Source organism: Coleofasciculus sp. D1-CHI-01, from assembly GCF_040218875.1.
In the GTDB taxonomy this organism is placed as follows: domain Bacteria; phylum Cyanobacteriota; class Cyanobacteriia; order Cyanobacteriales; family Coleofasciculaceae; genus Coleofasciculus.
In genome coordinates this window covers 1-41,514 of the sequence record NZ_JAVJQP010000117.1, presented here as the reverse complement: position 1 = coordinate 41,514, position 41,514 = coordinate 1, and the positions used below count along the sequence as shown (strand labels likewise).

General features: G+C 46.3%; 31 protein-coding genes and 2 pseudogenes. 19 read left to right on the top strand and 14 right to left on the bottom strand.

Features of this window, described 5'->3' with window-relative positions; genetic code table 11:
• Positions 1–685 precede the first annotated feature (685 nt).
• Positions 686–991 carry a hypothetical protein gene (locus tag RIB93_RS21345; protein WP_446375378.1) on the bottom strand — a complete coding sequence of 102 codons (306 nt, stop codon included), beginning with the start codon at positions 989–991 and terminating at the stop codon, positions 686–688.
• 262 nt (positions 992–1,253) lie between these two features.
• Between RIB93_RS21345 and RIB93_RS21340 the strand changes: the two genes are divergently transcribed.
• From RIB93_RS21340 to RIB93_RS21285, 12 genes are all read left to right on the top strand, one after another.
• Complete coding sequence (locus RIB93_RS21340) at positions 1,254–2,681, top strand: hypothetical protein (RefSeq protein WP_446375376.1); 1,428 nt, start codon at positions 1,254–1,256, stop codon at positions 2,679–2,681.
• 102 nt (positions 2,682–2,783) lie between these two features.
• Positions 2,784–3,470: a Uma2 family endonuclease gene (locus RIB93_RS21335; protein ID WP_446375374.1), complete on the top strand. Its 687-nt coding sequence runs from the start codon at positions 2,784–2,786 to the stop codon at positions 3,468–3,470.
• Between the two features lie 35 nt (positions 3,471–3,505).
• Entirely contained in the window at positions 3,506–4,183 is a 678-nt protein-coding gene (deoC, locus tag RIB93_RS21330; protein WP_446375384.1) for a deoxyribose-phosphate aldolase, read from the top strand.
• A 221-nt stretch (positions 4,184–4,404) separates the two neighbouring features.
• Positions 4,405–5,274, top strand: coding sequence for a DNA repair protein RecO (recO, locus tag RIB93_RS21325; protein ID WP_446375372.1), 870 nt, complete (start codon positions 4,405–4,407; stop codon positions 5,272–5,274).
• Positions 5,275–5,632: 358 nt separating this feature from the next.
• Entirely contained in the window at positions 5,633–7,096 is a 1,464-nt protein-coding gene (locus RIB93_RS21320) for an MFS transporter (protein ID WP_446375370.1), read from the top strand.
• A 20-nt stretch (positions 7,097–7,116) separates the two neighbouring features.
• Positions 7,117–8,280, top strand: coding sequence for a glycosyltransferase family 4 protein (locus tag RIB93_RS21315; protein WP_446375368.1), 1,164 nt, complete (start codon positions 7,117–7,119; stop codon positions 8,278–8,280).
• Positions 8,252–8,443, top strand: a complete 192-nt coding sequence (locus RIB93_RS21310; RefSeq protein ID WP_446375366.1) for a hypothetical protein — start codon at positions 8,252–8,254, stop codon at positions 8,441–8,443. The genes RIB93_RS21315 and RIB93_RS21310 overlap by 29 nt, the downstream gene beginning before the upstream one ends.
• A gap of 401 nt (positions 8,444–8,844) precedes the next feature.
• Positions 8,845–10,293 (top strand): efflux RND transporter periplasmic adaptor subunit, encoded by a 1,449-nt coding sequence (locus tag RIB93_RS21305; protein WP_446375382.1) that lies wholly within the window; start codon positions 8,845–8,847, stop codon positions 10,291–10,293.
• Between the two features lie 166 nt (positions 10,294–10,459).
• A complete protein-coding gene (locus RIB93_RS21300) occupies positions 10,460–11,338 on the top strand; it encodes an Rpn family recombination-promoting nuclease/putative transposase (RefSeq protein ID WP_446375364.1) in 879 nt (292 codons plus the stop codon).
• Positions 11,339–11,440: 102 nt separating this feature from the next.
• Positions 11,441–11,659, top strand: a complete 219-nt coding sequence (locus tag RIB93_RS21295) for a hypothetical protein (protein ID WP_446375362.1) — start codon at positions 11,441–11,443, stop codon at positions 11,657–11,659.
• Complete coding sequence (locus RIB93_RS21290; RefSeq protein ID WP_446375360.1) at positions 11,656–12,036, top strand: type II toxin-antitoxin system VapC family toxin; 381 nt, start codon at positions 11,656–11,658, stop codon at positions 12,034–12,036. The genes RIB93_RS21295 and RIB93_RS21290 overlap by 4 nt, the downstream gene beginning before the upstream one ends.
• 221 nt (positions 12,037–12,257) lie before the next feature.
• A complete protein-coding gene (locus tag RIB93_RS21285) occupies positions 12,258–15,335 on the top strand; it encodes an efflux RND transporter permease subunit (RefSeq protein WP_446375358.1) in 3,078 nt (1,025 codons plus the stop codon).
• Here RIB93_RS21285 and RIB93_RS21280 read toward each other — a convergent pair.
• The 11 genes and pseudogenes from RIB93_RS21280 to RIB93_RS21230 all read right to left on the bottom strand — a co-directional run.
• Positions 15,330–15,752 (bottom strand): annotated as a pseudogene (locus RIB93_RS21280) (Rpn family recombination-promoting nuclease/putative transposase); the annotation flags it as partial. The gene RIB93_RS21285 and the pseudogene RIB93_RS21280 overlap by 6 nt on opposite strands.
• Positions 15,753–16,078: 326 nt before the next feature.
• On the bottom strand, positions 16,079–17,266 hold the full coding sequence (locus tag RIB93_RS21275; RefSeq protein WP_446375356.1) for a glycoside hydrolase family 10 protein: 1,188 nt from the start codon (positions 17,264–17,266) through the stop codon (positions 16,079–16,081).
• 327 nt (positions 17,267–17,593) lie between these two features.
• A complete protein-coding gene (locus RIB93_RS21270; RefSeq protein ID WP_446375354.1) occupies positions 17,594–18,478 on the bottom strand; it encodes a pentapeptide repeat-containing protein in 885 nt (294 codons plus the stop codon).
• 628 nt (positions 18,479–19,106) lie between these two features.
• Positions 19,107–20,255 carry a DNA replication/repair protein RecF gene (gene recF / locus RIB93_RS21265; protein ID WP_446375353.1) on the bottom strand — a complete coding sequence of 383 codons (1,149 nt, stop codon included), beginning with the start codon at positions 20,253–20,255 and terminating at the stop codon, positions 19,107–19,109.
• A gap of 39 nt (positions 20,256–20,294) precedes the next feature.
• Positions 20,295–23,123 (bottom strand): cation-translocating P-type ATPase, encoded by a 2,829-nt coding sequence (locus tag RIB93_RS21260; protein WP_446375351.1) that lies wholly within the window; start codon positions 23,121–23,123, stop codon positions 20,295–20,297.
• Positions 23,124–23,225: 102 nt separating this feature from the next.
• The gene (locus RIB93_RS21255) at positions 23,226–25,106 is read right to left on the bottom strand and encodes a ShlB/FhaC/HecB family hemolysin secretion/activation protein (protein ID WP_446375349.1); all 1,881 of its coding nucleotides are present in this window, start codon (positions 25,104–25,106) and stop codon (positions 23,226–23,228) included.
• The gene (locus tag RIB93_RS21250; RefSeq protein WP_446375380.1) at positions 25,099–26,328 is read right to left on the bottom strand and encodes an RNA-guided endonuclease InsQ/TnpB family protein; all 1,230 of its coding nucleotides are present in this window, start codon (positions 26,326–26,328) and stop codon (positions 25,099–25,101) included. The genes RIB93_RS21255 and RIB93_RS21250 overlap by 8 nt, the downstream gene beginning before the upstream one ends.
• Positions 26,329–26,395: 67 nt before the next feature.
• Complete coding sequence (locus RIB93_RS21245) at positions 26,396–26,629, bottom strand: hypothetical protein (RefSeq protein ID WP_006100719.1); 234 nt, start codon at positions 26,627–26,629, stop codon at positions 26,396–26,398.
• 158 nt (positions 26,630–26,787) lie between these two features.
• Complete coding sequence (locus tag RIB93_RS21240) at positions 26,788–28,041, bottom strand: DUF4912 domain-containing protein (protein WP_446375347.1); 1,254 nt, start codon at positions 28,039–28,041, stop codon at positions 26,788–26,790.
• 615 nt (positions 28,042–28,656) lie between these two features.
• Positions 28,657–30,072 (bottom strand): LCP family protein, encoded by a 1,416-nt coding sequence (locus RIB93_RS21235; protein ID WP_446375345.1) that lies wholly within the window; start codon positions 30,070–30,072, stop codon positions 28,657–28,659.
• A gap of 242 nt (positions 30,073–30,314) precedes the next feature.
• The gene (locus RIB93_RS21230; RefSeq protein WP_446375343.1) at positions 30,315–30,692 is read right to left on the bottom strand and encodes a hypothetical protein; all 378 of its coding nucleotides are present in this window, start codon (positions 30,690–30,692) and stop codon (positions 30,315–30,317) included.
• A 112-nt stretch (positions 30,693–30,804) separates the two neighbouring features.
• Here RIB93_RS21230 and RIB93_RS21225 point away from each other — a divergent pair, with 112 nt between their 5' ends.
• Positions 30,805–31,005 carry a hypothetical protein gene (locus tag RIB93_RS21225; RefSeq protein WP_446375341.1) on the top strand — a complete coding sequence of 67 codons (201 nt, stop codon included), beginning with the start codon at positions 30,805–30,807 and terminating at the stop codon, positions 31,003–31,005.
• 110 nt (positions 31,006–31,115) lie between these two features.
• On the opposite strand, the gene RIB93_RS21220 is transcribed toward RIB93_RS21225, so the two are convergent.
• Positions 31,116–35,612 (bottom strand): CHAT domain-containing protein, encoded by a 4,497-nt coding sequence (locus tag RIB93_RS21220; RefSeq protein ID WP_446375339.1) that lies wholly within the window; start codon positions 35,610–35,612, stop codon positions 31,116–31,118.
• Positions 35,613–36,028: 416 nt separating this feature from the next.
• On the opposite strand from RIB93_RS21220, the gene RIB93_RS21215 reads away from it, so the two are divergent.
• From RIB93_RS21215 to RIB93_RS21190, 6 genes are all read left to right on the top strand, one after another.
• A complete protein-coding gene (locus tag RIB93_RS21215) occupies positions 36,029–36,238 on the top strand; it encodes a hypothetical protein (protein WP_006100380.1) in 210 nt (69 codons plus the stop codon).
• A 41-nt stretch (positions 36,239–36,279) separates the two neighbouring features.
• The gene (accD, locus tag RIB93_RS21210) at positions 36,280–37,218 is read left to right on the top strand and encodes an acetyl-CoA carboxylase, carboxyltransferase subunit beta (protein WP_446375337.1); all 939 of its coding nucleotides are present in this window, start codon (positions 36,280–36,282) and stop codon (positions 37,216–37,218) included.
• Positions 37,219–37,729: 511 nt separating this feature from the next.
• Positions 37,730–38,218: a photosystem II cytochrome c-550 gene (psbV, locus tag RIB93_RS21205; RefSeq protein WP_446375335.1), complete on the top strand. Its 489-nt coding sequence runs from the start codon at positions 37,730–37,732 to the stop codon at positions 38,216–38,218.
• A 225-nt stretch (positions 38,219–38,443) separates the two neighbouring features.
• Positions 38,444–38,893 (top strand): photosystem II cytochrome PsbV2, encoded by a 450-nt coding sequence (gene psbV2 / locus RIB93_RS21200; RefSeq protein WP_446375333.1) that lies wholly within the window; start codon positions 38,444–38,446, stop codon positions 38,891–38,893.
• Positions 38,874–39,086, top strand: coding sequence for a hypothetical protein (locus RIB93_RS21195; RefSeq protein WP_446375331.1), 213 nt, complete (start codon positions 38,874–38,876; stop codon positions 39,084–39,086). The genes psbV2 and RIB93_RS21195 overlap by 20 nt, the downstream gene beginning before the upstream one ends.
• A gap of 160 nt (positions 39,087–39,246) precedes the next feature.
• Positions 39,247–41,061, top strand: coding sequence for a hypothetical protein (locus RIB93_RS21190; protein ID WP_446375329.1), 1,815 nt, complete (start codon positions 39,247–39,249; stop codon positions 41,059–41,061).
• Positions 41,062–41,213: 152 nt separating this feature from the next.
• Here the strand turns inward: RIB93_RS21190 and RIB93_RS21185 are convergent.
• Positions 41,214–41,514: pseudogene (locus tag RIB93_RS21185) on the bottom strand (RNA-guided endonuclease TnpB family protein); the annotation flags it as partial.

Here is a 41,514-nt window from a genome sequence, read left to right as displayed (position 1 = left end):
AGAACTACAAGGTGAACTAGATACCTTACTGCAAGACGGAGCAGGGGCAAGTCATTGATAGGGGAGTTCTGGGAGCTGGGGAAGCTGGGGGAGCTGGGGGAGCAAGGGTACATATTACCTGAGCAAGGTGATGCCATACTTATGTAGGATGCTACCCCATTTCCTTGCACTTTATCCACTGTCAAGATGGCTCAAAGCATTGATGGGCTTTGCGGTTTCGGCTTTGTGCAGCAAGCCCGAAGTAGAGACGTGCCATGGCACGTCTGGAAGATGAGGGCGGGTTGAGTAACATTACGGGTGAAGAATAAACGATAATAGCCAAACCCGCCTCTACACATAGGTTAGGGCGGGTTTTGAATAAACGTTATTATCCACAGGTGACGTCCTCCTACACCGACCCTACGGGTACGGTTGTAGGCTTCCTTTGGGGTTCCGTTTCAGAACGACGCTTCCGGCGTTTTATAGTGGGGAATACGCCCAGCCCCACTTCTTGCTTATCGCAAGAGAATTAATATTAGCTTACAACAAGCAAGTTGTCAATAATAAACTGGCGATTCATCCCACGCTCAATCGAAGATTAGAGCGTGGGAAACCTATCGCCGGATAAGCTAAAAGAAAGTTCCTAAACCCGCCCCTACAAATCATTTGCCCTGAACACAGTTAAGGATGCCCTAATCTCCAATCACTATTTTTGGTCAAATTTGGCAACGGCATTTTGGAAGGATTGCTGCAAATCCAGCCAAGCGGTTTCTACTCCAGTTTTGATATCTTCCCAAGCATCTTGACTAGCCGCCTGGAGTTCTTCCAGTTGCTTTTGCACCGCAACCTGTTTAGTTTGCAATTCCTCAATCTGGCTAGTGTACTGAATCTTAGCATCAGCCTGGGCTTGGGCTGCCTTGGCTTTCATTTCGTCAACCTGAGCATTCATCTTGTTTAACTCAGCTTGCACTTTTTCTCGGTATACCTGTTGCTGTTCGGGTTGGGTAGCCATAAGAATACCTCATTAACGTCAAAAAGTTGCCTCAAAAAGGCTGGGTACGCCTCAAAAAGGCTGGATAAAACCATAAATGTTTAATTCCTCACTCATTATAGAGTGACTTGTCGGGTTCATGCATCTATCTCTTGAATGATATAATCCAATTCTGTCTTCTATCTAGCGAGATAACTAATTTGCTGTATCGTCTGATACGCTCAGTTGCAATAGGGGTAACCCACTTGCCCCTATTTGTTTGTAGTGATTATTCAACGGGGAAATGGCAGAACAAGCTCTAACGCAGGATACCTATGCCGATTCCTACAAACACCGGGGTCGGAACTGGTGGAATAAGCTCACCGCCTTAATTGCATGGGCGAATATCCTGCTGGCATTATTCAATCTCAGCTATATCCCATTGCGGGATGTTTATGTGCGAGAATTTCCTAAGATTGTGACAGTATATGACCCGGTTAAAAGTATTGAGCCTCATCCGGATACCCAACGTTATCTCCAAACCGTTGATGCTTTAACCGTACAAATCTCCCAACAGGGACTGCAAGCACCGCCAATTGAACCAGTCTTGCAAGAGTTACGCCAACAAAGTAATGACCTGATTGAAGAGAACCCATTTTTGGCAGCCAACAAGTTTGGTACATTCGCTAAACTGAAGCGGCGAATGCGGGATCATCTGAATACGGAATCAGCAAAGCAAGCCTTTGCAAGATTTTGGCGACAGGAGTATCTGGCGCAAGTGGGCTGGGAAAACGCCCTCTCATTCTTTAACAGCGAAGTTCGACCGCTACTAAACAGTAATTATTTTCGACCTACCGACGAAAATGGTCAACTTGTTGATAACTTCTGGCGCATCGACCTTTATTTTATTGCCTTTTTTGGGATTGAGCTTTTATTCCGTACCTTCTTCATGTCTCGACGCCAAGAGAAGTTGACGTGGGGAGATGCGCTCTGGCGGCGCTGGTACGACATGCTGCTGCTACTTCCCACCTGGCGCTGGTTACGGATTATTCCGGTATCCGTGCGATCGCATCAATCGGGATTGTTCAATATGGAGCGAATTTTAGCACAAGTCACCCATGAACCAGCGGCATATTTGGCAGATCGGGTATCCATGTTTTTAATGGTGCGACTGATTAATCAAACCAAAGATTCTGTTGATAAAGGAGATATGGCGCGTGCCATCTTGCAACCTGAGGCTTATGTTCAAGTTAGTGATATTAATAAAGTTGATGCGATTACAGACAGACTTTTAGAACTCTCGATTTATAAAGTCTTACCCCAAGTTCAACCCGATTTACAGGCATTGTTGCATCATAGTCTCAAAGGAGCGCTGCAACAATCAGATTTTTACACGGGATTGCGACAAGTACCGGGAATGAAAGCGTTGCCCAAAGAGGTTATGGAAAACCTTGCTAATTATTTAGCCCAAGCCACTTATGAAGTCATAGCCACCTCCTACTCTGATCTGCAAGGGCGACAACTATTTGACCAACTAAGTCATAATTTTAAGTACGCCCTGCGGGAAGAACTACAGGATGAGGCAACCCAGTTAGAACTTCAGTCGTTGCTGTCTGATTTGTTAGAAGAATTTAAGATTAATTATGTGCAACGTTCAACTGATGAAGATCCGGAAGCCACTTTAGAAGAAGCCGATCAACTGCGTCAAGAGATGGAAACTCCTTCAAATTAGCAGTTTTTTACATTCGGCAGGTTAAGTTCTTCCCTACGCCCAAATGTGCGTAGATGCTAGGATTTAAAAGGATAATAAAAGCAGCGATCGCGAGTGGTGACCATGACATCGACAAAACTCTCTCCTCGAATAACGATTCCCCGCTTAGAAAACGGTGATAAACTCAACCGTTTTGAATTTGAGCATCGCTATTCAGCTATGCCTGAGCTGAAAAAAGCGGAATTAATTGAAGGAATCGTTTATATGGCATCTCCCCTCAGGATTACACAACATGGCGAACCCCATGCTCATATTATGCTGTGGCTAGGCTTCTACAGAAGTTTCACTCCTAATCTGCAATTGGGCGACAATTGTACAGTTAGGCTGGATCTGGATAACGAACCTCAACCGGATGCTATTCTGAGAATTAAAGTCGGTGGACAATCAACAATTAGCGACGATGATTATATCGAAGGTGCGCCTGAATTAATCGTAGAAATTGCTGCCAGTAGTGTTTCCATTGATTTGCATCAAAAACTAAATGTATATCGCCGTAATGAAGTACAAGAGTATTTAGTGTGGCGAGTTGAAAACGGTGAATTGGATTGGTTTAGGTTAAATGCCGGGGAATATGTTAAAGTTGCACCCAATAGTGAAGGAATAATTTGTTCAGTTGTGTTTCCAGGATTGTGGCTAGATAGAACGGCGTTATTAGCTGGAAATTTAGCCAAGGTTTTAGACGTATTGCAGCAGGGATTAGCCAGTCAGGAGCATCAAGATTTTGTTTCAGACTTGGCATCACGTCAGTAGGTGTTAGGTGTTAGGTTATATAGAGTAGAAACGCGATCGCAATGGATTATCCCGATATTGATCTTGCCCCTCTCATTGATCATGCCCTCCTCTCGCCCACAGCGACACCCGAACAGGTAAAAAAATGGTGTCGTGAAGCTGATCGATTTCAGTTTGCCACAGTATGTGTCTATCCGGTGTACGTCAAACTCGCGGCTGAACTATTGCACAACAAAACGCCCAAGGTTTGTACCGTGATTGGCTTTCCCACAGGCGCTACCACAATTACTGCTAAACTCTACGAAGCCCAAGAAGCGGTAGAAAATGGCGCGACGGAATTGGATGTCGTGCTTCATTTAGGGGCATTAAAAACTGGAAACACCGACGCTATCTATCGAGAAATTGCCCAAATCTGCGAGGAAACTGGGCAAACCGTCAAGGTAATCTTGGAAACAACGCTTTTAACTGATACCGAAAAACAACTCGCCGCCAAAATTTGTATAGATGCTGGAGCGCAATTTCTCAAAACAAGTACAGGTTGGCATGGAGGCGCAACAGTTTCGGATGTCAAATTCTTGAAAGACTTGACAAAAGGGCAAATCGGGATTAAAGCGTCAGGAGGTATCCGCACAATTGAACAAGCGTTAGATTTAGTCATAGCCGGAGCAACCAGACTAGGAACCTCTCGTGGACCAGAGTTGTTGCAACAGCGTGAGGAAAAAGACGAAGAATGAAGTGTTTCAGACATGATGCCGGAAGCGTCTGTAGGGGCGGGTTTAGGGATTAATTTGATTGTTGTTACCAACGTTTATACAAAACCCGCCCTGACCGATGTGTAGGGATAGGCTTGACGACTAACATTTTTTGCCACCCCGATGTGACTAAACTCACCCTGACAAATGACGAATGACGAATGACATAAGACAAATGACGAATGACATAAGACATAAGACAAATGACAAAAACCTATAACGCCACTGGAATTAATCTAAAAAGTATGCCGCTAGGTGAAGCGGATCGCCTAGTCACGATTTTAACGCCAGAGTGGGGATTGATTCGGGTAGTGGCACCAGGTTCCCGTAAGCAAAACTCGAAATTGGCGGGTAGAATGGGTTTGTTTGTGGTGAATCAGTTACTGATTTACAAAGGGCGATCGCTTGATAAAATTACTCAAGCTGAAACCTTGGAATCCTATCCGGGATTAGCGAAAGATTTAGGCAAGCTGGCGGCAAGTCAGTACCTAGCGGAATTAGTCTTGTGTCATGCTCTAAGTGAGCAACCCCAAGCCGAATTGTACACTTTGTTTAATGAGCATCTGCGGCGATTGGAACAGTTACCCCCATTAAGCAGCAGTCCCTCGGGTACATCCCTCCTTTTGGCACACCTTTGCCAGGGGATTTTTCACCTATTGGCGTTAGCTGGGATTGCACCGCAAGTGCAACAGTGTTGTATTTCTCAGCACCCGATTCAGCCTGATTTTACGGATCAGAATTGGCAAGTCGGGTTTAGTGTGGAGGCGGGTGGAACCTATCGTTTAGCGGTAGAGGCGTCTCAACCTGAAAACCGATTCCATCCCGTTGCTAACCGCAGCCATGGTGTCACCCAATCCCCTCTGCCACGGTTGACCTGTAAACTGAATGCCGTTGAATTGACAATTGTACAACAACTCGCGGCGGCGGAGTTATCCCAGATGTCACGAGATGCGATCGCTCCCCTCTGGGTAAAAGTGGAGCGAATGTTACGGGATTATGCCCAGTATCACTTTGGTCGTTCCATTCGTTCAGCCGCGTTAGTAGACGCCTTAGCGATGTCTGCCGAATCATAGGTCATTATTTGAAGCCTAGCGGATAAACCCCGTAGGGGCGACCCGCCGCACACAATTCACACCACCAAACCATTAATTTGCTCGGGTCGCCCGCCCTCCACAACGTATAGGGAATTATCTGACCCGCGCATCTTGAGCCAAGGGCGAGTCGAGATCAGTTAATTCTCACACCGCCTACGATATGCAGCGACTCGCCCCTACAACCCCGCCAACTCTACCTGATTAGAGATTAGTGCTGGGTAGTTCACATGCGATGATAGAGAAAGTGTAGTTTCATACAAAACCGATCAAAATACCTGGAGTGGACGAGTCACCCATTGGGGTTGATCAGCCACAGCAGCCAACTGAAGAGTAAAGAATGCGATTATCTGAATCTGAATCCAAGCGAGTTAACCAACATCCTGCCCAAAAAAAGTCATCGTCTGGGACTAAGCCCAATCATCGAGAACCTCACCAGCCGCCGCGTCAAGGGGAGAAAGTCCCGGAAAAAACGGCTGAACCGACTGCTGAACCGGGCAAGCAGGGGTTTGTACCCGTTCTGAAAAATATTAACTTCTTAACCTTGTGGAGTGGTCAGGTTTTTTCTCAACTTGCCGATAAAATCTATCTGGTGTTGATGATTGCCTTGATTGCTAGCCACTTTCAGGCGGCGGGAACCAGTATCAGTGGTTGGGTTTCAGCCTTGATGATTGCTTTTACGATTCCGGCTGTCCTGTTTGGTTCCTTGGCGGGGGTATTCGTGGATCGCTGGTCAAAAAAGGCGGTACTCGTTTCCACAAATATGCTGCGAGGTGTCTTGGTTTGGTCAGTTCCGGCGGTGTTATGGCTGACTCAGGATTGGAATCCCATCTATAAGTTACCTGTTGGCTTCTACGGATTGTTGATTATCACATTCTTAGTGTCCACCTTAACCCAGTTTTTTGCCCCAGCCGAACAAGCGGTTATTCCGTTGATTGTCAAGCGTCGTCATTTGCTCTCGGCGAATTCCCTTTATACCACAACAATGATGGCATCCTTAATTATTGGATTTGCCGTGGGTGATCCGTTATTAGCCTTAACCGATAAATTAGTCGCCCAGTTGGGGATTGATTGGCAATTTGGCAAGGAATTCGTCGTTGGTGGGGGATATGCGATCGCGGGATTGGTGTTACTGGTACTGAAAACGGGTGAAAACACCGAACCTACCGAAGGTGAAACCCCTCACGTTTTTGCCGATATCTGGGATGGACTACTTTATCTCAAACGGCAACGGCGCGTCCGCAATGCCATGATTCAATTAGTAATTTTATTCTCCATTTTCGCCGCCTTAGCCGTGTTAGCGGTACGACTCGCCGAAACCCTTCCGGGGATGAAAGCCTCCCAATTTGGCTTCTTGTTGGCAATGGGCGGAATTGGAATGGCTGCTGGTGCGGCGATTCTGGGACATTGGGGTCAGCATTTTACCCACAATCGCTTGAGTCTCTATGGATCAATGGGGATGTCTGTGGCGCTAGTGGGGTTATCGGTGTTTACCCATAGTCTCTGGATGGCGTTAGGAATGACCGCCCTGTTGGGAATGTGTGGGGCGATGGTGGGGATTCCCATGCAAACCACGATTCAAGCTGAAACCCCAGAAGAGATGCGCGGGAAGGTCTTTGGACTGCAAAATAATGGTGTGAATATTGCCCTGAGTCTACCCTTAGCCTTAGCGGGTTTAGCCGAAACCTGGCTGGGTTTAGCTCCAGTCTTATTTAGTTTAGCCATAATTGCGATCGCGGGAGGGGGCTTAAACTGGTATATTTCCGGTACAGGATCAGCGAGGTTAACCCACGCTGACAAATAGAGACTCACGATTCAACTTGAATGCATATCGCCTGGATCGGAAAAAAATCACCCTTTTGTGGCAATGTCACTTACGGTCGAGAAGTTACTAATGCTTTACTCGACCGGGGATACCAAGTTAGTTTTCTCCATTTTACCCACGACGAAGCCGTCGCAGATCCTCTGTGTTCGGGTTGTCAGGAGGTATCCCTCCCTTGTTTGTATAAATCCCAAGTTTATACGATTCCCTCACCCAAAGCGAGTAAGGTGCTAAAACAGGCTTTACAGCAACTGCGCCCGGATTTAGTCCATGCGTCTCTCACTTTGTCTCCCTTAGATTTTCTGCTTCCAGAAATCTGTGAAGACCTGAATTTACCCCTGGTTGCCACATTTCATCCCCCTTTTGATGGCAAACGCCGCAATTTAAAATCGGGAACCCAACTGGTTGCTTATCAACTCTATGCCCCGTTTCTGGCACACTATGATCGGGTGATTATCTTTTCTCAACTGCAACGGGATTTGCTGGTGCGTTTGGGAGTTCCTCGTCATAAACTCGCCGTGATTCCCAATGGAGTTGATGTGCTCAAATATGCTCCTGGCACATCGAATTTGAAAGTCCGATTTGATGCCCAACGCCTATTTGTTTATCAAGGTCGCATTGCTACAGAAAAAAATGTAGAGGCTTTACTCAAGGCGTGGAAACAGTCGCAAATGGGTGATAGGTGCAAGCTTTTGATTGTCGGCAATGGATCGCTGGTTCCCACGTTAAGACCTTTTTATGATAGATCCGATGGGATTCTCTGGTTAGGATTTGTGGCAGATGAACAGCAGCGGATTGAGATTCTGCAAGCTGCCGATGTATTTATTTTGCCGTCGTTATTAGAAGGACTCTCCTTATCATTACTCGAAGCCATGGCTTGTGGTTTGGCTTGTGTCGCCACCGATGCGGGGGCGGATGGTGAAGTGTTAGAAGGGGGCGCGGGGATTATTCTCAATACCCATCGGGTCACGTCTCAATTGAATACGCTATTGCCCTTGTTACGAGATCATACGGAATGGACAACGCTTTTAGGACAAAAAGCCAGAGCGAGAGTTTTAGAACGCTATACCCTCAGTGGGAATATTAGTCAATTAGAAATTTTATATAAAGAGGTATGGAAAGGAACTCAGACTTACGTTGCTCATCCTAGTCCCTCTTCCTTATGAGCAATGCCAATTCGGGAGAGCAGGGGAAGCAGGGGAAGCAGGGGAAGCAGGGGAAGCAGGGGGAGCAGGGGAAGCAGGGGAAGCAGGGGAAGCAGGGGGAGCAGGGGGAGCAGGGGGAGCAGGGGAAGCAGTAGGGGTTTGGTCTCCAAACCCCATTTCATAGGTAGGGGGAGATGGGGGAGATGTTAGCTGTTCAGTTATTTCTGCCAGGATGCACTAGGGACAAATGACAAATGACAAATGACAAATGACCGAAATCACTCTGTTGGATGAGTCCAATGGGCGATGTTGAAGTCGTTACTCCTGCCATATCTTAAAGAAAGGTTACATCTCCCTTATCTTCCAGACGTGTCGTGGCATATCTCTTCTATATTCATTAATTCCCAGCTTTCTCCACCAACCGCCTAGTTAAAATTGCGCTACAATGTAAAGTAGTGTTAAGTAAAGTAACCAGATATTTATCAACTTATCGTTACAAACCTAGCAACCTCGATCCGTCAAAGAGGAATAACCGTGACTCAGACAGCACCCAATCCCAAGAAAAGCCAGTTGAATCATTCTTCTATCGCCAAGCCTGCCGAACTAAAACAGGATGTCGATGTTGTCTTCTATCTCCCTGACGCTGAACCCGACACTTATGCACAGGATGCAGGTTCCTCTTCCCTACCTGGAACCGAGAACGCCAAAAAAGGCTGGCTATCTGGAGGAAAAGGGCTGTTTTTAGGCATCGGCATTGGTGTCCTCTTGGCGTTAGGGGCGACGCGCTTAGTCTCGTCTCAGCAAGCAGACGCCCCAACGACAGAACCCCCTGTCGCCACATCATCAGCCCCGAGTCAAAGCGTCACCGTCGCCCCGGTGACATCTGAGAGTGTTAGCCGCCGCTTAGACGCCACTGGAAGTGTAGCGGCGTTTGAGATGAATCCAGTCATGTCTCAGGCGACAGGGTTGCAGATTCAACAGGTGTTGGTGGAAGAAGGGCAGGTTGTTAAAGCTGGACAATTATTAGCCCGTCTGGATGATTCAGTGCTTCAGGCACAATTAAGTCAAGCCCAAGCCTCCGTCGCCCAAGCAGAAGCCCGCCTTGCGGAACTTCGGGCGGGTTCCCGTAGCGAAGAAATTGCCCGGGCTAAAGAAGCAGTGAGAAGCGCTGAATCTGCTGTTGCAGCCGCCGAATCAGACTTAGAATTAGCTAGAACCCGGGTTGATCGCAATAAAATGCTCCAAGCTGAAGGTGCCATTGCCCGCGATCGCTTGGATGAAGTCTACAATCAAGAACGCAGTAGCCGTTCCCAACTCGAACAGGCACAAGCCCGGTTACGAGAGGCAAACCAGCAACTTGCCCAACTTCAGGCTGGACCCCGGCGGGAAGTGATTACTCAAGCCGAAGCCCAACTCGCCCAGGCACAGGCACAGGTGCAATCCACGATCGCACAACTCAACAACACCCGCATCCTGGCTCCGGTGAGTGGTAAAATAGCTGAACGCAATGCCCGTGTGGGAGATGTCACGTCTCCCTCCCAAACTCTCTTCAAAATTATCGAAAATGGACGTTTAGAACTGATTGTTAACGTCCCCGAAACCCAACTTCCCCAAATTAAACCGGGACAATCGGCAACGATTACCTCCGACGCAGATAGTAGTTTACAACTGTCGGGTAAAGTTCGGGAAATTGACCCGATGATTGATGAAGCCTCTCGTCAGGCGCAGGTGAAGATTGATTTACCTGCCTCAGCCGCGTTAAAACCGGGAATGTTTTTACGGGCGTCGATTACCACCTCAGCCGCCCAAGGGTTAACGTTACCCGCCAAAGCCATATTGCCCCAAAGTGATGGTAGTGCGATCGCCTATATCGTGCAACCCGATAATACAGTGAAAGCCCAGTCTGTTGAGGTGGGTGAACCTCTGAGTGATAATCGCGTTGAAATTAAAAGCGGGTTGTCTGTGGGCGATGGTGTTGTGGTTAAAGGTGCGGCGTATCTCAAGGATGGCGATAACGTGAATGTTGTCAACTGATTGGGTAAACAATCCCAAACAAGTACGGGAGAACATTCTCATCCCGTAACTATCCCGTTACTCTATTTTTATGCTCGTATCGTACTGAACTTTAGACTAAATCCAAAGCGGAGTTTGGGTTATACTCAACGTAGGAGGACTAAGCTGTTTTTCCTTAACACTGATCATGAGATTTATTAGTCCCAAAAGTGACTTTGCGTTTAAGAAAATCTTTGGCTCAAACCGCAGTAAAAAAATCCTCATCAGCTTTCTTAACGCTATTGTTTACGAAGGCAAAAATACCATAAAATCATTAGAAATAATCGATCCCTATAATCCGGGCAGTACCAGAACGCTTAAAGATACTTATCTCGATATTAGGGCAGTTTTAGATAATGGCTCGACAGTCATCATCGAAATGCAAGTCTTAAACGTTGAAGCATTCGAGAAACGAGTGATTTACAATATTGCCAAGGCTTATGCGAACCAATTAGATATGGGAGAACAGTATACAAGATTACGACCCTTTATTGCTTTGAGTATTGCTGATTTTTTGCTATTTAAAAATAGCTCACAAATGATTAATCGGTTTCGACTCAAGGAAGAAAAACAGCTATTTAACTATCGAGACGAGTTAACCCTGATTTTTCTAGAATTGCCCAAATTTAATAAAGGACTATCAGAATTAGAAACCCTGAGCGATAAATGGATTTATTTTCTCAAAGCTGCCCCCAGTTTAGATAGGATTCCCGAATCCCTAGGGGCAGTATCGGAAATCGAAGAAGCGCTAACTATTGCCAGTCGTGCCAATTTAAGCAATCAAGAATTAGAGGAATTGCACAAACAGGAAGTATTTATCGAAGATAGGAGGGGCGAGATTAATTTTGCCAAAATCGAGCAGAATTTGAAATTAATCTCACTTGTACTAGAACAGAAGTTTGGAACGATTAACCCAGTAATTATGAATAAATTGGAACAATTATCTTTGCCCAATTTAGACCGTTTAATCGAAGCCATTTTAACTTTTACAAGCTGGGAAGATGTGGAAGGGTGGTTAGATGATTAATATTGGTGTGTATAATTAGAGCTTGAAAAGTGTAGAGACGTTCCACCGCAAGGTCTGGAAATAGGGAAAGCTTCACAAGAGAAAACTGAGACTGTAAAAGCCATGAAGATAGAAGGGATAAAACTAGAACTGATTCAGTGGATTTTATTAGTGCAAGATATTAAACTTTTAAATGAAATCCAGACGATAAAAGAAAAATCAGTGGGACAGACAAGCCCTAATCAACCTCGTCAATTTGGTTGTGGAAAAGGTATTTTTAGTTATGTAGCCGATGATTTTGATGCAACACCTCCAGGTTTTGAAGACTATATGCTACCATGAACTATATAATTGATACTCATATACTGATTTGGTTTATCGAAGGCAATACTAACCTCTCTCAACAGGCACAAAAATTAATAGCTAATCCTGCCCATAACATTTATGTTAGTCAAGCTAGCTTATGGGAAATGACCATTAAAATTAGTATCAGAAAGTTATCTTTGTCAATTTCGTTATCTGAATTAGAATTATTTCTAATAAATAATCAGTTTAAAATTTTAGAGGCTAAGTTTAGTCATTATGAAGTCCTGCAGCATTTGCCCTTTCATCATCAAGATCCTTTTGATCGCCTAATTATCGCTCAGGCAAAAGCAGAAGATTACCTGATCGTTACCAACGATAATCGCTTCAAACTGTACAATGTTAAATTGGTATAAGGTTGAAAAGTTATTACACTAACTCTAAACTTGATGGCGCTCGCATCGCAACTAACTAGGTGGGTGGAAATAAGATTAACTCTATTAAGGTATGTCAACAAGCCTCAAACCCTTACATAAGACAAATGACAAATGACCCTTCGGCTTACGCTCAGGGCGGAAGCAAATGACGATCCTCACCGTTAACTTTAATTGTCCCCACCTACTTACGAACGAGTTTTATGTCTTTTAACCTCTCCGCTTGGTCAATTAAAAAACCTGTTCCGACTATTGTCTTATTCCTAATTTTGGGCATCTTTGGTTTGGTGTCCTTTTTTCGATTAGGAATTGACAGTAATCCGAATATCGATATTCCCGCCGTGATGGTAACAGTGACGCAACCCGGTGCGGGACCGACAGAATTAGAAACCCAAGTCACCAAGAAAATAGAAGATTCGGTGGCGGGGTTGGGTAATATTGATGAACTCACCTCCACGGTGACGGAAGGGAGTTCCACCACTACCGTTAGTTTTGTCCTGGGAACCGATAGCGATCGCGCCACGAATGATGTGCGGAATGCGGTTGCCCAAATTCGTCAGGATTTACCTCAGGATGTGAATGAACCGATTGTCAAGCGCTTGGAGTTTGCGGGCGGTTCGATTATGACGTATGCGGTGGCGTCTGAGACGCGATCGGTTGAACAATTAAGTGATTTGGTCGATCGCACGATTAGCCGCGCCCTGCTGAATGTGCCTGGTGTGGCGCAAATTGACCGTTTGGGGGGTGTGGATCGGGAAATTCGGGTTGATCTTGATCCAAGTCGTTTACAAGCTTATGGGATTACCGCCACCCAAGTGAATGATCAAATTCGGAATTTGAATATTGACTTACCTGGAGGGCGGGGAAATGTCGGCGGAAGTGAGCAAAATATTCGGACTCTGGGAAGTGCACAAACGGTTGCGGAATTACGAAGTTATCGGATTGTTCTCCCCAATGGCGCGACGGTTCCCTTATCAAGTTTAGGGGAGGTAGAGGATAGTTTTGCTGAACAGCGACAGGCGGCTTCTTTGAATGGGGAATCCGTGGTGGCGTTTTCGGTGCGGCGGAGTACAGGAAGTACGTTAGTCACGGTGGAAGAAGGGGTGCGTGAGGCGGTGGCTGAATTGGAGGGAACCCTACCCGATGATGTAAGTCTGGAACTGATTTTTACTCGTGCTGATGCGATTCGGGATTCCTATCAAGCCACAATTGATGCCTTAGTTTTAGCCTGTATTTTAACAGTGATTGCTGTGGGATTGTTTTTGCGGGATTGGCGAGTGACGCTGATTACAGCAACAGCGTTACCCCTATCAATTATTCCCACATTTGGAGTGATGAAACTGTTGGGGTATACCCTCAACGGGATGACGTTATTGGCGTTAGCCTTAGCCGTGGGTAACTTGGTTGATGATGCGATTTGTATGATTGAAAACATCGACCAACATTTAGATATGGGCAAAAAGCCGTTTAACGCCGCATTGGATGCTTCACGGGAAATTGGGTTAGCGGTGGTGGCGACAACGGCAACAATTGTGGCGGTGTTTATTCCGGTGGCATTTATGGGGGGGATACCAGGTCAATTTTTCCAACCCTTTGGCGTCACTGTTGCTGTTTCCACGATGTTTTCTACATTGGTGGCTTGTACGATGACACCGATGTTAAGTGCTTATTTGCTTAAATCGAAAGGGAACAGGGAACAGGGAACAGAGAACGGGCAACAGGGAACCAGAAAAAAACAAATTCACCCCTACCGCAATCTACTCACTTGGGCATTACGTCATCGGATTACCACCTTATTAATTGCGGTTGCTTTCTTTATCGGTAGTTTACAACTGGTGCCGTTAATTCCCAAGGGGTTATTTGATAGTGGGGATACGGGGTTGAGTACGGTGATGGTTGAACTACCACCTGGATCAACCTTGAGTGAAACTGAAGAAATTATGCAACAACTTAACCAGTCGTTGCAAGAAAATCCGGCAGTTGAGAAAGTTTTTACGACGGCGGATAATATCAATTCGGGTACAGTCTACGCCAACTTGTTACCTAAGGATGAACGGGAGGTTTCCCAGCAGGAATTTGAACAACAAATGCGCCAGGTGTTCGGGACAATTCCCGGCGCACGGATTAGTTTCCAAAGTCAAGGTGCAGGGGGAGGCGGTAAGGATTTATCGATTGTGCTGAAGAGTGAAAATGCCCCAGTGTTGACGCAAACAGCGGAAACGTTGGAGAAGCAGATGCGGGATATTCCGGGATTGGTGGAAGTAACGTCGAGTACCAGTTTAGTTAAGCCGGAAATTGTGATTCAGCCTGATCCCGAACGGGCGGCGGATTTGGGGGTTTCTGTGGGTGCGATCGCACGAACGGCATCGTTAGCGTTAATTGGCGATAATGAGTCGAATCTGGCAAAGTTTGATTTAGCGGATCGGCAAATTCCAATTCGGGTACAACTGAACCCAGATACTCGCGCCGATATGAGTACCCTGAAAAATTTACAGGTTCCCAGTCAAAGCGGGAATCTGGTTCCGATTAGTGCGGTGGCTGATATCCGTTTGGGAAGTGGTCCAGCGCAAATTGACCGTTTTGATCGCAATCGTCAGGTGTCGGTGGAGGCGAATTTAGAAGGAATTTCTCTGGGGGATGCGTTAGAAATGGTTAAAGCATTACCCGCGATGAATCCCCTCCCACCAGAAGTAGCTGAGGAACCGGCTGGGGATGCCAAGATTATGCAGGATATTTTTACCCGGTTTGCTACAGCATTAGGGGCGGCGATTCTCTCGATTTATGCGATTTTGGTGTTGCTATATAGCAATTTCTTGTATCCGTTTGGGATTTTAGTCGCCCTACCGTTATCGATTGGTGGGGCGTTACTGGGGTTGTTAGTCACGCAGAAAGAGTTGGGCTTGTTTGCCTTAATTGGGATTGTGTTGCTGATGGGATTGGTGACAAAAAATGCAATTTTATTAGTAGACTTTGCTTTGGCGGGGATAAAAGAAGGAAAACCCCAATTTAAGGCGGTAGTGGAGGCGGGGGTGTCTCGGTTACGCCCAATTTTGATGACGTCGGTGTCTACAATTGCCGGAATGATGCCTATTGCCTTAGAATTAGGGGCGGATGGTGAGGTACGAAGTCCGATGGCGATCGCGGTAATTGGTGGGTTTACGACTTCAACTTTGTTAACTTTGGTGGTGGTTCCTGTGTTATTTACTTATGTGGATAACTTATATCGCTGGATTCGCGGATTATTTGGGGGAAAGGGAAAGAAAAAGCAGGTTCAGTTATAGCGCTACGCACCAGGGAATAGGGAATACCAGGGATGCCAGATTTTGAGCCAACCATTCCTCCACCGTCGCCGCCAGCTTACCAGATAGACAATCACGCCAAGCCTGACGCTGTAGGGAATGGGCATCCTGTTTACACCACTGTGCGATCGCATCAGATAGCGTTTCTATTTTATCCGGTAAAGGTTTGATTAACTCCGCCAACTCCGCTAAGTCTTGGGTCGAAAAAAGCAAACGGCGATTATTTAAAAGTTCAATAAACGCCATAACATTCTGTTCAGCAAATGATGGCGCTACTTGTTGAACCACTTCTACCGACAAATCCAACCCCTCCGCAATCATCTCCACACTCAAACCCAACTGCATCATGCGTGGTATCGCTTCCAACTTGGCTTTGAGTTTGCCTTCCTGTCTGCCTTCTACTAAGTACAGTAGATCAAAGTCCCCCTTTTCGATCCCCCTCCCGTCCCCCTTCAAAAGGGGGAGACCAAAGGATGCTTCGCTTTTTATTCCATGGGGAAGCCAAAGGATGCTTCGCTTTTTGTTCCATGGGGAAGCCAAAGGATGCTTCGCTTTTTGTTCCATGGGGGATGCGAGGGGGATCGACAATGTACCGCATAGCAGAGCAAACTACTTATCAGGGCGGGTTTTGTTGAAAGGTTAGCGGTGGGTATCGCCATTAAATCCCTAAACCCGCCCCTACAATAATTGATTGGGTGAAATGGATCGCCGATCGATTAGTGGTGTCAATTAGGTATAATAGCCGGATAGGGAAATAATTCACGAAATCCCCGCCTTCGCTGTTGCGGAGACTCCGGAGTCAAATAACTCCACAGGGTTTCCCAGTAAAAAAAGGATACACCATCAAAGGCGCGATCGCGAACCGCTTCAACTTGGGCTTGAATTTGTTCAAAGGGAATCGGATCACCTAAGGTTCCCGTTAAAATGCCAATACTTACTGGAATTGTCCGCCGCGCCATGCGTACTGCGGGTTGATTAAGTTCCGCCGTAAAACTACTCAACTCATCCCGATAAACCTGTAACACGAGTTCATCAACCCAACCCCGTTGTACCCACGTTTGCCAGTCTTGTAGATAATGTTTATAAGCAAAGGCTTGGGGATTAGGTGAAAGCGAGATGATACAATCTGGTTTAATCGATTTAACCGTCTGGACAATCTCTCCCATAAACTCGCTAATCTTATTCGCCCGCCAGCGCATCCATTCACTATTTAATGGCGAATTTGGCGGAGGATTCCCATAATGTTCTTGCTGATAACGCTCAAGCGTATAAGGATCATAACCCAATTCCACAGGCATGCCAAAGTGATCATCTAACTGAATCCCATCCACATCATATTGGTTGACTACTTCCTTAATTAGATCCAGGATAAGCTTTTGTACCTCTGGATGTAACGGATTCAGCCATAAGAGTTGGGGATTCTCCGGATCAGATTTTTGAGTTAAACCCTGAGTTAGCCAGGTGGGATGACGCCGTGCTAATTCAGAATGAATCGTTGTCATAAATCCATACTCAAACCAAGGAATTACCCGTAACCCTTGGCGATGTCCCTGCTGTACAATTTCTTCTAAAACATCTCCATTGAGACGCATAATTGCCAGCAGGGGTTCTTGTGTCGCCACCGCACTCGGATAAAACGTATGTCCCCGATTCCAAACCACCGGATAAACCGTGTTAAAGTTCAGTTTAGACAATTGCGCGATCGCTCGGTTAATTCCCCATGGCGAAAACAATACACCACTGGCTACATTTGTCAACCAAACGCCTCTAATTTCTGTAATTTTTGTTGGCGTTTGGGAACGGGCCAAAGATGGGGAAAATACAATCGATTTAGCAACAAGTAGGAAAATACTGAATATCAGCCCTAATCCGAGAAAAACCCTGAATCTACGTTGACGTTTGTTATTCGTCATACTCGCTCCGCCAGAAGCTAGCTACGTTATTTGTTTATGTCTTAGGTCCATGGATTAACATTACATCCAGAAACTGTAGGGGCGCAAGACTTGCGCCCGATTTAACCATTAAATCTATGCCATAATTTTAGTTGTGTCACGTCAGTAGGTTGGATTAAGGAAAGGAAACTCACCGGAATCTAGGGCTAAAGCCCCTACTACGAACTCTGTCTATGCCATAATTTTAGTTGTGTTACGCCACTACATGGCTAATTTTATGGATTAACTTACGTCCGGAAACCGTATAGAACCCAACCTTTGCGCCCGATTCTATAGTATCAATTTTCGTCACACAGCCGTTGAATAAACAAATTGGTTGTTGGCTTGAAATCCAACTTCCTGATTATTGGCTTGAAATCCTACCCCATTACTAACTTGCATATCGTTAATATCTAAACCATAGAGTTTTGCACCTTTCAAATTGGCATCAAGCAAATCAGCTTTTCTGAGAACTGCCCAGGTTAGATTCGCATTCTCCAGATTAGCTTGAGTGAGATTAGCACCCGTCAAATCTGCGCCTTGGAGATTCGCCCAATCCAGTTTAGCGGATTCTAAATTCGCGGCAATCAAACTTGCCCCTTCTAAATTCGCCCGACTTAATCTCGCGCCACTGAAATTAACCCCTTCTAAATCAGCGCCCGCTAAATCTAAATCTTTTAACCAGGCGTAGCTGAGATTGACAAAACTCAGTGCTGACCCATAAACCCTAGCACCAATCAACCGTGCTTCCGATAAATTCGCCCATTTGAAATTCACGCCCGTTAAATTTGCATCCCGCAAATTCACCCGTTCTAACTGCGCTCCGCAAAGATTGGCCCCCCATAAGTTGGTACGTCTGAGGTTCGTACCATTCAATATTGCCCCACTGAGTTTAGCACCCGTGAGCTTTGATTTGACCATAAAAGCACCACTCATATTAGCTTTCGTCAAATCCGTTTCAATGAGTTTGGCATCACTCATTTTAACGTAATTAAGATTAGCCCAATTCATCTGAGCGCCACTAAAATCTGATTTGAGTAAAAATGCTCGGCTAAAATCAGCGCCTCTGAGATTCGCCCCGGTTAGGTTCACTCCGATTAACATGACTCCCCTGAGGTTAGCCCCACTGAGGTCAATCCCGGTGAATTCTCGATTTCCTTGTTCGTACAGTTTGAGAAGTTGTCTAACGTTCATAGCTACAATGTCCACTAAGTATTTCTGATTTGGGCAAAGTTGAATGGATTGATAACTTTAATAGGATTCTCTTCCTACTTTAATCCTGATAGTTAATGAATAAACCTTCTTTGAAAAAATTTACGTTCATACCCATTTTTTGCAAACTGTAGTATAATTTATCCCTTTCTGACAATCAGTCAAATTGAGCGGTAAATCTCTTAGTCAAAGAAGGCTCCAAGGCAAAGCGCAGACGGTTGAACTTGCTTATGATATCTGCTTTTGTCTCTTGGTAACGGCTGGCTTATGTTCTCGTCCACGGATCGAGGACATCACCCCAATTTAACATCATCAACGTTGTAAAAACGTTGTAAAATTTTTCCTACCTGACTTTCCTAATACAGATTATACTGCTATATGATTGCAATTTTGCTCAAATGGTTACCTTCTTTATCAAGCTTAAAGAAATCATTAAGTAATATCAAGGCTTAACACTGTACGCCTAATAATTCAGATCATAATGCAATACTTGTCATACAGCATAAGACGTTTAAATTGGTAATTAATGGGCTGATATAGAGATGATTATCAAAAACTATATAATTGTAGAATAAATGACGAAGGACAAATGACGCCTAACCCATCCTCGTTAAGCAAGTGGTAGAATTTGACCCGCTTGAACGGAAAGAATCTGCGAGGAGTTCAACCATTGGGAATCAAACGCGCCCAAGTGAGTGGTTGTAATCAGGGTTTGAAACCGATCTTGAATCGCATCCAAAAGCTGATTTTGGCGGTTAGGATCAAGTTCTGCTAAAACATCATCCAGTAATAACAGGGGCGGTTCACCCACAACCTCTTCTATTAGTTTTAATTCTGCCAATTTTAGTGCCAAAACCAACGTCCGTTGTTGTCCTTGAGAACCATAGGAACGGGCAGGGGTTTGGTTAATTGTAAATTCCACATCATCTCGGTGTGGACCAACCAGAGTTATCCCCTGACGCTGTTCAGGAAAACGACGATGGTGGAGTTTATCTAAAAATGCCTGTTGAACACCTTCTGGGTCATCCTTCTCTAGGTTGACATTTGGCGCGTAGGTCACTTCCAGTAACTCTGTTTTACCACTAATACTACTATGCCAAGATTGGGCAAGTGGTGCTAATCGTTGCAACACTCTAGCACGACGCCGAGTCACACGCGACCCCGCTGTTGCCAGTTGTGCATCCCAAAGCGCGAGTTCTGCCTGGGGCTGCTTTGATATTACCCCCTCTTGTGTCCCCTTTTCATCCTGCTTGCGAATGGTTTTGAGCAAGGCGTTGCGCTGGCGCAGGACTTGATTATATTGCTGCAAAATATAAGCATAAATCGGTTCAAGTTGGGTAAGAATAGAATCCAACCAATTCCGGCGTCGTTCCGGACTTCCACGAACTAAATCCAAATCCAGACTGGAAAACTGTACCGCATTCAAAATCCCCAAAAAATCTAGCTGGCGACGTAAGGATTCGCGATTTAGAGCAACAGTGCGGCGTCCCTGACTGCGAAGCGTTAAGCTCAGTTCAATAGAACCATACGCCCGTTCCAAGATAGCCTGGATCTGACCCATTGAGGCGTTTTCCAACACCATTTCGCGATCGCGTCCTGAACGATGACTTTTCAGCGTCGAGAGTAATTCTACCGCTTCTAGCAGATTAGACTTTCCCTGAGCATTATTTCCCACCAAAATCGTTTTCGGTGCCTCAAAATTAACCAAGCAATCCCGATAATTCCGAAACTGGCGCAATTTTAAGCATTTTAAGTACATTGGTCATTCGTCATTGGTCATTCGTCCTTTGTCAGAAAATCACCGATTCTTGTACCAACGAATAAACAGTTTCTCCAACTCAACCCAAATAAACAATGACGTACTAAACCCTAAACAAATCAACAATTCAGTCGGCGTGAGCGGTTCTGTACCAAAGAAATTTTGTAAAAATGGCACATAAACCAATGCCAATTGCAAAATCGTCGTCACTGTTACAGCCCAAATTAAATAGGGATTCGAGAACGGATTTATCTCAACAGTTAAACGAGTATTGGAACGAACCGCGATCGCGTGTCCCATCTGAGCCACACATAATGTAGTAAAGACCATCGTTTTCCAGTGGAGTGGAAAATAGTCAAACGCCAACGCCATTAACGTAATCGTGACAATGGCGAAAATAATCCCAATGCGAACCATATACAAACCTAGCCCCCGGGCAAAAATACTCTCACGGGGACTAAAGGGAGGACGCTTCATTACATCCGGTTCAGCCGGTTCTACTGCTAACGCTAAAGCAGGTAAACCATCAGTGACTAAGTTCATCCAGAGAATTTGTAACGGCGACAGGGGAACATCGGGGAGTCCCATAATCGGTGCAGCGGCAATGGTTAACACCTCACCAATATTACTGCCCAAGATATAGCGAATAAAGCGGCGGATATTATCATACACCGTGCGACCTTCTTCAGTCGCAGCAACAATCGTGGCAAAGTTATCATCCAGGAGTACCATATCACTGGCTTCCTTACTCACATCGGTTCCGGTAATCCCCATCGCTATCCCGATATCTGCTTGTTTCAAGGCGGGAGCATCATTCACCCCATCCCCCGTCATTGCCACGAATTCACCTTGACGCTGAAGCCCTTGTACAATCCGCAGCTTATGTTCAGGAGAAACACGAGCATAAACGCTCACCTCTTCCACCTGTTTATCCAGATCCGATTGTGCCAGCTTTTGTAACTCCTGACCCGTGAGAACCCGATCATGTTGATCCGCAATACCCAAAGCATGAGCGATCGCGCGAGCCGTAAGCTGATGATCGCCTGTAATCATCACCGCGCGGATACCCGCATTCCGACAGCGGCGCACGGCATCCAGAACTTCTGGACGAGGGGCATCTAACATCCCCACCAATCCTAACCACACTAATCCTTGCTCTGTCGCTTCATGCGCCTCTACCCCGTCATCAGGTGCAGCCTCCAGAGGCTTATAGGCAAACCCCAAAACTCGCAATCCCGCCCCAGCCATTTGATTATTGTGTCGCAAAATATCCGTTCGTTGCTCATCGGTCAACACCTCGGTGCGATCGCCCGCCTGCAAAGAATGGCAACGCTCCAAGACTAACTCAGGGGAACCCTTGGTAAACATGAGGTAGGTTCCTTGTCCATCATTGGTTACCGCTGAGCCATTAGATCCTTGACATATTACACTCATGCGCTTCCGCTCTGAGGAAAAGGGAATTTCACCCACCCTGGGAAACTGACGCCGCAACGGTTCTTTATCAACACCACCCTTCCCGGCTAGGGTAATTAATGCCCCTTCCGTGGGATCTCCTAAAATCAGCCAATCATCCTGTTCATATTGCAAGACGGCATCATTACAGAGGGCGCACCCTTGAAGTAAGACCTGTAATTCGGGATACTCTTGAGCAGAAACCCCTGCCTCGGCGATGAGAAACTCCCCGTTAGGCGCATAGCCTTCTCCCGTAACTTGGAACGTGTGGTGGGGCGTGATTACCCATTGCACGACCATCTTATTTTGAGTCAGAGTCCCAGTTTTATCTGAACAGATCGTCGTCACACTGCCTAAGGTTTCCACAGCCGGAAGTTTCCGGATCAGAGCATGGCGACGCACCATGCGTTGAGTTCCCAATGCCAAGGTAACGGTAATTACAGCAGGTAAGCCTTCTGGCACAACCGCTACCGCCATACTCAGGGACACTTCCACCAGTTGTTGGAAGACGCCTAAATCTCCGCCACTTTGAATTAAGCCGCCAACCACAACCAGCACGACCAAAATTAGGGAACCACTGACTAAGACATTCCCCAATTGGGTCATCCGCTGTTGCAAGGGTGTTGGTTCGCTTTCCACCCCTTGCAACATTTCGGCAATCCGTCCCAGTTCCGTCTTCATCCCTGTGGCTGCAACTAGGACGGTGCCTCGACCTTGAACAACTTCGGTACCTTGAAAGACTAAATTGATGCGATCGCCTAAGGGGGTATCTTCCGCTAAAGTAAGGGCAGCTTCCTTATTCACCGCGTTCGCTTCTCCAGTTAAAGCGGATTCCCGGATCTGGAGGTTTGATTCCTCAATTAACCGTCCATCAGCAGAAACTTGCACCCCCGCTTCCAGGAGCATAATGTCTCCAGGGACAAGCTGTTTGCTATCCACCTCCATCGGTCTACCCTCGCGGAGGACACGGACTTTAGGAGAGGCGAGATTTTTCAGGGCGGCGAGAGCTTTTTCTGCCCGACTTTCTTGGAGATAGCCTAAGACGCCATTAAGAATAACGATTAACAGAATCGCGATCGTATCCTTAAACGGAACTTGACCCGCCTCTAATCCTCCTTGTCGCCAATCGATCAGATCAATGACTCCGGAGATGATTGCCACCACAATCAGCATGATTAGCATGATGTTGGTGAACTGATCCAGAAGAATAGCCCAAGAACTGCGACCCGCAGTTTCTTCGAGTTCATTCAATCCGTAGTATTGCGATCGCTCTCTGACTTGTTCAGAGTTTAAACCCGTCTGCGGATTGCTCTCCAGTTGGGCAAGCGACTCGTCTATGGATTGGGTATGCCATGCATTTAACGGATCAGGCAGCGAATGGGAACGATGAGATGAAGTCACGGGGCAGGTTTGCATAAACACGATACCCAATCAATCATAGTCTTTTCAGACAACAACTGTAATTGGGGAAGTTGTAGAGACGTAGCATGCTACGTCTCTACACCCTCGCCCCCCCGCTTAAAACTGATAGCGAACTGAAAAGTGAAATCCCTCATCTTGAGCATTTTGACCTTGATCTTCGAGTTCGACTAAGGGTAAACCATAGTCAAGGCGCAAATTTAATCCAGGTAGGGGTTGCCAAAGTATTCCCATACCCAGACTGGCTAAAAACTGCTCTTGAGGCAGAATATTCTGATTATCAGGATTATTCCACACCCAACCCGCATTGAAAAATGGCGCAATTTGGAACGTTGACGCACCTGATGCATTTTCCTCTAAGGTGATCCGGTCTTCTAGGAACAATCGCACGCCATTATCGCCAATTCGAGCGTTCTGTCGATAGCCTTGCACAGATTGAGCGCCACCAATGACAAATTGCTGAGACGGTAAAAGAGTATTGGGAGTCAGTTGAATGTCAGCCCCCATAATTAAAAAATGACCATCACTGAAAATTTGAACTCGTTGGATCTGACCCAGCCAGCTCAAAAAACGTCCATCCGGATCAGGATCGGGATTAACAGTCGCATCCAACCACCCTGTACCCAGACTAAAGAGCGATCGCACTGACCAGACTCCTCTAGAATCACGACGTAGGTAGTCTTGTCCAAATTGAATCACACTAGTGCGCGTTATCCCGTCTGCATCAGCACCAGGACTTAAAGGGGCAGGCATATCTAACAAAAATGTCTGACTTTCCCTATAGCTAAAACTCAGGGATAGGGAGAATTCTTCACGGGAGGTGCGAATTAAGGGTTGACTAAAACTAATCTCATACTGTTCTGATTCCCCCTCAATATCGAATCGAGCAAAGGGTTCGGCTGTGATTTGATTGCGATCAAGGCTGGCTTGCACTTGCAGGGTGCCATTTTTAGGATTTAGGGGAAGGCGATAGCCCATGTTAATCACGTTTGAGCCGCCCGTGGTGGAATAGGAGGAACTAGCTGTCAGTGCATCCCCATACCCGGTCAGATTCCGATAGCGTCCATTTACGCCCAATCGTTCTGAACCCACACTTGGCGGTGAATAGTTATCGACGGTGAAGCTACCTTCAAAGGGATTGGCTTCAACAACACGAATAATTAAATTGCTTTTTCCCGGTTGACTACCCGCACGAAGACTGGCGTCTACGGATTCAAATAAGGGATTCGCCCGCAGTAGCCGCAATTTATCTTCCAAGCGAGCGGTATTTAAGGGGGTGCTGACACCAAGCTGAATCCGATTCTGGATATAACTGGGTTTAAGGCGACGAATTCCCTCAATTTTAATCTCCTCCAGACTCCCTTCCAGAACAAAAATCTCTACGACGCCATCCGTAATAACCTGGTCTACTAGAATGGCTCTTGAGGTGATGTAGCCACGATTTAAATAGAGTTGAGTGATGGCATCAGCAGCCTGTTGGAGTTGTTGCAGGGTAACGGCTTCTCCTTCCAAGGGTTGGACAATGGGATTGAAGTCCTCGGTTTCAAAGATGGTGCTACCTGTGACATTGATTTTCTCGATTTGAATCATCTCCACGTTAGAATTTGTGGGACGAGAGGGAGTGGGTTCGGGTTGGGTCAACGGTGGGGACTCATCAGGACGTAAGGGTTCAGGACTAGGCGTGGGTTGAGGAAAACGATCGTCCGGATTGGGTTGGATGGTTTCGGGGTTGGGAATCGTGGGCGGAGTTTGTGCGATCGGAATATCATCCTGGTAAGCGTGATCTTCATCTTCTGCCTTGTGCCCTCTGCCTTCTGCCTTCTGAGAGAGTTCCATCAGGTTAGGGAAATGAACAGGGTTGTGGCTCACTGGTGACACAGACATTGGAGTTGTACCCAACGCCGTTGATGCATTTAGACTGATAATACCCACCCAAACAGGTGTCAGTTGTCCCAGAATCTGCCCCTGTGAACTACCCATCGCTGACTTTCAGTACAGCGTGGGCTTCTGATTTCGCTGGGGAATGCCGCAGCTTAGACTTACGCCCAAGCTTTGGTCTTACTTCCCCTCCGTCAGCAGCAGTCCCAGTCCCTGAGACCGATAAGATTCTGATGCCTTCTGCTCTGATATTTGCTGAGGCATTACCGTCTCTATCGTGGTGAGTGCCACAGCTAGGGCAAGTCCATTCCCTAACCTCTAAGGGCATCTCCTTCACTTGATAATGGCAGTTTGAGCAGAGTTTAGAACTAGGAAACCATCGGTCAATTTCTACCAATACCTTACCCTCAAATTCAAGCTTGTACGATAGGAAATTGACAAACATTCCCCAGCCTACATCAGAAATAGATGCAGCTAGTTTGTGGTTACGAACCATGCCCTTAGTATTTAGGCTTTCGACTACGATGACTTGGTTTTCGTCAACAAGCTTTCTGGACAGCTTATGCAGGTAGTCTTGACGGACATTTGATACTCGTTCGTGAACCCTAGCCACCAGTTTCCTTGCTTTATCTCTTGACTTGCTTCCTTTCTCCTTTCTGTCTAATTTCCGTTGCTTGCGCTTAAGGTTACGCTCATGTTTAGCTAAATGTTTAGGATTAGCAAACTTAGAGGTCTTAACACCATCATTGACAATAGCAAAGTCCTTTAAACCTAGGTCAATCCCGATTACATTACCATCAGTGTTACTCGGTGGGTTATCCCCTTCTACCTCAGTCAATACGGACGCAAAATATCTCCCCGATGGGGTCATGCTAACCGTTACCGTCTTGATAGTTCCTTCGATTGGTCGGTGTATTTTAGCTTTCACTATGCCGACGCGACCCGGAAATTTGAGGCAGTCATCAATAACCCTAACTGACTGGGGATACTGAATAGATTGCCTATTCTTTTTATCCTTGAACCTTGGGTATCTAGCTCTACCCTCAAAGAAGTTACGGTAAGCAGTCACTAAGTTAAGCGTAGTCGCTTGTAAGACTTGAGAATAGCAGTCAGACAACCATTCAGTCCCCTCCTGTTTTTTAAGCTTAGGTAAAAATGCATTCAAGGCGGACTGACTCAAGCCCTTACCCGTTAGCTGGTAGGTTTCAATGCACAGATTAAGAGCATGATTCCACCACCAACGGCTACAGCCAAAGTGTTGAGCTAGTATTTCTTGTTGTTCAGTTGTCGGATACAGCCTAACTTTGACGGCTTGATGTTGCATTGTTTTCACCTTTTCTTACTAATATATACCATTTTCAGTAAATAGGCTCAGGATAGGCAAGTAAATTTTATCGGGATTGACCAATAAAATTTACTTGGGGGTGATCCCAAGTATCAAGGGCGCTCACCCTGAGCGGAGTCGAAGGGTAGAGCGTGGGACTTATCGCCTCCCCCAAACCCCCACCATCAGTTAACACTCTCACTTGAGGTGTTTCCACCTGCCATGTCCCTGATTTTACCTGTTGAACCGCCTGGGAATTAAAAAGTTCTGTCAGCATGAGGCTAATTTCTTCGAGTGTCATCCTATTTTGTTTGATGAAAGTTTTGAAAAAAAATCCCCCGACAGTTGCCAGGGGATAGGTTGAGCCGTATCAAAAATTGGGGATGAAGTGTAAAGTGACAAGTTTGATGACCGTTCTTGGTTATCTATTGTCCTTCACTGTCCTTCACCCTTGAATCGTTACAGCCATTCGGGAACGGCTTCTTCTTTGGTGTTGGTATTGCGTGAGGGCGTCTCGCGGGTAAATTTCATCTGAATCGAGCGAGTTTGTTCGCCATCTGCTGCGACTGCCATGATGGGGTAGTCGATTAAACCATCTTGGAAGGACATCTGGAAGCGGAAGGTTCCGTCTGGGTTGAGTTTAATTGGACGCCCGCCAATGGTTACGGTAGCATCAGGTTCGGTTGCGCCGTAAACGATTAACTCAGCATCAGCGACTAACCAGAACTGACGAGGACGAATGGGTGGCATAGAGGCAGACATCCCCATCCCGACTCCGGACATGCCGACACCAGACATGGTTAAGCCAGACATGGTGGGTACAGCCCACATCCCTACCCCAGAGGGGAAGATGTAGGAACTGACGGATTGAGACGGAGCCATCGATCCGGGAACATGCTGCATTGAACCGTACATAGAACCCGCGACGCGCTGAGCTTCGGCAGATTTTGCCATGCCAAAGATTTCGTCGTAGATGGGGTTCTCGGTATCTGCGGTATCTGCGGTAACAGGTTGGCGCTTGCTGGGAGGAACCAACTCGTATACCGTCTTGCCTTGGAGTTCTTCCTCCCAGTTAACGGTGATGAATTGGTCTTCAATCCAGTCGCTGGGATAAACCGGGGGAACATGGACGGGTGTAGAACGGGCTAGGATTAACCAACGACCATCGGCACAACGATAACCGATATCCACTACGTAGTCGCGATCGCTAACGGGTAGCGGTAAGTACCATTCTCTTGCTAGTTCGTCACAGGGATATTCCTGAATGCTATGGGCGCTTTGGTATTCCAGGTTAATATCGGTGACATCATAAATCCGCAGCGCTAATTGCTGTCCTCCCTGACGCCGCAGATCTTCCTTGTGTTCGTTGGGAATATCCCAGTAGGTATATGCCCATTGGGGATCGCGGGGCATGAGGACAATCCGACTTTCCCCATAACCAGAGGGTAAATCAGGTAATCCTTCGTCTACAGATGCTAGATCACCACCGGTGCGATCGTCTTGACCGAGTTCAAATTTAGATGCTTCCACTTCTGGTTGTGCCTCCACTGTGCTAGTTGGACTGAGCGAGATTTTGGTATGTTGGACTTTTTGAATTTCTGCCAGTAACTGTGCTTTACGCATCCGGCTATACCGTGAGATGCCGTACTCACTCGCAACTCTACGCAGTTGCCGTAAGGTCATCTCTTCTAAAGGTGGGCGTTCTTTTGCCATGAATATGCTCTCCAATTGTTAGGTCGGTAGGTTGTATATCTCCTGGTGAATCAAAAAATGGGGATCATAATTTAACAACATCGCATCTGATATTTGATAAAGGTTGATGATTCCTACCGCCTTGGAGTAAGTCAATCTCGGTGACGTATTGCATTCGTCTTTCGTTTGGGCAGGTACAAACTCACGCATGACTTACTGTTTAGGCTGACGTTGGGATTTCTCCCGATAACACTTAGATTTCTCCAGTAAGGATCACAGAAATACTGATTTGAGTATTTCTTTGGGATCGCTTTATTTATCTATGTACCAGAAAAGCCTTAGGTATGGTCAAGGGGATCAAGACGCCAATTTTCACGAATTGACGAATTTTCAAGCTTACCGGGGATCGCATTGTCAGGGTTTCATGACATTTGAGGTAAAAAGGGGATCGCTGAGTTATCAGTTATCAGTTATCAGGAACAGGGGTTGTAGAGACGTTCCGATGTAGGGGCGGGTTTTACTACTAACATTTCGTTGTCACCCTGATATAACGAAACCCGCCCCGACCTAACCGTTCAATTCTCGCAAATTGACGAATGACCAATGACCAATGACCAATGACCAATGACCAATGACCTAGAAATTAAAAAACCCCTCATCAGAGAAATCCTGCTGTTCCAGCCAATCTTGACCTAACTGAATAGTCACATCGGAGGCTAGAGACCCCGTACTCTCAACCCGCACCTCACCAAATCCCAAATCAGCCCGGATAGCCGCAGCGCTGGCTTCGTCTCCTTTTTGGGCAATGATGCGTGTAACTTTTAAGGGTTCTGCCCAAGGTTCGCCGACATAATTATTTCGATAACCCGCTTCTCTTAGGGTACTGATTAGGGATTGAACGGCTTCTGGATTATCGGTACTATCTTGAATCGCCACCCGCAAATAAGCTGGGTCAAGATCGGAGAGTTCGCTATAACCTTGATCGAAATGTTGAGCTACCATTTGCCGAATCTGGCGGTGATTGGGTAACCAGTAACTGACTTCATTTTCGCCCGTGCCGTTAAACCGCCCCGGAACCATTAACATTTGTACGTCAGACCGTTTACTATCAACCGCAAATCCGATTAGAGCCACCAATTCTTCAACGCTTAAGTTGGTGTCAATGTGAGACTGAATTACCGATAAAATTTTAGGCAGTCGGGCTAAAGTTGTAGGATTGAGCGCTTGCTCGATTAATGCCCGCATTAGGATTTGCTGGCGCTGTACTCGACCGACATCCCCATATTTGTCATAGCGAAAGCGCAAAAATTGCATTGCCTGCTCGCCATTCAGATGCTGTTTACCTTGCTTAAGGTTGATATAGAGGTGTTGAGAATCATCTTGATATTTCATGTCCTTGGGAACATACACAGTAACGCCACCCAAGGCATCCACGAGCTTTTCCACACCTTGGACATTCACTCGGACATAACGGTCAATCCCTACACCGTCGAGGAGTTCACTGGCTGCCTTTGCCGTTAATGCTGGTCCACCATGGTAATTAGCCGCGTTGATTTTAGTCACACCATACCCTTCAACGTAGGTTTGGGTATCGCGGGGAATGGAGAGAACATTTAATTTTTGGTTATTGGGGTCAAACCGAGCCAAAAGCATGGTGTCGGAATGCCCATCAAAGGAATTGACCAGTGCATGGTAGCCCAAGTCTTCCTCTAGAGGTTGATCCAAGTCAGAGGTAAGAACCTTCGTCCCCAAAATCAAAATATTGACAGGTCGCGTCAATTCGGGTAGTCGCATACTATTGCGGGTCATACTACCCTTGTCGCTAAAGATGGCTGCCTCATCAGCACTCAGTTGGCTTTGCAGTAAAGGCATACTCGATAGCGAAACAGCAAGCATTGCCCCGGCTGTCGCGGATAACATGGCGACGCCAGTAAAACCTAACCAAAGCCAAAGCCAATGTCCTCGTTTAGCTTTAGCCGATTTCTTTTTCGGCGGTTGACTCCTCTTTTTCTGTACTGGGCGGGGTTTTTCGTAGGTTTTTCGAGCTGGCACTTGGTTTCCTCACACACACATAAGCGATCAGGATGGGTTTGGGCAAATGATACACGCCGATGCCCTCATTGCTTACCCTGAGTCTGGTTTAGAGCGTTTGACACAAACACTCATATCAGGTTTTCTCACCGTTTGGGGCAGAACCAGGCAAATACGGCAAAAGATGAGAACAGTTGATCAACTTCAGGCAAAAAGCCCGTCACCATTTTCCTATAACTGGACAACCCAAACGCTGAAATCGTTTACTCGGACAGATGCTTTCGCACTTTCCCTTCCGCCACCTGGCTAATCCCAGGGAGACGGGGTAACTTCCCTTGCCACAAGCGCACCATGAGCCAAACACTGACTAAAAAATACCCAGAGGTGAGCATGGTATTCATAAATAACAGACGGAAGCTCCAAAACTCGGTGAGCTGCGCCCCTGACAATAATAAAATGTAGCCTACTAGCCAAGCGAAAGCCAAGGTTACGGACAAACGACTCACTGCTTGCTGTTCTCGTGTTCCTTGGCGACGGTAGAGTGTCCACAGTGCCGGAAAAAAGCCGATCACAGGCAGCAGGTAGGCAAATAGCTGTAAACGTTGGAGGTTTTGATTGTCCAATGGGTTGAGGTGATTCATGGTGCTTTGATTTAAGGCAGAAAAACCTGATCAGGTGGGAATTTGCTCATTGCTCATCAGTGCTAAAAAAAGGAATAATATCACAACCGCATACCAGGTAGCCTAAAAACTTATGGGTATTCAGTTCAATTTCATTGTCAAAGTCTTAATTCTATCCCTAGGCATTTCCCTGCTGATTAAGTACGCCAGTCCTAGTTTACCCCCTATTCCGGCAACGTCCGGGAATGCCCTGATTGCCGTACTCACACCCGCTATAATTTTAGCGATCGCTCTTTTGTGGCGTTTCTGGCAATTTCACAGCAGAGGTTCGTAGTCAGCACTTTAGTGCTTCCTGATCAACGTAGATCAGGGCGGGTTTATTCATATCTGGGTAGAAACCGAAACGATAGTCGTAAAACCCGCCCCTACACAATTAAAACTTCCTTACCAAGGACTTCCGACTAAAGTAAACGAACTCCAAAAATAAGGATGAGTAAACGCCTTATCCTCAATTCCAGCTAATTCTTCAGGTAAATCAATCGTTCCATTGGGAGTAATCAATTGCCCATTTTCAATCTTCACTTGACCCTGAATCATCGCTAATTGGGTTTGTCGCAGCGCTTCGGCTTTAATTGGGACTTGCTTTAAATTTTGATAAAACGTAGTCATTAATCCCAATGTCCCCTCATCACTGACATACCAGAGGCTTCCCAAAGCTGATTTTACCCCCGCTTGTACCGCTAATCCAGTAAATCCTAACTCCGCCTCTTCATTCCCTAATGCCGTGCGACAAGCACTTAATACCATCAGTTCCACGGGTGGATTATGCAATCCAAGTTGGCGAATTTGATCCAAAGATAGTCTCTGATTCCAAAACTGAATGTAGGAGTTTTCCGGTTTACCTGGTCTAAATTCACCATGAGTTGCCAAATGAACAATACCAAAGGGTTGATCCGCCCGTGCTGCTTTAAGATTGGCGGGAGTAAACGTATAATTAAGGAAGGATTCACCTTGCCATAATTTATCTGCGATCGCGGATAATTCTACAGGCACAGCAGGTAAGGGATTTTGCTCCGTAAATTCAGACGCCCCCATTGCCAAAACCTGTAAATCACTCACATCTACATAACGAGTATCCGTTAGCGACAAACTTGGCATAAACCCAATACTATAGCGTTCAACAATAAAACCCTTCCCATCATGAAGCGCCGCTACAGGTAAGGAACGCAAACCCTGATCCATAATCAACGCCAAATTATTAATGTCTCTGTCTTGTAACTCCTCCTCCAACGGAGCAATTAACCACCGATACAACTGCTGGGCGCTAGAAAGATACGGACGAGGAATGCGAGTATCCGTAACCGCACGGCGGAAATTTTGTACAGTTTCCATCACCCTTTTCCGACTTGCCCCCGGAACAACAAATCGCATCGGTTCCCCTTCAGCCGTAACCAAAATCAACTCCAATTTATCCGTATCTTCCCACACCTCCTGAGCCAAAACCATAGACTCCCAACCACCAAACCCCTCTGCGAACCTCTGCGCTTCCCTCTGCGAACCTCTGCGTTTTCTCGTCTCAACTTCGCCTCTGTTACTATCATCTCCAACACCATCTCCTGGCACAAACACCACATAAATCAGAGCTGGCTTCACCCCAGTCGCCTGTTCAATCCTTTGTAAAGTCCTTTGAGCTTGTGTCAGCGTAATAATTGGCGTCTCACTTAACCCCCAGTACTCTTCATATTCATTCGTAAACGCGGTTTCAGTTTCCGCGATCGCACTCAAAACTGGAGAATTATCAAGTACGAAATCCTCAGATTCATCTATCTCGTTGGATTCAGTATCTAAACAGTCGGGAGGACAGGAACCTGTGATAAATTGATCGGTGATAATCTGAATATTCCCTTCGGTTTGGTTATCAGGAAACGATTGGGATAGTTCAAGATTAGACTCGCCACTGGTAATTATACCTGCTGTACCATTAATTGAGGCATCACCCACATTAAACGCAATCACACCCTGACCGCCATGCTGGATGCTAATCCCACCACCACTGTTACCTCCGGCTGTAGAAATACTAGCATTTCTACCATTTTGGTCGATGAATGTGTCGGTTATCTGGATGAACCCGCCAGCGGTAATATCAACATTTCCGCCTGTACCATTACTTCCCCCTTGAGTATTAATTGAGGTAACTTGAATATTATTGTCAGCGTTAAGGGTAATGGAACCGCCATCACCTGAACTGGAACTTGTGTCTAGGGATTGAGTGGTGATATCTTGACTGGCTGTTAGGTCAATACTGTTGGCAGTTATTGTATCATTGGCTATGATATTTGCGGCATTATTAACCGTTAATCCACCGAGGTTTCTTGAGGTAGCCATACCTGTTCCCGTGGTGTATTGGGTGGCTACTTCATCAGGGGATAAGGCAGAATCATAAATGGCTACTTCGTCAATACTGCCCGTGAAAAAGTTATCAAGTGGCGCGTTATCTCCTCGACGTGCTAGAAAAAGTGGGGAATTATTTTCGGTTATACCTGTTGCGGCATCTAGTCCAGTCTGTTGTAGAACTCCATCAACGTATAGAAATAGATTAGAACCTTCTTTGACAAAAGTAACGTGATGAAAATTACCGTCATTAATCCGTTGAGTTGAAGTAGCCGTTGAAAAATTAGAACCGTCCCATTGAGCACCATAAATTTTTCCTGCTTCAGGAATGGTTTGGTTGAAATACCTAATCACATAAGGATATCCATCTGGCGCTCCACTCCATTTTTCAATGACATCATTATCTCCCTGTTCCGTATCTAATTGTACGGGTGAAGCTTTAATCCAAGCGGTTATCGTAAAATCCTCATTCGTGCCAAAATCAATAAAATCTGAATCGGGAATTTCTACATACCCCGTCGTACCATCAAAAAATGGTGCTGGATTAGCATCATCCGCTAATGCTCCCTCTTGATTACGATTTACCCCACCAAAATAAGTGCCATCTATATTGTTTCCAGACGAATCAAAAGCCGTCTCCCCCTCTTCATCAAGACGCCAATATCCCACTGGATCATCTAACAGTACCGCCACATTATAAGGTAACGCTCCACCGACAGCACCATTAAATGTAATATTCCCGGTTCCAGCTTCTAACGTCAGCGTATCTGTACCGGGATTAAACGCATGAAGACTACTATTAAAGGTAATATCACCGCCAACCGTAGAACCTGTGCTAAGTGTCTGACTACTGCGGAGAATTACGGGGGCTTCAAAGGTTAAATTGCCACCATTCAAGCCAATTGAGGCATCTAAATTAATGAATGCCGCCTCAAAGGTTAAATTATTGCTACTGCTGGAATTAATATCACTGATAATATCAATATTTTTACTCGCAGCAATTGAGACATCCCCGGAATTTAAGGCAGTTAACAGTGAATTAGCAGAAATTAGGAAACTTCCGCTACCCTCTCCCGACAGGATTTGATTATCGTTGAGTGCTGTATCATTGGTTCCACTTGTGCCAATAATCACGCTAGTGGGATCTAATAATAATTGTCCCGCTTCACCTGCAATAGCATTTACATCCACAACACCATCAAAAGCTAACTTTTCCTGACTGGATATCTCGACAAAACCGCCGTTACCAGAATTGAGTCCGCCACGAGTGCTAATGTTGCCATAAAATACAGTTTGCTTATCTGCCCAAATAATTACAGTTCCGCCATCACCTGCGGTTAAAGCATCAGCCTGAATCGTGGAATTTTCATCAACTAATGTGAGATCAGCATTAGGGATTATTCCTGCACCTTGATAGTCGCCACCAATGCGAACAGTTCCGCCATTATTTGTTCCCGATGCGTCAATATTGGCACTGATTAATCCTACAGTTTTGCCAATAACATTTATCTCGCCGCCAGTTGCAGATGAAGCCGCATGTAGGGGCGCATAGACGTGCGCCCCCTCATAGACGTGCGCCTCCCCATAGACGTTCGCCCCCACGGGTGTTCCAGCATTTCCGATCTGGGAAACATCAATAGTGCCAGAGATAATAGTAACGTCTGTTTCATTGGGGAGAATTAAGTCAGAATCGGTTAATTTCACCGTTTCGGCTGAATCCACCTCAACACCTGTCTCCAGATTCTCCTCTGTCCCCGTCAACAATTCAGCTAAATCTAATGGTGTAAAAGGAATAACTTGTCCCGAACTATTCACCAATGGTTCAACTTCTAAAGACAATAACTGTCCGGCTTGAGAAATCTTGACGCGATCAGAACCAGAAACGGCTGCAATCGTAATTCTTCCTCCCGGTGCTGTTAGTTCTCCCGTATTAATAACTGTACCACCGAGTAAGGTTAAATTCTGCCCCGGAGAGATCGCTAAATTTCCGGCATTAACAATACTTCCTGGCTGAGACACATCAAAAATAAACTGTTGCGGATTTCCGACTAATTGCTGATACTCATTTGTGCCAAAGGCATTGAACCAACGATTCTCGCCAAACCCAATCCCTGTCGCTGTTGTCGCGATAAAATCCGCCGGGACATTTAACTGAGCATTTTGTCCAAACACGATTCCCGCCGGATTCATTAAATATAAATTGGCATTTCCCCCTGTCACCTGAATCAAGCCATTAATCAACGAGGGATTTCCCCCCATCACTCGCCCGAAAATAGTGTTGAGGTTAGGATTTGCCAAAAAGTTAGCGATTTCACCTGCATCTAAGCCAAACTCCTGGAAACTGTGGAAAAGATTGGCTTCGTCCCTTGACAAACTACCGCCATTGATAGTATATATATTTCCCTGTTGGTCAATAATCGTACCCGTTCCATCAGATGCTGGGATAATTGATTGCGCCAGTGTTTCTGAACCAACAAGACTCACAACTATTGGCAGAAGAATAGCTGGAGTAACAGACAGCAAGCTCAAGTACCATGGAGCAGATTTCATGAGAGACACCGAGACCTATTCGGTTGAATTTTACTCCCCGCTGTTAAGGGTTTAATCGATAAGCAATAAAATACTTAAAATTTTGTGATTTGACGATACTTTGGGATGGTTGGTGGAAATCAACTCAACATCCGACAAGTTCTTTCAACAGGACTTACACACAAATGCCATTTATGGTAGGGGCACGGCATTGCCCACCCGTGTCAACTTAAGCTCAACCCCTCACCCCGATTGATTTTCGTTATGGATGTTAGCAGTGCTTCACAGTTTAGATCCCCCTAAATCCCCCTTCAAAAGGGGGACTTTGATCGTTTCGGGAAGCGAGTATGACAAAGGACGAATGACGAATGACGAATAACGAATAACGATCGCAAACGAGTACAATAACTCTTGTCTTGTGATCATCCTGCTTAATTTTGACCACCTGGATCACGCTGAAAACAACCCATACTCGTTGGGAAGCCGAACTGATGCAGCAAGTTCTGGCAGCTCACGACATCCCTAGTCGTATTATTGATCAGGGTATCCCGTCCTATTTTGGCGCGGGAAGTCCGGCTGCGTTGCAAGTTCGCTCTTATGATCAATGGACAGCTTTGCTATTACTCAGTTCTCCAGACGAGGAATAAGCAGACATATCGGATAATTATTAAGGAATTAAAAACGTTTCATGTCTTTATTTGACTGGTTTGCCAATCGACGAAAATCAGAACCGATGCCCCAACAACGACGGGAACGGGAAATTGCTGATGGATTGTGGACAAAATGTGAGGCGTGCGCGGTTCTCACCTATACTAAAGACCTGAGAGCCAATCAAATGGTCTGCTCGGAATGTGGTCATCATATCCGGGTATATAGCGATGAACGAATTCGCCAGCTCATCGATGGAAATACCTGGATAGCCCTGGATGAACAAATTCGCCCCACTGATCCGCTCAAATTCCGCGATCGCAAATCCTATACAGATCGCCTACAAGATTACCAAGACAAGACTCAACTCACCGACGCCGTGCAAACGGGGATCGGACAGCTTCATGGATTACCCATCGCCCTAGGCGTCATGGATTTCCGATTCATGGGTGGTAGTATGGGTTCTGTGGTGGGCGAAAAACTAACCCGCCTGATCGAACAAGCCACCCGTCAACGCTTACCTGTGGTGATTATCTGCGCCTCTGGGGGGGCGAGAATGCAAGAAGGCATGTTAAGCCTGATGCAGATGGCGAAAATCTCTGGGGCGCTGGAACAGCATCGTCAAGCTAACCTACTCTATATCCCTGTGTTAACCCATCCCACTACGGGAGGCGTTACGGCTAGTTTTGCTATGTTAGGGGACATTATCCTGGCTGAACCCAAAGCTACCATTGGTTTTGCGGGACGCCGAGTGATTGAGCAAACCCTGCGCGAAAAACTCCCCGACGACTTTCAAACCTCTGAATATCTACTCCAGTACGGCTTTGTCGATGCGATCATCCCTCGTACCCAGTTGAAAAAGACGTTAGCACAGCTTATCCGCCTCCATCAACCCTTTCCCACCTCACCTACTGTGGTTTCCCATTCTGAACCGATGACGTTGATGGCGAAAGGCGCTGATCACAAAACTGAGTTTTGAGGGGGGGAGAGTTTTGTGAGTTTTTACCTATAAATCTTTGACGTAAAAAACTTGTTGAGAGAAAGGCGTCCCCAGGATGGCATCATATTCATAGTGAAGTGACTCAATCTCAATTTCGTCAGTTAATTATTATGGGGTTTGCATACCGATCAAAGGTGGATCTTACTGCCGAATACACGGTTACCACAAAAAAGATACCCGATCCAGGTAAACCTTTGGGAATCATTGAAAGACTGAAATTCAACAACCCTAACCTAGCTATCGCTTGAGGTTAGGGATTGCCAGAGACAAGGCTGGTGACGTAAGAAACGATGGGCGGCTTGTGCATTCCCTGTTTTCTGTGAAGAGTTCACTGAAAATCCGTAGTGTGACATCTTTAAACGTGCAGACTGTCGGTTTGATCCCCAGAAGTGGTTGACGGCGATGCCCTTCAGGTAGAGTATAAGCTACAGGTTGAGCAATTTTCATCCATTTAAAACGAATGAGCCAAATTTTCCAAGGAGAACCCCGAATGAAACGATTGATCTTGCTGGCTGTGGCAATGGTATTCTTTGTATTTCAAATAGCGGTGAGTAGCGCAACCGCTCTTGAACTCAGTGAGGACATTCGCACCGTTCCCGTGAATGAACAGGGTGATACCACCGTTCTCAGCCTAGAAGACGTAGCCAAAGGCAAACGTCTGTTTAACGATAGCTGTAGTCAATGTCATATCGGCGGCAGAACCAAGACAAACCCCAACGTAACCTTACGTATGGAAGATCTGAAACTGGCATTCCCGCCTCGGGATAGCATTGACGCTCTCGTAGACTATATGAAAAACCCGACAACCTACGATGGATTTACGGAGATTTATGAATTCCACCCCAGTACTCGCAGCGCCGATATCTTTCCTGAGATGAGAAATCTGACGGAGGATGACCTCAAAGCGATCGCGGGTTATATTCTAGTCCAGCCGAAAGTCCAAGGTATCATGTGGGGAGGGGGTAAGGTTTACAATTAAATCCGGCTTTTTCTGAATGATTCATTGAAGGGTTGAAAGGAGACAATTAAAAGATTGGAGTTAAAAGCATTCAACGTTTAATTGGCTATTATTCAACCCTTCATAAACCAAAAATAAAAGACAAGAAACTAAAAAATAATGCTGACTAATTGGATTAAAATATTTCGCCTTAGCCATTCCTGCCGATATAAATTTTTTTCAGTTCGCGGTCTTTTCGCTACGTTGATGGCTATCTCTATCGTCTTTATCGCCAGCTCTCCGGCTTATGCGATAGATGACTACGTTAAACGCTTCTTAAAGGTGACTGAACCCATCGCGTTAGATTTAGATGGACAGGGACAGACTAAGGCATTTACCCCAGGCGATTTGGCGGAGGGGAAAGAATTGTTTAAAACCCATTGCATCAATTGTCATGTTGGCGGAACCACCCTCCAAGATCCCAGAGTATCCCTAGGATTGGAAACATTAGCGGGAGCTACCCCACCTCGCGATAATGTTGATGGGATTATCTCTTTTCTCAGAGAACCCATGACTTATGATGGCAGCGCCCCAAGTTTTTGGTGTCGCCAAGTCCCAGACACCTGGATGCCACGGGAGCAAATTGAAAAGTTAGCTGCATTTGTCCTGAGAGCGGCTCAAAAGGCTCCCGGTTGGGGTGGGAAGGCTTCATCTTAAAGCAGGGGGAGATGAGGGAGATGGGGGAGATGGGGGAGCTGGGGAAGCTGGGGGAGCTGGGGGAGCTGGGGGAGCTGGGGGAGCTGGGGGAGCAGGGGGAGATGGGGGAGCAGGGGGAGCAGGGGGAGCTGGGGAAGCTGGGGGAGATGGGGGAGCAGGGGGAGCTGAGTTGCAATCAACAATCAACAAATGACGAATGACAAATGACAAATGACGAATGACGAATGACGAATGACGAATGACGAATGACGAATGACATAAGACAATCTTCGCCGTTAACTTTAATTGTCCCTACCTACTAATAGGTCATAATGGGGTGTAAATTTTGAGAGTAGCGCTCAAGCTTTGAGCAAATGAAAACAGCGACGCGCCCAGAGGAATTAACGGATTTAGGCAACTGCTTACAGGAGGACTTGCAGTCATACCTGCATGAGAGCATTCCTGTTCAAGTTCGGTGTCGGCGAAGTGATGAACGGTTAGCGATTTGGGTACAGCATCCCGCTGAGGCGACGCTGGATCAAGATGAGATTCTCGCCTTTTTAGAACAAACGATCCGCAGCCAATATCCATTGGTGGCTCAACAAGCAAGAGTTAACCTGCTCAGAGCTGGAGAAAAGAAACCTTACGTTTCGCGATCGCTCTCCCTAGATTTCTCTGAACCTGAACCTGAAACCACAACCGCCTCTGATGCGAATTCGGTAGAAACCAACGAGACAGAGGAGACTAACCCCCCGTCTGAAACGGAAACTCCGCCAAACTCAGACTCGGACGAAACACAAGCCGAGTCATCCCATCCGTGGGATCAACCGATTCCGGAGGTAAACGATAAAGCGGATGAGTCAGAATCCGAACAACCGCCGTCAGTCAAGCTCAGGTTAAAATCATCCTGGCTACCGTTAGTAGTAGCGGGTGCTGGCTTGAGTTTGGTGGTTTTCTTGAGCACGCTTTATGTCCTGACTCGTCCTTGTGTTATGGGTAAATGCACGGTTTTGTCAGAAGCGGAACAGTTAAGTCAGACATCAGCAGAAACCCTGCAAAACCCAGAATCGGGAAAAGCGGTTTTGGAAGCACAAGAACAGTTACAAGAAGCGATTCAATTAGTAGTGGCGATTCCGCCTTGGTCCAGTTACCGCCGCCAAGCGCAACAAAAACTGCAAGTCTATCAGTCTCAATCCGAAACCGTGGCGGATATGGTAGAAGCGCTGAAAACGGCGGCTAGAGCCGGGTATGAGAGCCAAAACCCGCCGCATCCGGAAGCGAAGTGGCGGGAAGTTCAGAATCTCTGGCGAGACGCGATCGCGAAATTGGAACAGCTACCCACCGATAGCAATCTTCAACCTTTAGCCAAAACCAAAATTAAGGCGTATAAGACGAACTTAGAAGAAATTAATCAGCGACTGCTCAAAGAACGAAAAGCCCAGGAACATTTAAAAGCGGCTCAAGAAGCGGCGCGGATGGCTGAAGTACGCCAAGGAATTGCCCAATCCTTATCAGACTGGCAATTAGTTTATGCGACTTGGCAAGCGTCGATGCGGCGTCTGAAACAGATTCCCCAAGGGACAACCCCCTATGAGGAAGCCCAAGAGTTATTGGCGCTGTATTTACCAAATCTTGCCAAAGCCCGCGATCGCAAAACTCAAGAACAAATTTCTGCTAATGCCTATAATCAAGGCGTGCGGCTGGCTCAACTGGCGACGAATTCTCAAAGCGATCAGCAATGGTCAGTCGCTCTGGTTCACTGGCGCAATGCCTTAACCTATGTCAATCAGGTACCCCAAGAGACCTATTACTACGCTAAGGCACAATCTTTGGTTGAACCCTACCGAGGTGCGCTTAAACAGGCTCAAAACCAGCTTCAGTTAGCCGTAAAGATGCAACAAGCCCGTCGGGATCTGAATCAAACCTGTTCTGGGACACCCAGCATCTGTAGTTATACGCTTGACAACAAGATGATCAAGGTGCGGTTAACCCCTGCTTACGTCCAGATGGTGCAACGACGGGCGATGACAGCTAGAGCGCAAGGAGACTCAAATGCTCATGCGGGTCTTGTTAATCACATTTTGACCTTGGGAGAAGCGTTGGAAGTGATTAGCGATAATGCCAAACTGCGAGTAGAGGTTTATACCCCAGAGGGGGTGATGATCCAATCCCATAATCCAGCTCAGTAGCTTGGACTACTGCCTTGGCAAGTCAAAGTGCGATCGCGTTTGACACTCACCCCCCTATAAGAGGGGTGATTCTTTCGTCGTAGGGATTCCAATGAATTTACCCTCGGAAAGCATCTTGACCGTGTGTCCCACGGCTGCAAGTCCTCTAATTGTCCTTGCTCCCACATATTGACAAACGCTTTCTCTAACCGTCTAAGTGTTTGCTGTAGCACCTGCGAGTGTACCCGCTTCAAGTTTGGACTTGTTTTTCGGTACGCGGTTAAACTTTTGCATTGATTAGCAAATGTCGGTCTAGGGGCATCAGCCGGGATGATGTATTCAGATCGGAGTGAGCAAGCGTTAATTTGACAGCTACGGGATCTAAACCAATCTCTCCGCTCTACTAGCGCATAGTTGTATACACGGCGGTTTTGCTCTAACCAATCTTCAAAGATGGCTACTTGGTTTTTTGTT

Bases quoted from the DNA above. Each gene is read 5' to 3' on its own strand.
- RIB93_RS21275 (WP_446375356.1), bottom strand. From the start codon at position 17,266: ATGACGAATAACAAACGTCAACGTAGATTCAGGGTTTTTCTCGGATTA.
- recO (WP_446375372.1), top strand. From the start codon at position 4,405: ATGACAAAAACCTATAACGCCACTGGAATTAATCTAAAAAGTATGCCG.
- RIB93_RS21220 (WP_446375339.1), bottom strand. From the start codon at position 35,612: ATGAAATCTGCTCCATGGTACTTGAGCTTGCTGTCTGTTACTCCAGCT.
- RIB93_RS21190 (WP_446375329.1), top strand. From the start codon at position 39,247: ATGAAAACAGCGACGCGCCCAGAGGAATTAACGGATTTAGGCAACTGC.
- RIB93_RS21290 (WP_446375360.1), top strand. From the start codon at position 11,656: ATGAACTATATAATTGATACTCATATACTGATTTGGTTTATCGAAGGC.
- RIB93_RS21315 (WP_446375368.1), top strand. From the start codon at position 7,117: ATGCATATCGCCTGGATCGGAAAAAAATCACCCTTTTGTGGCAATGTC.
- RIB93_RS21230 (WP_446375343.1), bottom strand. From the start codon at position 30,692: ATGAATCACCTCAACCCATTGGACAATCAAAACCTCCAACGTTTACAG.
- RIB93_RS21295 (WP_446375362.1), top strand. From the start codon at position 11,441: ATGAAGATAGAAGGGATAAAACTAGAACTGATTCAGTGGATTTTATTA.
- RIB93_RS21270 (WP_446375354.1), bottom strand. From the start codon at position 18,478: ATGAACGTTAGACAACTTCTCAAACTGTACGAACAAGGAAATCGAGAA.
- RIB93_RS21335 (WP_446375374.1), top strand. From the start codon at position 2,784: ATGACATCGACAAAACTCTCTCCTCGAATAACGATTCCCCGCTTAGAA.
- recF (WP_446375353.1), bottom strand. From the start codon at position 20,255: ATGTACTTAAAATGCTTAAAATTGCGCCAGTTTCGGAATTATCGGGAT.
- RIB93_RS21285 (WP_446375358.1), top strand. From the start codon at position 12,258: ATGTCTTTTAACCTCTCCGCTTGGTCAATTAAAAAACCTGTTCCGACT.
- psbV2 (WP_446375333.1), top strand. From the start codon at position 38,444: ATGGCTATCTCTATCGTCTTTATCGCCAGCTCTCCGGCTTATGCGATA.
- RIB93_RS21245 (WP_006100719.1), bottom strand. From the start codon at position 26,629: ATGACACTCGAAGAAATTAGCCTCATGCTGACAGAACTTTTTAATTCC.
- RIB93_RS21260 (WP_446375351.1), bottom strand. From the start codon at position 23,123: ATGCAAACCTGCCCCGTGACTTCATCTCATCGTTCCCATTCGCTGCCT.
- RIB93_RS21255 (WP_446375349.1), bottom strand. From the start codon at position 25,106: ATGGGTAGTTCACAGGGGCAGATTCTGGGACAACTGACACCTGTTTGG.
- RIB93_RS21340 (WP_446375376.1), top strand. From the start codon at position 1,254: ATGGCAGAACAAGCTCTAACGCAGGATACCTATGCCGATTCCTACAAA.
- RIB93_RS21225 (WP_446375341.1), top strand. From the start codon at position 30,805: ATGGGTATTCAGTTCAATTTCATTGTCAAAGTCTTAATTCTATCCCTA.
- RIB93_RS21345 (WP_446375378.1), bottom strand. From the start codon at position 991: ATGGCTACCCAACCCGAACAGCAACAGGTATACCGAGAAAAAGTGCAA.
- psbV (WP_446375335.1), top strand. From the start codon at position 37,730: ATGAAACGATTGATCTTGCTGGCTGTGGCAATGGTATTCTTTGTATTT.
- RIB93_RS21250 (WP_446375380.1), bottom strand. From the start codon at position 26,328: ATGCAACATCAAGCCGTCAAAGTTAGGCTGTATCCGACAACTGAACAA.
- RIB93_RS21320 (WP_446375370.1), top strand. From the start codon at position 5,633: ATGCGATTATCTGAATCTGAATCCAAGCGAGTTAACCAACATCCTGCC.
- RIB93_RS21240 (WP_446375347.1), bottom strand. From the start codon at position 28,041: ATGGCAAAAGAACGCCCACCTTTAGAAGAGATGACCTTACGGCAACTG.
- RIB93_RS21300 (WP_446375364.1), top strand. From the start codon at position 10,460: ATGAGATTTATTAGTCCCAAAAGTGACTTTGCGTTTAAGAAAATCTTT.
- accD (WP_446375337.1), top strand. From the start codon at position 36,280: ATGTCTTTATTTGACTGGTTTGCCAATCGACGAAAATCAGAACCGATG.